General features: G+C 41.6%; 47 protein-coding genes and 1 pseudogene (1 of these 48 running past the window's edge). 40 read left to right on the top strand and 8 right to left on the bottom strand.

Features of this window, described 5'->3' with window-relative positions; genetic code table 11:
* The 3 genes and pseudogenes from arsB to CWC17_RS12485 all read left to right on the top strand — a co-directional run.
* On the top strand, positions 1-653 hold the 3' portion of the coding sequence (arsB, locus tag CWC17_RS12495) for an ACR3 family arsenite efflux transporter (protein ID WP_138613158.1). It extends 364 nt beyond the left edge of the window; 653 of the gene's 1,017 nt are visible here — the last part of the coding sequence; its start codon lies off the left edge, out of view; the stop codon is at positions 651-653.
* A gap of 9 nt (positions 654-662) precedes the next feature.
* A pseudogene (locus CWC17_RS12490) lies at positions 663-1,084 on the top strand (arsenate reductase family protein).
* Between the two features lie 88 nt (positions 1,085-1,172).
* On the top strand, positions 1,173-2,897 hold the full coding sequence (locus tag CWC17_RS12485) for an EAL domain-containing protein (protein WP_249935922.1): 1,725 nt from the start codon (positions 1,173-1,175) through the stop codon (positions 2,895-2,897).
* Between the two features lie 8 nt (positions 2,898-2,905).
* On the opposite strand, the gene CWC17_RS12480 is transcribed toward CWC17_RS12485, so the two are convergent.
* Positions 2,906-3,814 (bottom strand): 1-aminocyclopropane-1-carboxylate deaminase/D-cysteine desulfhydrase, encoded by a 909-nt coding sequence (locus CWC17_RS12480; protein WP_138541330.1) that lies wholly within the window; start codon positions 3,812-3,814, stop codon positions 2,906-2,908.
* 77 nt (positions 3,815-3,891) lie between these two features.
* Between CWC17_RS12480 and CWC17_RS12475 the strand changes: the two genes are divergently transcribed.
* The 25 genes from CWC17_RS12475 to tldD all read left to right on the top strand — a co-directional run bounded on the left by CWC17_RS12475 (position 3,892) and on the right by tldD (position 33,154).
* The gene (locus CWC17_RS12475) at positions 3,892-4,824 is read left to right on the top strand and encodes a hypothetical protein (RefSeq protein WP_055014609.1); all 933 of its coding nucleotides are present in this window, start codon (positions 3,892-3,894) and stop codon (positions 4,822-4,824) included.
* A complete protein-coding gene (locus tag CWC17_RS12470; protein WP_138613156.1) occupies positions 4,821-5,420 on the top strand; it encodes a PilN domain-containing protein in 600 nt (199 codons plus the stop codon). Before CWC17_RS12475 ends, CWC17_RS12470 begins: the two co-directional genes overlap by 4 nt.
* On the top strand, positions 5,417-6,097 hold the full coding sequence (locus tag CWC17_RS12465; protein WP_138613154.1) for an agglutinin biogenesis protein MshJ: 681 nt from the start codon (positions 5,417-5,419) through the stop codon (positions 6,095-6,097). The genes CWC17_RS12470 and CWC17_RS12465 overlap by 4 nt, the downstream gene beginning before the upstream one ends.
* Positions 6,075-6,401: an agglutinin biogenesis protein MshK gene (locus tag CWC17_RS12460; protein ID WP_138613152.1), complete on the top strand. Its 327-nt coding sequence runs from the start codon at positions 6,075-6,077 to the stop codon at positions 6,399-6,401. Before CWC17_RS12465 ends, CWC17_RS12460 begins: the two co-directional genes overlap by 23 nt.
* A complete protein-coding gene (mshL, locus tag CWC17_RS12455) occupies positions 6,385-8,043 on the top strand; it encodes a pilus (MSHA type) biogenesis protein MshL (RefSeq protein WP_138613150.1) in 1,659 nt (552 codons plus the stop codon). Before CWC17_RS12460 ends, mshL begins: the two co-directional genes overlap by 17 nt.
* Positions 8,044-8,045: 2 nt before the next feature.
* A complete protein-coding gene (locus tag CWC17_RS12450; RefSeq protein WP_138613148.1) occupies positions 8,046-8,948 on the top strand; it encodes an ExeA family protein in 903 nt (300 codons plus the stop codon).
* Positions 8,945-10,135, top strand: a complete 1,191-nt coding sequence (locus CWC17_RS12445; protein WP_138613146.1) for a tetratricopeptide repeat protein — start codon at positions 8,945-8,947, stop codon at positions 10,133-10,135. Before CWC17_RS12450 ends, CWC17_RS12445 begins: the two co-directional genes overlap by 4 nt.
* On the top strand, positions 10,132-11,859 hold the full coding sequence (locus tag CWC17_RS12440) for a GspE/PulE family protein (protein WP_138613144.1): 1,728 nt from the start codon (positions 10,132-10,134) through the stop codon (positions 11,857-11,859). The genes CWC17_RS12445 and CWC17_RS12440 overlap by 4 nt, the downstream gene beginning before the upstream one ends.
* Complete coding sequence (locus tag CWC17_RS12435; protein ID WP_138613142.1) at positions 11,846-13,063, top strand: type II secretion system F family protein; 1,218 nt, start codon at positions 11,846-11,848, stop codon at positions 13,061-13,063. Before CWC17_RS12440 ends, CWC17_RS12435 begins: the two co-directional genes overlap by 14 nt.
* Positions 13,064-13,068: 5 nt before the next feature.
* Positions 13,069-13,653 carry a prepilin-type N-terminal cleavage/methylation domain-containing protein gene (locus CWC17_RS12430; RefSeq protein WP_138613140.1) on the top strand — a complete coding sequence of 195 codons (585 nt, stop codon included), beginning with the start codon at positions 13,069-13,071 and terminating at the stop codon, positions 13,651-13,653.
* A 19-nt stretch (positions 13,654-13,672) separates the two neighbouring features.
* On the top strand, positions 13,673-14,200 hold the full coding sequence (locus tag CWC17_RS12425; RefSeq protein ID WP_138613138.1) for a prepilin-type N-terminal cleavage/methylation domain-containing protein: 528 nt from the start codon (positions 13,673-13,675) through the stop codon (positions 14,198-14,200).
* Positions 14,201-14,209: 9 nt separating this feature from the next.
* The gene (locus CWC17_RS12420) at positions 14,210-14,701 is read left to right on the top strand and encodes a pilus assembly FimT family protein (RefSeq protein ID WP_138613136.1); all 492 of its coding nucleotides are present in this window, start codon (positions 14,210-14,212) and stop codon (positions 14,699-14,701) included.
* On the top strand, positions 14,688-15,230 hold the full coding sequence (locus tag CWC17_RS12415) for a type II secretion system protein (protein WP_138613134.1): 543 nt from the start codon (positions 14,688-14,690) through the stop codon (positions 15,228-15,230). The genes CWC17_RS12420 and CWC17_RS12415 overlap by 14 nt, the downstream gene beginning before the upstream one ends.
* Positions 15,230-16,069, top strand: a complete 840-nt coding sequence (locus CWC17_RS12410) for a type II secretion system protein (protein WP_138613132.1) — start codon at positions 15,230-15,232, stop codon at positions 16,067-16,069. Before CWC17_RS12415 ends, CWC17_RS12410 begins: the two co-directional genes overlap by 1 nt.
* Entirely contained in the window at positions 16,059-16,544 is a 486-nt protein-coding gene (locus CWC17_RS12405; protein ID WP_138613130.1) for an agglutinin biogenesis protein MshP, read from the top strand. Before CWC17_RS12410 ends, CWC17_RS12405 begins: the two co-directional genes overlap by 11 nt.
* A 56-nt stretch (positions 16,545-16,600) precedes the next feature.
* On the top strand, positions 16,601-20,284 hold the full coding sequence (locus tag CWC17_RS12400) for an H-type lectin domain-containing protein (protein WP_249935921.1): 3,684 nt from the start codon (positions 16,601-16,603) through the stop codon (positions 20,282-20,284).
* Between the two features lie 176 nt (positions 20,285-20,460).
* On the top strand, positions 20,461-22,500 hold the full coding sequence (locus CWC17_RS12395) for a formylglycine-generating enzyme family protein (RefSeq protein WP_138613126.1): 2,040 nt from the start codon (positions 20,461-20,463) through the stop codon (positions 22,498-22,500).
* 136 nt (positions 22,501-22,636) lie between these two features.
* Positions 22,637-23,680 (top strand): rod shape-determining protein, encoded by a 1,044-nt coding sequence (locus tag CWC17_RS12390; RefSeq protein WP_002958401.1) that lies wholly within the window; start codon positions 22,637-22,639, stop codon positions 23,678-23,680.
* Positions 23,680-24,522 (top strand): rod shape-determining protein MreC, encoded by an 843-nt coding sequence (gene mreC / locus CWC17_RS12385; protein ID WP_024032490.1) that lies wholly within the window; start codon positions 23,680-23,682, stop codon positions 24,520-24,522. The genes CWC17_RS12390 and mreC overlap by 1 nt, the downstream gene beginning before the upstream one ends.
* Entirely contained in the window at positions 24,515-24,994 is a 480-nt protein-coding gene (gene mreD / locus CWC17_RS12380) for a rod shape-determining protein MreD (protein ID WP_004585757.1), read from the top strand. Before mreC ends, mreD begins: the two co-directional genes overlap by 8 nt.
* Entirely contained in the window at positions 24,994-25,563 is a 570-nt protein-coding gene (locus tag CWC17_RS12375) for a Maf family protein (RefSeq protein ID WP_138613124.1), read from the top strand. The genes mreD and CWC17_RS12375 overlap by 1 nt, the downstream gene beginning before the upstream one ends.
* Before the next feature lies 1 nt (position 25,564).
* Positions 25,565-27,037: a ribonuclease G gene (rng, locus tag CWC17_RS12370; protein ID WP_055014627.1), complete on the top strand. Its 1,473-nt coding sequence runs from the start codon at positions 25,565-25,567 to the stop codon at positions 27,035-27,037.
* Entirely contained in the window at positions 27,037-30,894 is a 3,858-nt protein-coding gene (locus CWC17_RS12365) for a YhdP family protein (RefSeq protein WP_138613122.1), read from the top strand. Before rng ends, CWC17_RS12365 begins: the two co-directional genes overlap by 1 nt.
* Entirely contained in the window at positions 30,891-31,718 is an 828-nt protein-coding gene (locus CWC17_RS12360; RefSeq protein ID WP_138613120.1) for a carbon-nitrogen hydrolase family protein, read from the top strand. Before CWC17_RS12365 ends, CWC17_RS12360 begins: the two co-directional genes overlap by 4 nt.
* Entirely contained in the window at positions 31,715-33,154 is a 1,440-nt protein-coding gene (tldD, locus tag CWC17_RS12355; RefSeq protein WP_055014630.1) for a metalloprotease TldD, read from the top strand. The genes CWC17_RS12360 and tldD overlap by 4 nt, the downstream gene beginning before the upstream one ends.
* A 50-nt stretch (positions 33,155-33,204) precedes the next feature.
* Here tldD and CWC17_RS12350 read toward each other — a convergent pair whose 3' ends face one another.
* The 3 genes from CWC17_RS12350 to gorA all read right to left on the bottom strand — a co-directional run bounded on the left by CWC17_RS12350 (position 33,205) and on the right by gorA (position 36,557).
* Positions 33,205-34,041, bottom strand: a complete 837-nt coding sequence (locus tag CWC17_RS12350; RefSeq protein WP_138613118.1) for a mechanosensitive ion channel family protein — start codon at positions 34,039-34,041, stop codon at positions 33,205-33,207.
* A 257-nt stretch (positions 34,042-34,298) separates the two neighbouring features.
* Positions 34,299-34,928 carry a hypothetical protein gene (locus CWC17_RS12345; protein WP_138541312.1) on the bottom strand — a complete coding sequence of 210 codons (630 nt, stop codon included), beginning with the start codon at positions 34,926-34,928 and terminating at the stop codon, positions 34,299-34,301.
* A gap of 267 nt (positions 34,929-35,195) precedes the next feature.
* Entirely contained in the window at positions 35,196-36,557 is a 1,362-nt protein-coding gene (gorA, locus tag CWC17_RS12340) for a glutathione-disulfide reductase (RefSeq protein WP_138613116.1), read from the bottom strand.
* 225 nt (positions 36,558-36,782) lie between these two features.
* Between gorA and prlC the strand changes: the two genes are divergently transcribed.
* The 12 genes from prlC to CWC17_RS12280 all read left to right on the top strand — a co-directional run bounded on the left by prlC (position 36,783) and on the right by CWC17_RS12280 (position 49,128).
* Positions 36,783-38,834 (top strand): oligopeptidase A, encoded by a 2,052-nt coding sequence (gene prlC, locus CWC17_RS12335; protein WP_138613114.1) that lies wholly within the window; start codon positions 36,783-36,785, stop codon positions 38,832-38,834.
* Between the two features lie 131 nt (positions 38,835-38,965).
* Entirely contained in the window at positions 38,966-40,147 is a 1,182-nt protein-coding gene (locus CWC17_RS12330; RefSeq protein WP_138541309.1) for a response regulator, read from the top strand.
* 50 nt (positions 40,148-40,197) lie between these two features.
* Entirely contained in the window at positions 40,198-40,953 is a 756-nt protein-coding gene (locus CWC17_RS12325) for a class I SAM-dependent methyltransferase (protein ID WP_055014635.1), read from the top strand.
* Positions 40,954-41,053: 100 nt separating this feature from the next.
* Positions 41,054-41,782, top strand: coding sequence for a tRNA (cytosine(32)/uridine(32)-2'-O)-methyltransferase TrmJ (trmJ, locus tag CWC17_RS12320; protein ID WP_138541307.1), 729 nt, complete (start codon positions 41,054-41,056; stop codon positions 41,780-41,782).
* 219 nt (positions 41,783-42,001) lie between these two features.
* Positions 42,002-42,493, top strand: coding sequence for a Fe-S cluster assembly transcriptional regulator IscR (gene iscR, locus CWC17_RS12315; protein ID WP_055016629.1), 492 nt, complete (start codon positions 42,002-42,004; stop codon positions 42,491-42,493).
* A 24-nt stretch (positions 42,494-42,517) separates the two neighbouring features.
* Positions 42,518-43,735, top strand: coding sequence for an IscS subfamily cysteine desulfurase (locus tag CWC17_RS12310; protein WP_138613112.1), 1,218 nt, complete (start codon positions 42,518-42,520; stop codon positions 43,733-43,735).
* A gap of 42 nt (positions 43,736-43,777) precedes the next feature.
* Positions 43,778-44,161 (top strand): Fe-S cluster assembly scaffold IscU, encoded by a 384-nt coding sequence (iscU, locus tag CWC17_RS12305; RefSeq protein WP_055016627.1) that lies wholly within the window; start codon positions 43,778-43,780, stop codon positions 44,159-44,161.
* Between the two features lie 9 nt (positions 44,162-44,170).
* Complete coding sequence (gene iscA / locus CWC17_RS12300; protein ID WP_004585773.1) at positions 44,171-44,494, top strand: iron-sulfur cluster assembly protein IscA; 324 nt, start codon at positions 44,171-44,173, stop codon at positions 44,492-44,494.
* 81 nt (positions 44,495-44,575) lie between these two features.
* On the top strand, positions 44,576-45,103 hold the full coding sequence (gene hscB, locus CWC17_RS12295) for a co-chaperone HscB (RefSeq protein WP_055016626.1): 528 nt from the start codon (positions 44,576-44,578) through the stop codon (positions 45,101-45,103).
* Between the two features lie 41 nt (positions 45,104-45,144).
* Positions 45,145-47,007: a Fe-S protein assembly chaperone HscA gene (hscA, locus tag CWC17_RS12290; protein WP_138613110.1), complete on the top strand. Its 1,863-nt coding sequence runs from the start codon at positions 45,145-45,147 to the stop codon at positions 47,005-47,007.
* A 10-nt stretch (positions 47,008-47,017) separates the two neighbouring features.
* Positions 47,018-47,356 (top strand): ISC system 2Fe-2S type ferredoxin, encoded by a 339-nt coding sequence (fdx, locus tag CWC17_RS12285; protein ID WP_055016624.1) that lies wholly within the window; start codon positions 47,018-47,020, stop codon positions 47,354-47,356.
* A 344-nt stretch (positions 47,357-47,700) separates the two neighbouring features.
* Positions 47,701-49,128: an NAD-dependent succinate-semialdehyde dehydrogenase gene (locus tag CWC17_RS12280; protein WP_138613108.1), complete on the top strand. Its 1,428-nt coding sequence runs from the start codon at positions 47,701-47,703 to the stop codon at positions 49,126-49,128.
* Positions 49,129-49,411: 283 nt separating this feature from the next.
* Here CWC17_RS12280 and CWC17_RS12275 read toward each other — a convergent pair whose 3' ends face one another.
* The 4 genes from CWC17_RS12275 to CWC17_RS12260 form a co-directional block, all read right to left on the bottom strand.
* Positions 49,412-51,037 (bottom strand): HD-GYP domain-containing protein, encoded by a 1,626-nt coding sequence (locus CWC17_RS12275; protein WP_502704914.1) that lies wholly within the window; start codon positions 51,035-51,037, stop codon positions 49,412-49,414.
* Between the two features lie 7 nt (positions 51,038-51,044).
* Entirely contained in the window at positions 51,045-53,192 is a 2,148-nt protein-coding gene (locus CWC17_RS12270; protein ID WP_249935920.1) for a CHASE2 domain-containing protein, read from the bottom strand.
* 80 nt (positions 53,193-53,272) lie between these two features.
* Positions 53,273-54,088 (bottom strand): MBL fold metallo-hydrolase, encoded by an 816-nt coding sequence (locus CWC17_RS12265; protein WP_138613102.1) that lies wholly within the window; start codon positions 54,086-54,088, stop codon positions 53,273-53,275.
* A 36-nt stretch (positions 54,089-54,124) separates the two neighbouring features.
* Positions 54,125-57,671, bottom strand: a 3,547-nt coding sequence (locus CWC17_RS12260) for a cadherin-like domain-containing protein (protein ID WP_138613100.1), incomplete at its 5' end; no start/stop codon positions are given.

Genomic DNA, 57,671 nt, shown 5'->3' with positions numbered 1-57,671 from the left:
GTGTAGCACCATGTACTGCAATGGTGTTTGTGTGGAGCCAATTAACAAAAGGTGATGCTAATTACACGTTAGTGCAGGTATCTATTAACGATATTATTATGATTTTTGCCTTTGCGCCCATTGCAGGCTTATTACTAGGGGTAACAGACATAACGGTACCGTGGGACACGTTATTACTCTCGGTGGTTTTGTATGTACTTATTCCATTAATAGCAGGCGCTATTACCCGCAAAAAGTTAGATAAAGGTGAAGATCACACACGGTTAAATCACTTTTTAAAGGTAATGAAACCATATTCCATCATTGGTTTACTGGCAACGGTGGCGCTTTTGTTTGGTTTTCAGTCTCAAACTTTAATAGATAAACCAGAAGCCATTGTATTGATTGCTATTCCGTTGCTTATTCAAACGTATGGTATTTTTGCAATAGCTTATATAGCTGCAAAAAAAATGGGCCTAGCTCATAGTATTGCAGCGCCAGCTTGCATGATTGCAACCTCTAACTTTTTTGAACTGGCTGTTGCCGTGGCTATTTCATTGTTTGGTTTACACTCTGGCGCTGCGCTTGCCACCGTTGTAGGCGTGCTTGTTGAAGTACCTGTTATGCTTAGCTTAGTTTATTTTGCTAATAAAACGCGTCATTGGTTTAACTAGGAGAGTGTTATGGTTGTTATTCATCATAACGCCGATTGTGGTACATCGCGCAATGTATTGCAGATTATTAAGGCGCTGGCTATAACCCCATTGTTATTGAATACCTTAAAGAGGGCTGGACAAAACCTCAGTTACTAGCGTTATTTGCCGCAGCAAACTTAACACCAAAAACAGCGTTGAGAGTGAGTAAATCGCCTGCTAAAAAACTAGGTTTGTTGAGTGAAAACATAACAGGTGAAGCTATTTTAGAGGCCATGCTTGCGCACCCAATACTCGTTAACAGACCTATAGTGTGCACCGAAAAAGGGGTTAAGTTGTGTCGCCCTAGTGAGCAAGTTTTAACGCTGTTAGCGCTATGGCCTAAAGGTGAGCTATACAAAGAAGACGGCGAAATGATATTGAACGCGCAGGGCGAGCAACCTAAAAATTAATAAATTATTAGCCAAAACCCCGTTTACACGGGGTTTTTTTGTTTAGCAAAATTATAAACATTTAAACTTGCTTAGCGTGCTTGTGCTAATGACTATTTTGAACAACACTTTAAATAGTCGCGTTGCCACAGAGAGCACTATGCATAAAGCCTTTATAAAACTTGGTAAGCAAAAAAAAATAATGTACTTAACGAGTTTTTTGCTGGTAGTCATTATTTTTAATGTGCTTTTAAATAATACGCTTCATAAAAAAATCCACAAAAATGGCCAGCAGTTAACACAGCAAATTTATGAGCTGCAAATTAACGCTAATGCTGATAAAGAAATAGTGCAGGCTTTGGTGCAAAGTAAGGGCTTTATGCTGGCTGCACACTCAAATGCCGAACACTTCAAATACTTAGTTGATATACAGCACGATGTATTTAGCTATAAAACGCTCAGCATAAGTTTATACCACTGGCCTGCCTGGGTGGAGCAAGCCTACTTATTTTTACTATTAAATATCATTATATTAGGTGCCACTAGCTGGTGGGTTAAATGGTGGAAAGTATTAGTAACAAAACCGGCAGCGAGCCTGCCATTGCCTTACAGCAAAACTAAAGCTGCAAAAAAACTTTCTACGCAAATCACCACATTAAACTGCGAAGTAAAGTCTATGTACGGTGTTAGTGCAGCGCGGCATAGCTTATTTTCCATAGTGAAATGTGATTGTGTGTTTGATGAAAATACCGATACCCAAGCAAGCTTTAAGGTATTGATAGCAAAATATTTTAAAGAGCTTCCTGCAGTATCAGTTAATGTATTTGATGCTAACAACCTTGCTATTACTTTAAATAATATCCCTGTAGCAAAGCTAGATACATACAGTGAAAGCCTACACGAATGCGTTTATCAAATTTGTAGGCGCTATCGAAGTACTGTAAAACGCAAAAACATAAAAGTTGGTTTGTGTGATTATCGGTATGCAGCCGAACAACCTGTTATTTTTAAGTTAGCTAAGTCTGCCTTGCTTTTTTCAGAAAAAAACGTGATGCAACACTGGCATAGGCTCGCGTTACAGCACGAGCAAGGGAACTTAATTTCAAGTAAGCAGGTTATTGAAAATATTAAAAAGAATAAATTTATCTTGTTCTTTCAACCGTTATTTATGATCACCAGCGGCGATATTGTACAACATGAAGTGCTAATAAGAATTAGGCAGCAACCGCACGGTTTATTAGCTGCGCGTTACTTTATTAATCAAGATTTTAACAATCACCAAGCATTTGAGTTAGATAAAGCGGTGCTACTTCAAGTTAAAAAGCTTATTTTAGCTGAGTCCAGCGCACTAACGGTGAGCGTTAATTTGCATATAAGTAACTGGTTTAACGAGCAGTTTTGGAGCTGGTTTGTCACCAATATGAAAGATTTTACGACAAAGCGAAAATTACAGTTTGAAATTAGCGAAGCAGACTTTATTAAGTACCAAGGGCAACTAGCTGGTGCCTTTGACAAACTGACGGCCCTACAAAGTGTGCTGGTGATTGATAATGTACAGAATGTGGAGCACATTAACCAAATTGCTTCTCAAAAATTAGTTAGCGGTATAAAACTAGGGTATCCGCTTGTTCATAATGTGGATGAAAAGACTCAACAACAAAAACAGGTTAAAAATATTGTAGCGCAAAGCAAGTTGCTCAATATACCTGTGTACGCGGTGGGTGTAGAAACCCAAAAAGAGCTACTTATGTTGGCTAAACTAGGCGTAGTTGCTGCACAAGGCTTTTACTTTTCTGAGCCCTTGCAAGAGTACACACATGCCACGTTTTATTAGGAATTACACTAAATCAAGCCACGATACTTTAAACCATTAAGCCCCTGTAAACCGCCTGTATGAATAGCCATTATGTGACTACCAGCAGCAAAGTAGTCTTGTTCGATCAGCTGCCATAATGCATACATCATTTTACCACTGTATATAGGTTCCAGGGGTAAGTTATGGCGCTGCTGCATGCGTTGGCAAAACTGCCACAATTCATTGGTAAACTTTCCATAACCGCCATCATGAAACTCTGTAAGTAGTTGCCAATTTGATTGCTGGGCGGCTTTTTTACTAAGTGTTGTAATTTCTTTGTTAAGGTATTCGGCTTGCTTTAATACCGCAATTCCTAGCAGCTGTGTGGCCTCAAAGCTGCCTTCAATTAAACCTGCAAGTGTACCGCCACTGCCTGTGGGACAAATTAAGTAATCATGCTTAGGTAAGCTTTTAGCAAGCTCAGCACACCCTGGCAAAGCATGTGTATTACTTCCACCCTCTGGAATTATGTATGCATAGGGGAATTGTGCTTGCAGCTGAGCTAAGTAATCTGGGTCATGGCGCTGCTTATATTCAATACGCGTAACCGCATGTAAGTCCATTGCACATTGTTTAGCAAATCGCACTGTGGGGTTTTGGGTGTCTAAATGTGGTCCTCTAATGATGGCGTGGGTTTTTATATTAAATAATTTACCCGCCCCAGCGCAGGCATGAATATGATTAGAAAACGCGCCTCCAAAAGTGAGTAACTGTGTTTTATTGGAGGCTTGCATATGCTGTAAATTATATTTTAGTTTACGCCATTTGTTACCACTAATAAGTGGGTGGAGCAGGTCATCTCTTTTAATGCTTAAGCGTATGTTTCTTTTTTTTAGACAATCGCTATCTATTTGTTGTATTGGGCTTTCTTTTTCAATATTAAATAAATTAAGCATTATTTCTCGTGTTTATACTTGCAAACCAACAATCTTGTACGACACTTAGTTAATCTCTTATTAACAATAGTAGCTGTATGAAAAAAAAGCTGTTTTCGTTGTTATCTTGGTTAAATCGCAGTTTAGACTCTAGCACATCAATTGGTATTGCTACTTATGCAGATACTGTAAAAGCAGTGTGTTTAAAAAAAAATCAAGGGCAGTGGTACGTTCATAACTCATATAGCGTGAATGTTGAAGACCTCACAGATTATACAGCTGCTATTGCAACTTGCACAAATGAAGTTTGTGCAGAGGTGTGCCCAGTAAATTTAGTGGTGCCTCACTATTTTTATCAAATAGTGCAAATGGATAAACCCATGTTGAGTGACGAAGAAATCATTCAATCCTTACCTTGGACAACAAAAGATTTAGTTGATATTCCGCCAGAGAACATTGTTGCCGATTTTATCGATTACCCAATCGTTCAGCCTATGCAAAGCAGTAAAATGAATGTGTTTATTACCAATAAACTTCAGTTACTGCCTTTTATCGATAGCTTTTCAAAAATAAAGCCTGTCCTCAGGGCAATGACCTCGGAAGAGATGATTTTAGTAACCTTGTTTGGTGAAGATAAAAGTGCACACATGCTTATAGTGCAACATGCAGGGCACGAGCCTCGTATTTTAATTATTCGCGATGGTCAGCTTTTATTAGCTAGACGATTGAACGGGTTTTTAGGTATTTCGGATAAAGAGCGTACACACGGGCTAGTTGAAGCCCTTGGTCTTGAGATTCAAAGGTCGATGGACTTTTTCGAAAGCCAATTAAAGCAGCCTCCTATTAGAAGTATTCAGCTGCACTGCGATGACCTGTCGTCTTTGACTTTAAGGGCTGGCCTTGCAGAATTTTTACAAGTAAAAGTTGTTGATTTCAAACCTAATATCGATCTAGCCCAAGATCTTGAGCCGAGCTTCTATTACGCATTGGGGGCAGCGTATCAATTAACCAGTCCGGATTCAGTGCTATGAAAACACGGATTAATTTTTACCAAAAAGCGATTAGGGTTAGGCGCGACCCCGTTCCTTTTAAAGGCATGCTCGTACTTTGGCTAGCTACCTTATGTGTAGTTGCATTAACTTGGCTTTTTTATTTATACGAAGAGCATAAAAGTCTGCAATTAGTAACACAAAGCGAGGCCTATTTAACACACACACAACAGCAATTAAGTGTGGTAAAGCAGCGCTTAGCTGATAAACAAAATAAATCGCATTTGATTGATGAACTAAAAGTACTGCAACAAGAGATATTGCATAAACAACAGGTGTTTGATTATTTAGAAAACACATCTATGCATACCAAAACAGATTACGCAGATGTTATGCGTGATTTGGCAGCGTACCACGAGCCGCAGATTTGGCTTGACCAAATAAAATTTGATGGTCAAAAAATAATACTTAAAGGGCGCGCACAGCAAGCAAAATTTTTACCTATTTGGCTTACCAATCTTAAGCAATCAAGCTTTTTCAATGGAAAGGAGTTTTCAGTTGTAGAGTTGTCGAGCAGCGAGGGGGTGAGCGAGTTTAATGTTGCTACACAGCTGAGTGAAAGTGAGGTAACGCAATGAGTGAGCAAAATGAAAAAAAAGGCTGGCCATTATTTGTTAAATACCAAACAAGATTCGCAACGTTGCAGCAGCGCGAAAAGTATTCAGTGCTATTTGTTGGCTTATTTCTGATTGTTTACTTGGGATTATGGTTTGTAGTGTTCCCACAGCAAGATGCAGTAAACAATTTACGCATTAAGCAAAATGAATTGTGGCAAAAAATAAACCAAAATGAAGCACAGCTTTCTATGCTTACACAGGCATTAGAGCATGACTACACAAAAGTACTAAGAAATCAGGTTGGGCAAACACAGCGCGAGTTAGAAGAGATAAATAATAAGCTAAGCATGTTTAGCCAAGGTTTTATTTCGGCTAACAAAGTACCCGCTGTATTAAGGGATCTATTCGTAAACACACCCGATGTGCGTGTTGTTAGCTTTAGGGTAAACCCAGCAAAAGCAATTGATGTAGAAAAACTGGGTGAACACGATACGCAAACGCTGTTTTTTGAGCACCAAATGGTGGTTACATTGCAGGGACGTTATTTTAGTTTACAAGGTTATTTAGAAGGCCTTAAAGCAAGCCAACAAAAGCTGCTTATACAGCAATTTAATTATCAAGTGAAAACATACCCTAATGCAGAGTTAACATTACAAATAGCCACGGTGAGCGCCAATGAAAAATTTATTGCTTTATAGTTTGTGTGTGATTTGCATATGTTTTTCCCCTGTTATCAGTTCAGCTGAAATACTGCGCGACCCTACACAACCTAGCAAAACACCAATAATAAATGGCGCTGCAGTAAGTAATACAGCGCTGTTGTTACAGTCAATTATTAAAACCGAAAAGCAATACAAAGCGATTATTTCTAAGCAGGTATATAAGCCAGGAGATGTAGTAGGTAAATTTCGGGTGCTAACAATAAACGCTAATTCAGTGCTGTTAGCAAATGATGATAAGCAAATAAAATTAGAATTATACGACTATGAAATTAAAAAATAATACAACAAAGCCATGGCTTGCGCTTATTTTAATACCGCCTTTTTTAACGGCGTGCCATAGTTTTAAGCCCGGAAAAGAGATTCAGCCACATATTGCTCAAGAGCTTGCGCCTGTAAGTAACAAGGCAAAGAGTGTAGCTCCAGTAGAAGTAAGTAGTGCGCTTACACAAAGCCTACTTTCATCACTTAATAGTGAGCAAAGCCTAACCAATGAGTTAGCTGTAAAACGTTTTGATGTAGCCGCAAAAGAGGTAGAAATACGCTCATTTTTTAATGGCTTAACGGCTGATACGCCATACAGCGTGGCAGTACACCCACAGGTAAGCGGTGTTATTTCTTTAAATTTAAAAAACGTAACCTTTGAAGAAGTGATAGCGGTTATTAAACGCATGTACCCATTAGATATTGTTCAAGAAGGCCGTATTGTACAGGTGCTACCTGCAATTATGCGCACAGAAACTATACCGGTTAATTATTTAATGATGCAGCGCCATGGGCAATCAACGGTAAGTGTTGTTGCAGGTGGGGTAAGCCAGTTCTCACAAAACAACTCAAGTTCAAATTCAAACTCATACAGCAGCAATAATTCGAGCCAAAATAATCAGTTTGGCAGCGATAATCAAAATACTGAGTTAAATGGCTCTCGCATCCAAACAATTAATCAAAACGACTTTTGGAAGGAGCTTGAACTTGCTCTTAAATCGCTTATTGGCTCAAACGATGGGCGTTATGTGGTTGCCAGCCCGCAGGCAAGCTTAGTTACGGTTAATGCCTTACCAAGTGAAATAAACCAGTTAAAAGATTTTTTACGTCAAAGCCAAGAAAACCTTCAGCGACAAGTTATTCTTGAAGCTAAAATTGTCGAAATAACTCTAAAAGATGAGTACCAACAAGGAGTTAACTGGGAGCGAATTTCTAGAGGGTTAGAAGGTGGGGTGTCGTTTGCAACAACAGCAGGCAGCATAGGTAATTCTATTTCAGCTACTTTAGGAGGGGTTTCCTCGTTAACGATTGAAAAAGGCGACTTTAGCGGCGTAATTAGCTTGCTTGAAACCCAGGGTGACCTACAAATGCTTTCTAACCCCCGTGTAACGGCTACAAACAATCAAAAAGCCGTGATTAAAGTAGGACAAGATGAGTACTTTGTTACTAACGTTTCGAGCACAACAGTAACGGGCACCTCAACGACTACGTCTCCAGAAATAGACCTAACGCCGTTTTTTTCGGGCATTGCGCTCGATGTCACACCGCAAATTGATAAATATGGCTCAGTCATTTTACATGTTCACCCTTCGGTGACCGAAACAGAAGAGCAGCTAAAGGTGATTACATTAGATGATCAGCGTTTTGAGTTGCCGCTTGCACAAAGCAATATTCGTGAATCTGATACGGTGATCCGCGCTCAAAGTGGTGAAATAGTCGTAATAGGTGGGTTAATGCAAACCACCACGGAAGATGAAGAGTCGAAAACACCGATTTTAGGCGATGTTCCAATATTAGGTAATTTATTTAAAAGTATTAGTAAGCGCCAAGAGAAAAAAGAGCTCGTTATTTTAATCAAGCCAACGGTGGTGATGCCCGACACATGGAAAAAGCAACAGGCTCATAGTCGCGCGCTATTAAATACATGGTATGAGAACTAACTATGTATTTAAGCTTTTTTAATTTAAGTGAAATGCCTTTCACCTTAACCCCAAACACTGAGTTTTTTTGTGCGCTTGAACCGCACCACGAAGCCATGCAAGTACTGACCACTGCGCTAGAAATGGGTGAAGGGTTTATAAAAGTAACAGGGGAAGTAGGGACAGGCAAAACCTTACTATGCAGAAAACTTTTAAATCAAATTGAAGAAGACTATTTCGTGGCTTATTTACCTAATTCATATTTAAGCCCTGAAGAATTACGTTGGGCTATTGCTGTAGAGCTTGGCATGGAGGTAGATAAAACGCTAGATCAGCAATCGTTAAGTCAGCAAATAAATCATTACTTACTTGAGCTACAAGAAGATAACGAACGGGTTGTGTTATTAATAGACGAAGCACAGTGCCTGAGTTGGGATACACTTGAAGCACTTCGATTATTTACAAACCTAGAAACCGAAACCGAAAAGCTTATTCAGGTGGTGCTATTTGGCCAGCCCGAATTAGATGAAAAGCTAGCTAATAGTAAGGTGAGGCAGTTACGCCAGCGTATCAGTTTTTCGTACTCATTGCGTGCAATGACCGCCAGTGAGGTTATTTATTATATTAATCACCGTTTACAGGTGGCAGGCTTTAATCAGCCGCTACTATTTACTAATCGATTAGGATTAAAAATAGCGCGTGCAAGTCGAGGCATTCCACGGTTGGTCAATATTTTATGCCACAAAGCTTTACTGCAAGCATACGGCGAAGGGCTTAATAAAGTGACACCGCGCCATGTACATCTTGCTATTGCAGACACCGAAGATTGCAAAAAGCACCATGCTAACCATTACTGGGCTTACAGCTTATTAGCTATTAGTGTGTTTGCTATTGCAGTTATGTGGTTATGGAGGCAATGGCTATGAGTGTGATTAATAACATGCTCAAAAACATCGACCAGCGCCAAAATGCTCAGCGTAAGCAGCAAAGTGCTGGAGTCGCTATTACCCCTGTACGCGACTACCATGATGTATTATTTAAAGTGTTGAGTGTGTTACTCGCGATTGTAATTATTTTTACAGCCTACCTTTATTTGCCTTTTGCACAAGCACCTCAACCGAGTAGCGACACAGCTGAAAAAGCCTATGCTGTTAAAAATAGCAGCCAGCCGGTTGAAATTGCTCAAGCTAAAATTACCCCAGTAATTAAGCCTTTAAAACCATTAAACGAAGAGAGCACAGCTGCTGAAGCGGCTTACACTCCTGCAGTTGCGCAAAAAAAACTGGCGCAGGAGCAAAGCAATAACGCGTTGCTTAAGCAGCCAAAAGACGAAGTAATACAGCAACACGCTGTAGAGAAAGACACGCTACTAAGCAAAAAAAACAGCCCCACAGAGACAAGCGTAAAAGTAGCCGCTAGTACAGAGATAAATGCCCCACTTGAAGCAAAAAGCAGTACACCAGTAAAAAGCATTACACAGGCTGAGCAGCCACCCGTTGAAAATAAATTAGTAAAAACTGCCAGTGTTAAGCAAAGCAAAGCCCAGCGCATAGCACAGCAATTAAAGCGTGCTAAACAAGCGTTGGAATTTGCTTTATATGATGATGCGATTAACGATTTAACCGCTATTTTACAAACACAACCTGAGCATATAGAAGCGCGAAACTTACTCGCGGCAACCTACTTTCAGCAACAAGATGTACTTATGGCTCAGCAGCTATTGGTTGCTGGCATAAAAATAAACCCTGAGGTTGTGCAGTGGCGAACCATGCTCAGTAAAATCTTAATTATGCAGCAAGAGTATGAAGGCGTACTTAAACTGCTCATAGCCGAGCTAGAGCCTCAGGCAAACCTTGAGTTTTGGATTTTAAAAGGCACCGCAGCACAAAATGCGCAGCAACATCAAATAGCGCTTGCGAGTTTTACACAACTTACACAGCTTCAGCCTCAGCAGGCTAAATGGTGGCTGGCGTTAGCAACTTCAAAAGATGCGTTGGGAGAATTTGCTGATGCAAAGCACCTTTATAAAGTTGCACTCGATTTAGGCGGTTTAAATGCCGTAATGACGCAACATGCACTACAGCGTTTAGTTGCATTGAAGGAGGCGTTATGAGACCCAGTTTAAAAATGCGTTTAGGGGATTTACTCGTTCATGAGCAAATGATCACCGAAGCGCAGCTAAGTGAAGCACTTAATGTGCAAGCCGCGTCAGGGCGTAAGTTAGGGGCTACATTAATTGCGCTTGAGTTTATAAGTGAGCCGCAATTATTGCGCTTTTTAGCTCAACAATTACAAATACCATTTTTAGATATTTCGCAGCGGAAAATATCTTCAGATGTATCTAAGCTACTTTCTGAGGTTTATGCCAGACGTTACCGAGCATTAGTCATAGAGGATAATGGCGATTCAGTTTTAGTCGGGATGAGTGACCCCGCAGATTTGAGAGCGTTGGATCAGCTAGCGCCAATGCTAGCCCCTAAGCGAGTTGAGCTGGCTGTAGTGCAAGAAAGCCAACTTATGGCTGCGTTTGATAATGTGTACCGCCGAACAGAAGATATTACTAACTTTGCTGAAAAGCTACACGAAGAATACGAAGACGTAGAAGAGTTTGATCTTAATTCCTTAGCAGATGAAACCTCTGATGCCACCGTGGTAAAACTACTGCAATCTATATTTGAAGATGCAGTGCAAGTACGCGCCTCAGATATCCACATAGAGCCCGATGAAAGGCTATTACGCATTCGCCAACGCGTTGATGGTGTATTGCAAGAGCATATACTAAATCAAGTAAAAATAGCCTCAGCATTAGTGCTTAGACTCAAGCTTATGTCGGGGTTAGATATATCGGAAAAGCGTTTACCGCAAGATGGCCGTTTTAATATAAAAGTACACGCGCACAGTATTGATGTGCGTTTATCGACAATGCCTGTGCAATATGGTGAGTCAGTTGTGATGCGGTTGCTCGACCAATCTGCAGGGCTTTTATCGTTAGATGAAACAGGCATGCCGGTGCATATTTTAAAGCGCCTGCGCAGCATTATAAAACGCCCGCATGGCATGGTGTTAGTGACTGGGCCTACAGGCTCAGGTAAAACCACCACTTTGTACGGCGCTTTAAGTGAACTTAACCAACAAGAAAGTAAAATTATTACCGTAGAAGATCCGGTTGAATACCGCATTGGGCGGGTAAATCAGGTGCAAATAAACAACAAAATTGGTTTAAGTTTTGCCAGTGTACTAAGAACCACACTACGCCAAGACCCCGATATTATTATGGTTGGCGAAATGCGTGACCAAGAAACCGTAGATATAGGGCTAAGAGCTGCATTAACGGGCCACTTAGTGCTTTCTACACTTCATACCAACGATGCCATATCAAGTGCAATGCGCTTAATTGATATGGGGGCGCCAGCTTATTTAGTCGCCAGTTCACTACGGGCTATTATTGCTCAGCGCCTAGTTAGGCGCATCTGCAATGAGTGTAAAACACCGTACCATCCAGACAAACAAGAGCAAAGTTGGCTTACCTACTTAGGTGAAAATGCTAACAGCACACAGTTTTGGCGAGGTGAAGGCTGCACTGCCTGTAGCCATAGTGGCTATAAAGGACGAGTGGGGATTTTTGAACTGCTAGAAATGAACGACGCTATGATGGATGCTCTGCGTATTAACGACACGCAACGTTTTGCCGAAGCGGCTAAAAGTAGCGCTAATTTTGCACCGCTATCTTATATGGCTTTAACGTATGCAAAGCAAGGAATTACCTCGTTAGATGAGGTATTTAAAGTGGCTGAATATGTACCTGAAGTAGTAGGTGGTGACGATGCAGCTATATAGTTACAAAGCCAAAGACACCAAAGGCGCGCTGGTTAAAGGGCGTGTTGAGGCAAATAACGAGGCAGGTGTAGCCGATAGCTTACTAAAGCGCCAGTACATACCTATATCAATTTCATTGGTTGAAACAAAAAACAATATTAAGTTATTCGATAACTTGTTTAGTGAAAAAATAACCCTTGATGACATGATCATGTTTTCACGGCAAATGTATTCATTACTTAAAGCGGGTATTCCTATTATTAGAGCAATGATAGGCCTGGCTGATACCACGCAAAATAAAGAGTTTAAAAGTGTATTGCTTGAAGTCACCCGCCAACTTGAGCAAGGCCGCGAATTATCGAGTGCTTTGGCCATACACAATAAGGTGTTTAGCCGCTTAACTATTTCTATGGTTAAGGTTGGTGAAGGGTCAGGGCGATTAGAAGATGCGTTTTATCAACTGGCTATTTACTTTGAAAAAGAACAAGAGACGCGTAAACGAATAAAAGCGGCTATGCGTTACCCCACGTTTGTTATTTTGGCGCTTTTAGTCGCGATGATCATTTTAAATATTTTTGTGATCCCAACCTTTGCCAGCATGTTCGAAAAATTTGATGCAGAGCTGCCTTTAATGACCCAAGTTCTCATCGGTACAAGTAACTTTTTTGTCAATTATTGGTGGCTGCTGGCGCTAATGTTAATTGGTGGAGTCCTTGCTTGGCGCCGCTATATAAATACCTCGGCTGGACGTTTTAAGTGGGATCACCACAAACTAAAAATTCCTTTTGTCGGCGATATTTTAAAGCGCACCTTGCTTGGACGTTATAGCCAAAGTTTAGCTATGGTGCTTCGCTCCGGCGTCCCTATGACGACAGGGCTGTCGTTAACGGCCCATACAGTTGATAACAGCTACATGGAGAAAGCCATTATCACTATGCGTCAAGATATCGAAAAAGGCGACAGTTTGCTGCGTGCTTCGCGAAGTAGCGAGCTATTTTCACAACTGGTACTGCAAATGGTGGCTGTGGGTGAAGAAACGGGCCGAGTAGATGAATTACTGCAAGAGGCGGCCGACTTTTATGAGCGAGAAGTTGATTACGACTTACGCAGTTTAACCGCGAAAATAGAACCTATTTTGACCGTGTTTGTTGCCATTATGGTGCTTATTTTAGCGCTGGGCATATTTATGCCGATGTGGAACATGATGTCGGCTATTAAAGGGTAGCCATTATGAATAACTGGCGCGCTCATGAAACAGGTTTCTCATTGTTTGAGCTGATTTTAGTAGTTGTTTTACTGGCAGTTATTATGGCTTTTGCTATACCTCAATACATAGGGGTTAAAAATCAGGCTCATAACGCGAGTGTCGATGTAGTCGCTGGTGGGTTTGCTTCAGCGGTAACGATGATAAGAAGTCACTGGGAATTATCGGGGCGCCCGAAAGGCGTTAATAATACAACACATATTAACTACGGAGGTGTCATTGTTGGTGTCGATGGAAATAGGGGCACACCAACGGGTGATAAAACGACTAATACTGATACGCGGGCCAGCGCAATGACTGCACTGAAATGCCAAAAAGTATTAAAGGTAATTTTACAAGATACGCCTACAAGCACATTAAGTACCGAGGTTTCTGCAATAACCGAGGTGAGTTATTTAGTGCGTTATAACGCTAAAAACAACCAGTGTATTTATTATTTAACGCATAATTTAAACACTAACAACTTACCTACCGATGGCGCTGTGATAGCAAAAAACGTAGGGTTTTCGTACTTTCCAACTACAGGCAAAGTGCAAATTTTTAAAAACTAAGTAATAAAGAGGCTTACTTATGAAAATGCAGTCATTAAAACAACCAATGAATAAGCAAGCAGGTTTTACGCTTGTTGAACTAATAATTGTAATCGTGATTTTAGGTATTTTAGCGGTGACCGCTGCCCCTCGTTTTTTAAACCTGCAAGGTGATGCTAATGCTTCTACACTCGAAGGTTTACAAGGCTCAATTCGAAGCGGCATGAACATCGTTAATGGTAAATCCATTATCGCAAGCGATCATAAAAAAGCGACTGCCACGGTGACCGTTGATACTGGTGATGCAGTAGCGACTGCTTATGGCTACCCTGCGGCAACAGAAGCAGCCTTTGAGGCTTTTTTAGATGTTACATTTGCATCTGACGACTCAGCTGATTTTAACCTTGTAGAGGTTGCCGCTGATGAAAAAGCAATTATTTTCCCTAATAGCTACGTGCAAACTGATGATTGCCGTATTGAATATACACAAGCATCTGATGAAAACGACGGCACGCCGCCAGTATCTGTAATACCACCTACGGTTACGCTTATCACGAGTGGGTGTTAATTTATATAAATGAATAGCAGTAGTAATCAACGATTGCGTGGCTTCACCCTTGTTGAACTAATTATTACCTTAGTTATTTTGGGCATACTGTCGGTAACGGCAGTGCCCAAGTTTCTGGGCAGTTCAACAGAGCAAGCATACTCATACAGAGATAGGGTATTAAATGCCCTGCGCACCGTACAATTACGTGCAATGCAAAATACTGCAACAAGCAGCTGCCACAAACTGTATATTTCACCTACCTTGGTTGCGGGGCCAGAGCCAGAAACCTGTGCGGGCGGCCCAAGTACCAACAATAGCGAGCATTTAGTTGTCGAAATAAACACTGGGCGTAGTGACGTACGTTTTAATGCTTTAGATAGCAATGGCAATACGTTTTCGCAAATAAACTTTGATCCACTTGGAAGGGTTGATCAAAATTGCGCAGTGTTTTGTAAAATTGATCTCGGCCTTGCAGCTGTATGCATTAGCGGTGAAGGGCTTATTTATGCCTGCCCCTAAAAAGCAAATAGGCTTTACCTTAATAGAACTGATTATAGCCATTGTCATGTTTGCTATTGCGCTAAGCATTATTACAGCGTTTATAGCACCGCAAGCAAAGCAAAGCGCTGAGCCTATTGTCGCGCTGAGAGCGTCAGAGCTTGGGCAAGCATTAATGAACGAAATATTAGCTAAATCATTTGATGAACATAGCGAACGTTCGCCACCATTTAGGCGCTGCTCTGAGACCAGCTTAGGTGCACAGCCTTGTAGTACTAGCTCTGAACTGGGTGCAGACAGCGGAGAAACACGCACAAATTTTAACGATGTTGATGATTATATTGCGCTCACCGGGCAGCCTATTAGTGATAGTTTAGGGAATACATTAGCGCAATACAGCGATTTTTCACTGGCTGTGAAGGTGCAATACGACAGCGACCTAAACGAGGCAACCAATAACGATGGCGTTGTCTTTAAACGAATTACCATTGAAGTAACCTCACCCTTGGGGCAAGTGTACGGCTTTAGTGCATACAAAGGTAATTATTAATGAATAGAGCAAAGCAAAAACAGGGTTTTACCTTAGTTGAGCTATTACTTGTTATAGTAATTATTGGCATTTTAGCCGTGGCGTCATTTTCGTTTATCAGCGCTGGATTTAATATTTATAGCCAGGGTGTAAAGCGCCAAGAAGCGGTGGCGCAAAGTCGATTTATTTTAACCCGATTAAGTAAAGAGCTTCGCCACGCAACCCCTAATTCGTTGCGCTTAAATTGCGACAACGCCAGCAATGGAGCGTGTAGCACGCAGCAATGTTTAGAATTTACGCCGTTTTTATCTGCCACTCACTATACCGGTTATTTACCCACCAGCGCTCCTTTTGCGATTACCGCCGTGAATTTTGCGCTTAATAATTTAACTGAGCCACAAATAAACGATTGGGCAAGTGTCTACCCATTAAATAGCAGCGATATATACGATGAAAGTCAAAACAAGCGTTTAAAAGTCATCGGCTATAGCGCTGTTACAGGTGAGCTCGATACATGGCAATTTAGCAAAGCATTTGCTCAAGAGTCACCGAGTAAGCGCCTTTATTTATTAGATCAGCCCGTTAGCTTTTGTGTAGAGGGTAATTCACTGTATCGCTATAGCAACTACGGTTTTACTACAAGCCAATTAAACGCTGCCAGCTTACAGGTTAGCTCGGGCGTTAAACGCGATTTAATGAGTAATTATATTTCAAATGACTTAACGAGCAGCGCCTTTTTTATATTGAGTGAGGTTACACTGCAGCGCAGCGCGGTTGTTAATGTGTTTGCGCAAATGGGGTTTAACGACACCGAACAAATAAGTATTAGCCATGAGGTGCATGTGCCTAATGTTCCCTAAGATAAAAAACATCACTTTAGCTAAAAAACAGCAAGGCAATTTGCTCATAATTACATTGGTGATCATCGTCACTATGCTGGCACTGGGGCTGGCGCTTTCAAAAGTGTTATCGGGGGCGTCGCAACAAAATACCATTGAGTATTACGGCGCGCGTGCTTATATGGCAGCGCAAAGCGGGTTAGAAACTGGTTTAAGTGAAATTTTTGCACTAAATAGCACAGCACAAACATGCAGTGCTGTAACCACTAATAGGAATTTTAGCACCCTCTATTTAGCCAACTGTGAGGTTGAATTGAGTTGTAGTGAATATATCGACTTGCCCGATAGTAGCACCCGCTCTCGCACAGTTAATATTTACTATTTACAAAGCTCAGCAACGTGCGCCGCCAATGATTGTGCTGCCGGTGCAGCGTGTCAAAAAGAATATTGGCAAACCCAACGTACTCTAAGTGTGGAGGCTAAAACATTACCATGAGCAAATATACCCTCTGTTTTTTATGTTTAATAAGTTTGCTACTAAGCCGATGCGCTATGGCTGTACCGCCTAAAATTGAAGGGCGATTTATAGAGTTACAAGACACTTACACTTCACCCATTTGGACAAAAATAAACTTTCAGCAGCAATATATAACACCGCCTGCGGTATTTATGTTGTCAACTAATCAAGGCGGTAACCCCGCTATAGTGAGAATACGCAATGTAACAACCACAGGGTTTGAAGCACTTCCCCTCGAGCCATCGGGAGAAGATGGCGAGCATATAACCATGGGCGCGCATTATTTAGCGGTAGAATACGGAGTGCATGAATTTCCTGATGGCACCATTATGGAAGTAGGGAGCACCGACTTACGCCTTGAGCTGCAATATGGTGCTAAGTCGGGATTTGCTCCCATCACACCGAAAGGTTATAAAGCCCTAACTTTTGATAAACCATTTACTGTTAGACCCAACTTTTTTCACTCGTTACAAACACTTAATAGTTTAGATAGTAACCCGCCGTCTCAAGCGCTTGTGCCCTTTTTAACGGTTGCCGTACAAAGCGGTTCTTTATCTACAGGTGGGGTAAATATAGCGTTAGAGGCCTCCGAGACCGCATTAGGTGTTATTCAAAGTGAAACGGTGGCCTACATGGCCGTAGAGCCTGGCAGCAATCGCACCTTTACTGATGACAACGGGGTCGAAGTGTTGTGGGAAACTTTCTTTACAGGGTTCGAAGTTGATGGCTGGAGTGATGGATGTAACTACTTTAATTTTAACAATAACTTTAGCGAAGCCCCGCTGGTGGTGGCAAGTAAGAACTCCCGACTTGAGGACGATGGTGGGTGGCTGCGTAGCTGTAATTTAAGAGCGGATAGGTTAGGGTTGGTTGTCGATGAGGACCGCGATGGCGATAAAGAGCGTAACCACGTAAAAGAAGAAGCCTCTATATTGGCCATGACCAGTACGTTTGTATTTAATGGTGACATTTTAGATTGCGATACTTTATTTCCTGGCGCTATTTCTACCTACAATGATGGACAAGTGCAGCTTGTTCAAGGCGTGGAAATAACCGATAGCAATGCCCAATTTATTACTACCACTAATTTAATATCAACGGCGCTAACTAACCCACCTTTATGTAATGGCCAAGGCTGTGTGGCAACCGGGTATAACTCCCTAGAGCCAAATCAAGCTGCGCAAGTCCCCACGGTCACAAACGATGGAAGCTCTACCGGTGACGTGCCTATAATGCTAGCTGGCGATTATTTTTATGACGAACTAACACTTAACTTATTAGAAGATGATTACAAGGTAACATCACCCACCCGTATCTTTTTAAAAGATACGACATCGCTAATTTCTAGCGCATTTTTAAACATAGGTAAAACAAATATAGCGGTTGAAGAAGGGGCGTATTTAGCCATATACGTAGATGGTGATGTTGCCATTGCCGCCGATGCAAATATTGCAGCATATATTGTCGCAACGGGGGAAGTAAGAATTGCCCAAAATGTTACTTACCAAGGCTCAATAACCGCTGCAACACAAGTAATAACTGAGGGCAGCTCTACGTTTGATGCGCTAGAGGTCCCTGAGAGTATTCCTGGGTTTTGCGGTATTTTTACGCCGGTTTTGCTTGATCACTACCGTATATCAATGAGTGATAACCAAGGCTTAACCTGCCAAGCAAAAGAAATGACGTTAACTGCCTGTGCAAACGATGCATGTGATTTACTCTATGATGAACCTTCAGCCCTTGACCTTTCTCCCGATAACAATGGTCAACAAAGCTGGGTAAGCGGTGAAAATATTACCTTTACAGGCTCTGCCACAGTGGCCCTCGCAAAGCGCACCACCGGTACCGTAACGCTTGGCTATAATACCGCCGACCCATCAGCACCGCTGCGTTGTTATATTAATGGCAATAACGTAGGGCTGGGCGGGTGCAAAGTGGTTTTTTCTGATGCGGGGTTTATTTTTAATAATGACACAGCCAATACAGCGAGTATCCCCACTCAATTATCTGGTAAACCCTCTAGTGAGGGTTTTAATGCCGCCGAGTTATCTATTCAAGCGGTTAAAACAAATACCACCACAGGCGTATGCGAAGCCGCATTCCCTGCAGGTGGTCAAGTTGATTTAGATTTAGCGTATACCTGCAGCGCCGGCGCTATATGTTCAGTCCCAGTACAACTGAGTAATAATGCCAATACGTATAGTGTGCAGCAAGCATATCAAACCTTTTCGCTCACCTTCGATCAAGACTCAAAAGCGCCTATTGCTATTAACTACCCCGATGCCGCTGAATTAAGTTTAAATGCACGGGCAACAATTGTATTAGACCCAATAACTAATTTATCAAAAAGATTAACCGGTAGTTCTAACGAATATGTAGTTAAGCCCTTTGGATTAGCAATGCAAGTTGCAAGTGACGGCTATGCTCAAACAGCAAACGATAGTTTATTTAGATTAACGGGTGAGTCATTTGATTTAAAAATGAATGCAGTACAGTGGCGAGCAGGGCAAGACAATAACAACGATGGCATACCAGATAACTACAGCGCTATTCATAGCAACCCCATTGCCAAACACTTCATTAGTGAGTCCCCTACAGTAACACATAGCTTAGTATTACCCAGCTCTGGTAATGAGGGGCAAATTGAAGCGCTAAATACTAATGCGTTTGCTGATACGGGAAGCTTGAGTGAATCCATATCGCAGTACGCTTATGACCAAGTAGGTATTATAAACGTGTTTGCGGGTTTACAAGATGGCGATTATTTTGGGGGGGGCGATGTAAAAGGGCAGTTAAACAACGTAGGCCGGTTTGCGCCGTCGCACTATCAGGTATTAGGTGCTCAAGCTGCTGCGCAGTGTACACAACTAGGTAGTAATCTAACGTATTTAGAACAGCCATTTGAGCTTGGCTTTACTCTGCAAGCACTTAATCATAACAACCAGCTAATGGTAAATTACAAGCAAGGTTTCGAAAAAGCTCAAGTACAAATAAATGCCGAAAACAATCAGGCCGGAAATTATGTACCCGCATCAACATTAACCAGCAGGTTAGCCAATATAACGAGTAATAGTTGGAACACCTTAACTGATGGACAGTGGCAAATGAGTGACAGCACAGCCATGTTAACGCGATTAGGCATAAATAACCCCGACGGTCCATTTACTATGGTTAATTTAATGGCCACTGTCACTAATACAGAAGGCGCTACATTAATCGATGCAAATGATGAACCAAACACGCAAACCAGCTGCAGTGGTAACGAGTGCAATAGCGTACGCTTAAATGATGTACCAATAGATTTTAGATTTGGACGTTTAGTGTTAGGAAACAATGTTGGTTCAGATTTAGATTCCTTACGCGTACCCATGCAGGCTCAGTATTTTAATGGAACCGGGTTTGTATTAAATACCGAAGATAACTGCAGCGTATTTGAGCACCCGCAGTTATCGCAAATATCGCCATCAACGCCAATATTAAGCTATGAATATAGCGCAGGAGGAGCAGGTACATTAGAGGCTGGCAGCTACCCTACAAACAATGCAATTTATGCTACACCAAATGGTAGTGGTACATTTACATTAGAATACGAAACCGAAAACTGGTTAAAGTGGGATTGGCTTGGCGATAACTCACAGCAAAACCCCCATGCTATTTTGCAATTTGGCCGCTTTAGAGGAAATGATCGGGTTATTTACTGGCGTGAAACAAGAGAATAGTTGTAAACTAAGATAATAATTGAACAAAGCTTGTGTTTTGTGCTTCAAGTACATAGCATAAGGCATTGGGTGTATTGATTTTTGATGGTTGAAAATTGTTCAGCTTTCAAAAGTGAGTACACTCTAATAAACAATAATAACGACCAAATAATTGCCGCTTTTTGGGACTGGAATATATGCGAATTGCTCCTTTATCTCTGTTAATTTCCGCTAGTTTGTTAGCTAGTAGTGCATTTGCACAAGACACAGCAACAGTAACCGGAATTGAATCAGAGATTAGTATTAAACAAACAGAATACGATAACTCGACACAAATACTCGAAAAACACTTAAAAGAAGAAAGTCAGTTACAAAACCAACTTGAACTACTTCGCTCTCGTTCTACAGAGCTAGACAAAGAGAAAAACCAAGCACTTGATGCGATGAACGAAATGTATCGCCGCATGATAGATGACCCTACGCTTGATATTAGCGCCGCCCAATCGCGCTATCAAAAAGCCGTGGTTGATCATAAGCAAAACAAAGACGACATCTCAATGCAGTTGGCGGCAATTGCATCTCGCCGTAAAGATATCGAGCAAATTCGTGTTGCAAAACATACACTTTTAAATACGCTAGAGAGCTTAAAAGAGCAATTAACCACAGCCCGAGTTGAACGTTTACGTAATGAGTTTACCCGTGAAGGGACACTTGAAGTAAACCACACAATTAACTGTAAGCGTACCGAAACGCTCGCAGCCTGTGAGCAACGCGGCCAGCAAATGGGCTTACAAAAAGCGACTAAGCGTTTTGTTGATCAAATATTTGCTAATTTAACAGAAGAGCGCATTGTTGAACCAAAACGCAACATGGCAGGCGCGCAAGTACAAATTTTAAGTAGCCATGTGGTTAATAGTGCATTTAGCGGACAAGGTAATTATAACGTTAACTTAAGCGTGACAATGCGTGGCGAAGTAAACAGCAGCCGCTTATGTAACTTACTAAGTGTAGATAATCGTTATTGTTCTGAATATGGCTCGCCACTGGCAACAACGTATCAACCAGGTTATGGCGCAACTTACTCTGATAGTCAGTTAACATTCAGCAACACCGCGGATAATACCGACACTGTGTCTGTATCGCGATTGAATAAACAGCCTGTGCGCGATTATTCAGTTAACGCTGCACCTACAAAAAAAAACTATCCATCAATTTTAAATAAAGAACAAAATCAGCAAGTTGAGCTGACTTTACGTTCAAATGTTTACGATGATGAAGTGTTTATTGACGGGGTGAGTTTTGGCTCTACGCGTTTAGTTACACGTTTGCCGCGTGGTGTGCACAACATAGAAATACGTAAACTAGGTTATAAGCCTTACAAAGTAAGAGTTGATCTAACTAAAGCACAGACTATTCATGCTAACTTAGTAAAAAAGTCTGAGTCGATTGCTGCACCGGCTTACACTCGCGAGCAACCAAAACCTGTAACACGTACAGCAAGCACTAACCGTGCTACTAATGTACAAAACGATGTTGTAGTTGTGCCCGCGGGTAAATTTAAAATGGGCGATATTAACGGCAATGGTTTAGCAAATGAGCGCCCTGTTATTGAAAAAGTAATAGCCAGTTCATTTGCTATGCAAACCAAAGAGGTAACCGTAGGTGCCTACGAAGCGTTTGTTGCCAGCACCGGTTATAAAACACAAGCAGAGCAAAGCAAAGGATGCGCGTATTATTTAAATGGCGAGCCCGTATGGGAAGCTAATTTAAATTGGCGTAACCCTGGTTTTGAGCAAAGTAGTGATTTTCCTGCTGTGTGTTTAACATTTAATGACGCGAAAGCGTATGCAGAATGGCTTTCTGGCGAAACCGGACAGCAATACCGTTTACCTAATGAGGTTGAATGGGAATACGCTGCTCGCGCAAGGACAGAAACAGAATACCCTTGGGGTAACGAAATAGGTAAAAATTTAGCTAACTGTGGTTGGTGTGGTAGCGAATGGTCAAACAAACGTGCAGCACCGGTAGGTTCTTTTTCTCCTAACGCATTTGGATTATACGACACCGTAGGCAATGTGTGGGAATGGACAGCTAAAGAGTCAGGTGAATCTGATGTGGCAGTAAGAGGCGGTGCGTGGAACTTTGCGCCTAGCCTTGCGCGTGCTTCAACACGATTAATTTTAGCGCCAGATTTTAGATCTAACTACATTGGCTTTCGCTTAGTCCGCGAACGATAGCATTTAACCAAGGAAGCCTAGCTTCCTTTTTTCACAAATTAACAAAGGTAGTTGCGCTTTATATTGCTCATCTAATTAGGCATGTTAAAGTGAGTGCAGCTAACATAAGAACGTATTTCAAAGGTCATCCAGCCTCATGTTTAAAAAACTCCGTGGTATTTTTTCAAACGATCTATCGATCGACTTGGGTACAGCCAATACCCTTATTTATGTTAAAGAAGAAGGGATCGTACTTAACGAACCTTCAGTAGTCGCTATTCGTCAAGAACGCGCTGGTGGACCTAAAAGTGTCGCTTCTGTGGGTACGGAAGCCAAACAAATGCTAGGGCGTACACCGGGTAATATTAAAGCGATTCGCCCAATGAAAGATGGCGTAATAGCCGACTTTTATGTAACCGAAAAAATGTTACAGCATTTTATAAAACAAGTGCACAACAATAACTTTATGCGCCCAAGCCCGCGTGTACTTATTTGTGTACCGTGCGGTGCTACCCAAGTAGAAAAGCGCGCAATCCGCGAATCAGCAATGGGTGCTGGCGCGCGTGAAGTGTACCTAATTGAAGAGCCAATGGCCGCAGCAATTGGTGCAGGACTACCCGTATCAGAAGCAACCGGCTCTATGGTTGTTGATATTGGTGGTGGTACTACCGAAGTGGCTATTATTTCATTAAATGGGGTTGTTTACTCATCGTCTGTGCGTATTGGTGGCGATAAGTTTGATGAAGCCATTATTAATTATGTGCGCCGTAACTTTGGCAGCCTAATAGGTGAAGCAACGGCTGAAAATATCAAGCATCAAATTGGTTCTGCGTTTAAAACAGACGAACCAATTGAAATTGAAGTACGCGGTCGTAACTTAGCCGAAGGTGTACCTCGCTCGTTTACGCTTAACTCGCACGAAATTTTAGAAGCACTACAAGAGCCACTAATGGGCATTGTAAGTGCTGTAATGGTTGCACTGGAGCAGTCTCCACCTGAGCTTGCATCAGATATTTCAGCCCACGGTATGGTTTTGACGGGCGGTGGTGCGCTATTAAAAGATTTAGATCGTTTATTAATGGAAGAAACAGGCATTCCTGTGGTTGTTGCCGACGACCCACTTACGTGTGTAGCACGTGGCGGCGGTAAAGCACTTGAAATGATTGATGTTCATGGTGGTGACGTTTTTAGTTACGATTAATGAAATTACTGTTTGGACAAACCATCTCTTTGCAACTGCGACTTTTTGTCGCAGTGCTTTTGAGCATAGTGCTCATTGCGGGCGATAAGTTTACACAAGGCGGCACGGTTGTGCGTACAAGCCTTAATACACTTGTCAGCCCATTAATTTACGTTGCCAACCTACCTTACGAAATATTTAGCTTAGGCGCTAAAAGCCTACACACTCGCGACCAGCTACTGAGCGAAAACGAAGCGCTGAAAAAAAAGCAAATGCTACAAAGCGAGCAATTGCAGCAATACCAATTTTTAGCTCGCGAAAACCAAAAGCTACGCGCGTTACTTGGCTCATCGGCTAAGCAATCTAATCGTAAAAAAATAGCCCAGGTGCTTTCTGTACATTCAAATCCTTATAGTCATCAAGTGGTTATTAACCGCGGTACCACCGACGGCCTAAGCGAAGGCCAAGCGGTAATAGATGAAATGGGGGTTGTTGGCCAGTTAACAAAAGTAGGCTCTACCACATCACGCGTATTACTCATGACCGACACAACCCATGCCACGCCGGTACGTATATTACGAAACGACGTACGCACTGTAGTTGAAGGCATAGGTAAAATTAACGTTGTAAAGCTTTCGCATGTACCTCATAGCCTTGATGTTCGCATTGGCGATGTACTTGTGACCTCAGGACTTGGCGGTACGTTTCCAGAAGGGTATCCGGTGGCGGTTGTCACCGAAATAAACCGTGATGAAGGACGCCCATTTGCCCAAGTGTTTGCCGAGCCAATTGCACAGCTAGACCGCATTCGATTGTTGGTTATTTTATGGCGCAATCAACAGGAGCAAATCAGCGATGATTAATCGTTATTCATTGTTAATTGCCCTAAGCATCTTTTTTGCTTTAATTATGGCATTAATGCCATTGCCTTTTTCGTTTGAACCCTTCAGGCCCGACTGGGTGTTACTGGTATTAATGTACTGGTCGCTGGCAGTGCCACATAGATTAAATATTGGTACCGCGTGGGTTGTTGGCTTATTAATGGACTTAGCCTTAGGCTCGCCATTAGGAGTAAACTCACTCACGTATTCTATTTGCATATTTGTGACTGCAAGTAACTTTCAAAAAATACGTAACTTTTCGCTTTGGCAACAAAGCTTATTAGTGGGTTTGTTTTTAACCTTGTATCACTTAATGCAATTTTGGCTAAATCACTTTTTATTAGGTGTTTACTTTAACCCACAATACCTGTGGCCAGTGGCAACCGGTATGGTTAGTTGGTTTTGGGTCTTTTTACTTCTTCGTAAATACCGTAGACATTTTAGGATCAGGTAATGACAACCGCAGTATATTTGGCATCGGCTTCCCCTCGACGTAAAGAGTTGTTGAGTCAGTTAGGCATTGAGTTTGAACAATTTAGTGTAGATGCAGACGAAACCCCACTTGCAAATGAGCAGCCTCATGTATTGGTTGAGCGCTTAGCTCGCTTGAAAGCGCAAACAGGCGTAGCGCTTGGTTACACAGACCGCCCAGTGCTGGGTAGTGATACTGTGGTTGTTATTGATAACGAATCGCTGGGTAAACCAAGCGACAAAAACGATTTTATTACAACGCTTAAACGTTTATCGGGTAATACACATCAAGTGCTAACGGCGGTTGCTTTTGCTACACAAACAGATGTACTGAGTTGTGTAGTAAGTACCGATGTAACGTTTAAAGCCCTCAGCGATGAAGAAATAAATGCCTATTGGGAATCTGGTGAGCCACAAGATAAAGCCGGCGGTTATGGCATTCAAGGCTTAGGTGGTCGCTTTGTTACACACATAGCGGGTAGCTATTTTGCTGTTGTAGGCTTACCTTTATACGAGACCGAACAATTATTACAAGCATTCTTAAGAAGGTAACATGAGTACAGAATTACTAATAAATGTCACGCCAAGTGAAAGCCGTGTTGCCCTAATCGAAAACGGTGTATTACAAGAAATTCAACTAGAGCGTATAGGCAACCTAGGTATTGTAGGCAATATTTACTTAGGAAAAATAAGCCGCGTATTGCCAGGCATGCAAGCAGCTTTTGTTGATATAGGCCTAGAGAAAGCCGCTTTTTTGCATGCATCAGACATAGTTAATAGCGCCTCTATCGTTGAGGGTGTAGACGACGAGCCAATTAAAAAGGTTCAAGACATACGTGAGCTAGTACGCCAAGGCCAATACATTATGGTGCAAGTGGTTAAAGATCCACTAGGCACAAAAGGGGCCAGGCTTACCACCGATATCACTATTCCTTCTCGCTATTTAGTGTTTATGCCAGATGCAACGCATGTAGGTGTAAGCCAACGTATCGAAACGGAAGAAGAACGCGCGCGGCTTAAAAAAATAGTGGCAGAATACGGCGACGACAACGGTAGCTTTATTGTCCGTACTGCAGCAGAAGGCGCCAGTGAAGCGGAGCTAAGACACGATGCTGAATTTTTACAAAAACTGTGGCAAAAAATTGTATCGCGTCGTCAAAAAACTAATAAAGCCAGTATATTACATGAAGACTTAACGCTTGCATTTAGAACTCTACGTGACTACGTAGGTGAGGATATGGAGCGCATAAGAGTTGACTCTAAACTAACCTACCAAGAACTAAAATTGTTTACTGAAGAATTTGTACCTTTGCTTTCGCAGGCACTTGAGTACTACCCTGGTGAGCGTCCTATTTTTGATTTATTTGACGTTGAAACCGAAATTCAAAAAGCACTGCACCGCAAGGTTACGCTCAAGTCGGGGGGGTATTTAATTATCGACCAAACCGAAGCAATGACCACAGTTGATGTGAATACCGGCGCGTTTGTAGGGCATCGTAATTTAGAAGAAACTATTTTTAACACCAATGTAGAAGCCACATCAGCCATTGCTAGGCAGCTACGCCTGCGTAACTTAGGCGGTATTATTATTATCGATTTTATCGATATGATCAGCGAAGATCACAAACGCAGAGTATTACATTCTCTAGAGTCAGCACTGTCTAAAGACCGTGCAAAAGCCAACATAAACGGCTTAAGCGCATTAGGCTTAGTAGAAATGACCCGTAAGCGCACCCGCGAAAGCCTTGAGCATATTTTGTGTGATGTATGTCCTGCTTGCTCTGGGCGTGGCTCACAAAAAACAGTTGAAACCGTATGCTATGAAATACTGCGCGAAATAGTGCGTGTTAACCGTGCCTATGATGCCGATAAATTTATGGTGTATGCAGCCCCTGCAGTAAGTGAAGCCTTACTCAACGATGAGTACCATAACCTAGCTGAACTTGAACTATTCATTGGTAAACAGGTCAATATCCAAACAGAGAGCCTATACAGCCAAGAGCAGTTTGATGTGGTAATGATGTAATGAAAACAAAAGCGGTCTGTTTTTTTTGTTTTAGAAAGTTATGGCAAACCTGCGCCATAATTTTAGTATTACTGGCCGTAATTGTTTCTATTTTAAAGTACACCTTACCTTATGCAAACGACTACAAAGGCGACATAGAAACCTACCTGCACGATAAATTTGCCATTAGTCTTTCTATAGGCGCAATCTCTGCCAGCTGGCATGGCGCAGGCCCTGCCTTGGTGTTAGAAGATCTGTCCTTTAAGGATAACGAAACGGCGCCCATATCGCTTACTATTGCCAAAACAAGCCTAGAACTTAACTTATGGGAGAGCATTAAAGCCTTTCAGGTAAAGTCTAATTATTTTGTTATTAATGGCTTTCATACCAGTGTAAATATTCAAAATTTATTTAATAACACCAACAACGATGACGTCTCGTTTGAGCAAAAAGAGTTAATTGAAGAGCTGTTTTTAGGAGATACAGGGCATTTCGCTATTGAAAATTCGAGTATTAATTTTATTTTAGAAGATGGTAGAGAGCGTAAATTATTACTCGAAAACATAGTATGGCAAAACCAAGATGAACAACACTTAGGCAGCGGCAGCCTAGCTTTGCCAGGTATTAGTGTGGGTAGCTTTGACGCACGTATCGCGCTTAGTGGTAAAACTATAGAACAGATTGCAGGTGATATTTACGTACAAGCAAATAGCGTAGATGTATCTAACTGGTTAGCGCAATATATTAATACTGAAAAACAACAGCTTTACACAGACATAAACTTAAAGTCTTGGCTTAAGCTCGAAAATGGGTTTATCAGCGATGTAAAAATGCAGTGGTTACCGAGTTTTGTGCACTGGCAAAATAACCAACAAGCCAAGCAAGTGAGCTTAAGCGAAGGGGGATTTCATTTATTTCCTGAGGCAAATGCTTGGCACTTAAAAAGCACGGGTCTGACATTTAGTAATAACGACACAACCTGGCCCAGTCTAGAATTTGAGGCAAACTTAGGTAAGCAAAATAAAGTGTGGCTGCAACAGGTTGATCTTTCTTTACTGAGTAACTTGGCGTCGCTAACTAATTTTGAAGCATTGCAGCCACTTTTAAACCGCAAACCAAGTGGTTTTATCGATCAAGCCTACCTAGAACTTAATCCTGATGAGCAATGGCAGTTATGGTTTTCAGCTAATAAAATTGGTTGGCAAGAAGTCTCTGGTATTCCCGCAGCGCAGGCACTTAGAGTCTCGGGGCTTATAAATCAGCAGCGTGGGCGAGTGCAGCTATTTGGCGAAAACGGCACTTTAATAACCGGCGATAGTTTCAGTAAAAACATTGATTACAACCAAATTAATATCGATCTGGATTTAGCAAAAACAGATAATTACTGGACTGTAAGCAGTAATAATATTTGGTTTGATAATAACGAAGTTACTTTAGCTGCTGAACTTAATCTAAGCCTTAGCGACGATCCGCGTTTAGATCTTTACGCAGAAGCCTATGCTGAGGATGCCACAGTAGCCGGTCACTACTTTCCGTTAAAGGCTATGAGCTCTCAACTTGTAAGCTACTTAAACGGCGCGATAAAAGGGGGCGAAGTAGCTAAAGCGCAAGTATTATTTGCAGGCCCGTTATCTGGCTTTCCTTTTACAGATGGCAGCGGCCAGTTTGATGTACTAGCACAAATAGACGATGCAACCTACGCGTTTGACCCTGAGTGGCCAGCGGTGAGTAATGCTAATGTGCAACTGCATTTTGCCAACGAGCGAATGGATATTTACAGCCAGCAAGGCCAGTTAGTTAATTTAGATGTAGGCGATAGCGTGCACGTTAGTATTGTCGATTTAATGCATGCTGATGAGCTTATTGTACAAATAGATAAACGCGCGCAAATGGAAAAACTGCATGACTTTTTTGCCGCCACGCCGATTGCAAACCCTCTGGCTAATATTTTTGAGGTGGTACAGGGTAAAGGTCAAGCTGATGCAAGCGTAACACTTTTAATTGGCTCTAAATTTAAAGGTGGAGCGAGTGTAAGCGGTAAAGTTAAACTAAAGGATTTGCCTGTTTATATTGCAGCCCCAGGTATTGCGCTTGAAAAACTAAACGGCGAGCTTAGTTTTGAAAACGATACAATTAGCATGCAAAACGCCAGTGCTTCATGGTTGGGTATGCCTCTTAGCATTAACTATAATAGTGCAAGCGAAGCTCAGCAGTACGCCGCTAATATTGATATAACGGCGCTGTTAAATGCAGATACGCTAACAACCCAGGCGCAAGGCGTGCTGAAAGGGTACCTGAGTGGGCAAAGTGAAGTTGATATAGGCCTTTCCCTTAACTTTACCGAGCAAGGCTTTAATTATCGCGCTCAGGTTAGCTCAGAGCTACGCGGCTTGACGAGCACATTACCTGCGCCTTATGGCAAAACAAGTGAGCAGGTTTGGCCGTTAACGGGCGTTGTGCAAGGCGATGATATTTCAAATCTTATTACGGCTAATGCTAATCAGCAGCTCTATTTTAATGCGATTTTAGAAAACGGGCAGCCGCGATTTAGTAATATGCATATTGTACTTGGCGAGCAAGATTTAGGGCTAAATCAAAAAGATTTAAGCGTTAATATCAATCTTGAACAAACGCAACTCGAAGCATGGTTTGAATTAATAGACCAAATAATTAAAGCTGCTCAAACGGAGCCTGGCCAGCAGTCTAAGGGTATTATGCCGCCATTAAATGAAGTGGTTGCGCATATTGACAAAGTTAATGCTAGCGACATTATTTTTAACGATTTTGAAATGCGCTTAGCACCCCAGCAAAACGACTTATATTTAAAGCTTAATGCCAAAGAGCTGCGTGCTGGCGTGTTTATTCCCAGCTCTCAGCCAAGCCAGCCAATACGTATAAATAGCGATTACTTAAGACTTAACTTTGCACCTAAAGCAGAAGACGAACTTGAGATCACCGATGTACTGCCAGAGCAAAACCTAGCGTGGCTTAACACAGTCCCTGCTATTGAATTTGAATGTGCAGATTGTAAAGTGGCCAATTACCAGCTTGATAAAGTGAGCGCGTCGTTGGTCGGGGAAGGCGACAAGCTTACTATTTCTGAGCTTGTGGTTGATAAGGGCGATCATATTTTACGTACCAAAGGGCAATGGCAAGGTGGCTTTACGCAATTTAATGGTGAGCTTAAAAGTGATGATATAGGCGCGCTATTTGATGAATTTGATATCACCACCGCAATAAAAGATTCAAAAGCCGATATTAACTATAATCTTGCTTGGCAAGGTGCCCCGTATGACTTTGATATACCAAGTTTAGGCGGTGAAGTTAAATGGGATTTAGGCGAAGGTCACATTGCTGAAATAAGCGATGGGGGCGCGCGCGTATTTTCGTTACTTAGCCTTGACTCGCTGGTGCGTAAATTAAAACTCGATTTTAGAGACGTATTCTCAAAAGGCTTTTTTTATAACAGCTTACAAGGCTCTATGCAGCTAGATAAAGGCATAGCCTACACTCAAAATACCAAAATGGATGGCGTGCCTGCCGATTTAACGATTAACGGCTATGCTAATTTAAACACCCTTGAAATAGATTACGATTTAGCAGTTGCACCGCAAGTAACATCCAGCATTCCAGTTATTGTGGCTTGGATGGTTAATCCTGTTACGGGGCTTGCTGCACTCGCGCTAGATAAAGTGATTCACTCAGCAAGGGTGATATCTGAAATTAACTTTAAAGTAACCGGTAAAATGAATGATCCAGTAGTGCAAGAGCTTGATCGTAAAAGTAAAGAAGTGACCTTACCGCAAGCTGCACAAAATCAGCCCCAAGCAGCTAGTACGCTTAAGCTTAAAGATGCCGCGGTAACAGCAACGCAATGAGTACACTAAACGCCAATCTTGTTGCTTTGCAAATGTGTTCAAGCACCGACCCCGATGAAAACTTGGCAACCCTTGCCAATGCGTTAAATAAACTACCCGCAACGAGACCAATACTTGTGTGTTTACCCGAGGCGTTTTTAGTATTTAGTAAAAGTGGCTATGATACGCTAGCGGTTGCTAAACGCATTACACACTACAAGCAGCAACTAAGTGCATTGTGTAAAAAGCATAATATTTGGTTAAATGCGGGCACTATCCCCGAGCCACATAAAAATGATAAATACTTTGCGGCCTCGCACTTATTTAATAGCCAAGGTGACTGCGTAGCCACGTATAATAAAATGCATTTATTTGATGTTGATGTGGCCGATAAAACCGCTAGCTACCGAGAATCAGACTTTACCCAGGCAGGTGAAGATGTAGTGGTGGTTGCTACACCGTTTGGTAAAATTGGCTTAACAGTATGTTATGATTTGCGCTTTAGTGGGTTATTTAGCACACTTGTACGCCAAGGGGCAGAAATAATTTTAGTACCCAGTGCATTTACAGTCCCTACCGGGCAAGCACATTGGCAACCCTTATTAAGGGCACGTGCAATAGAAACGCAATGTTACGTTATTGCAGCGGCGCAGTATGGAACGCATCAAAATGGCCGCCAAACATACGGCCACAGTATTATTATTTCACCGTGGGGCGAGCAAATAGCAACGCTTAAAAGTGGGGTAGGGTTTATAAGCGGTTACGCCGACCTAAACCAATTAAATAAAATTAGAAGAGATATGCCCGTGCAATCTCATCAACGATTTAGAGAGCATTTATTATGAATTCGGTTGAACAGCATTTATTACACGACAGCCAGCTAAATCGAGAAGAACTCGAAAAAACGCTCGGGTATATTCATCAGCACAAAGTGGATTACGCCGATTTATACTTTCAATCAAGCCATCATGAGTCATGGGTGCTTGAAGACGGCTTAGTAAAAGAAGGCTCTTACAATGTAGAGCGTGGCGTAGGTGTACGTGCCGTTAGCGGTGAAAAAACAGGTTTTTCTTACTCTGATGCCATTAACCTTGAAGCGTTAAACAAAGCCGCAACGGCGGCTCGTAGCATTGCCGATGCAGGCGAAGATAAAACCATTAAAGTATTTAGTGATGTGAAAGCAAAAGAGCAATTTGCCCCGCATCAGCCAATATCAAGCATGAGTGACAGCGATAAAGTGAGTTTATTGCGTGAGCTTGAAAACTACATTCGCGAACTCGCCCCTGATGCGCAGCAAGTAATTAGTTCAATGTCGGCGGTATACGAAGAGGTATTAATTGCTGCCAGCGATGGCACGTTTGCTACCGATATACGCCCGCTTATTCGTTTAAACTGCTCCGTTTTGCTTGAAAAAAACGGTCGACGTGAACGTGGTGGCGCAGGGGGCGGTGCACGTTTAGATTATGGCTACTTTAAAGAGCTAGTTGAAGGCAAGCCACGTTGGATGGGCTTTGCAGAAGAAGCCGTACGCCAGGCTAAAGTAAACCTAGAGGCAATTGATGCACCGGCTGGCACAATGGAAGTTGTACTTGGTAATGGTTGGCCAGGTGTGTTGCTACACGAAGCGGTAGGGCATGGTCTTGAAGGCGACTTTAACCGTAAAGGCGCGTCGGCATTTAGCGGTAAAGTGGGGCAAAAAGTAGCGTCTGAGCTGTGTACTGTAGTTGATGATGGCACCATGGCCGATCGCCGTGGTTCACTTAACGTTGATGATGAAGGCACACCTGCAGCTTATAACGTACTTATCGAAAACGGTATATTAAAAGGCTACATGCAAGATAAGCTCAATGCGCGTTTAATGGGCGTAAACCCAACCGGTAATGCACGTCGTGAGTCGTATGCGCATTTACCTATGCCACGTATGACTAACACCTACATGCTAGGGGGCGAGCATAGCCAAGCCGATATTATCAGCTCAGTTAAAAAAGGGGTATTTGCACCAAACTTTGGCGGCGGCCAAGTAGATATTACTTCAGGTAAGTTTGTATTTAGCGCATCAGAGGCGTATTTAATTGAAAACGGTAAAATTACCCAGCCAATTAAAGGCGCAACGCTAATTGGTAATGGCCCAGAGGTTATGCAACATATTTCTATGGTAGGCAACGATTTAGCCCTTGATAAAGGCGTAGGTGTCTGTGGTAAAGATGGCCAAAGCGTTCCTGTAGGGGTAGGTCAACCAAGCCTTAAAATAGACCAACTCACAGTAGGTGGCACCGCATAAAACAATAAAGCGCGAAGCAATTCGCGTTTTATAGGTTAGCAATGCGGGGTTTACGCCTCGCTTTGATCTTCTTTATTTTTCTTTGCTTCTTCGTACCACAAATCCATAAAGCTCTCAGTTAACTTATGCTCAATCTCAAGGGCCTTATTAGTTGGGCAAAATAGCGTAAAGTTTGCTTTAAACTCCCCAAGCTCTGTAGTGCTAAAATGTATTACAGGTTCAGGTCCTGAAATTTTAGCATCTAACTTACGCTCTATCATTGAGTTGTAACGGCTTGCTACTTCTTCAAACTCTTCACAGTATTGCTTCGCTTTTTCGGTGAGTGATGCGTGAATAGGGTAAGGGTTAAAACTTTCTCTTCTTACTATTGTAAAGTGATGGGTGGCAAAACGTTTTACAAAATTTAAGTTTTTTATAGAGCTGGTAATAAGCTTGTTGTTGGGGATGTATATAGTTTTACGGGAAAATTGATAAGTGTGAATATCAATTTCATGCAAGGTGGTTTTTATCCAATCAGTCTCGGCCACTTCGCCAAAGTAATCACCTACTTGTATCCAGTCACCCACTCTAAATGGGCGCGTCGTAACAAGGTAAAAAAAGCCGATAACGCACTGTATAAACTCGCGAGTTGCAAGCACTATAGCCACCGCAAACGCAGCAATAGACAGGGCAAAATTTTGTATTTCGGTCGACCATACAAATAGCAGCGACAACACCATAACAAAATTAATAAAGTGCTTAATATTATGAGTGATGTAACGAATATCTTTTTCTTTTTTTTCAGCGCGGTTTCTTGCCAGTTTATCAACCAGTACTTTAAGTACGAAGGCAATGGCAAGCACGAATAGCGACACTAAAAAAGGGTGCATGAGTATGTCTTTAATCATAACGTCCAAATAGGAGAAGGGATATGCACGCTAAGTATATTGAGTAATCAATCCAATTAGAAAATTTAACCTACATAAAATAACGTATACCAATTGTGTTAGGTTATGAGTCATTTATAGCAGCAGGCAAATAGCGTGATAACAGGCATAAATTTCAATATGTAGTTACTCTACTTAAGATACTTATAATGCCGTTAGCGCTTTATTTAGCACGCCCAAGTGACTAAATATTTAATTTAGTTGCTATTACTTAGCAGCTAGGCTGTTTGCTGTGTAATAGAGACCTGCGCGTGTTTAGCGTGTTTTAGGCAAAACAATACAAGCTCAATAGCAGCGATAAAAATAAGTGTATAACCTAGGGTTTCTATGCCTTCCTCAATAATGTTTTTAACTACCCGAACGTAGTGTTCTCCCATCACTGAGTGCCAAAACTCACCCTTACCCATCATTCTCGAAAATGCGAGTAAGGTCACTAAGCCCGATAGGCAAATACCATAGCTCGGTGTTTGAGCATAAGCTTTTAAGGAGCGGTAGATAAAGCCTCGCTGAGTTTTTAAATAGAATATTACGCCCCCTAACAGCGTGTACACGATAGTTTGCCACGCGCCATCAAACACATACATATCTAGGTAAGTATCAAATTCTCTGACAAACATAGCAGCTGATAATGCAGCCAGTAACAAAGCGGCTATTTTAAGCTCAGAGTGAATGCGTGAGGCGTAGAAGAAAAGCAGGCAGCTCAAAAAGGTTAAAATATCTTGCATGTGTTCGGTTAGGGTTTCTTCACTGTAAAGTGCGTTTTGCTGTAAATCAAAGCCTTCAAGTTGAATTAAAAAAGCCACACCTGCTAAGCATAGTAAGTAAATAAACGATCGTAATAAGAACATATAAAAACCTAATTTGAGAACAATGCGCGGCAGTTTAATTGCAAAAATGGACAAAAGCCAAAGCATTCTCGAAACTTTTACGTTATTTATCTGTCTAAATTTTTCACTGTTAAATTAATAGGTTGGATGTTTGTTTTGTGTATTTATGATGTGTTATTTGTAACGCTATGAGTTGATTAATTGATCAATATACGTATAAACATGCAAGTATAAAAAAGCCCTTACGCAAACAGAGTAAGGGCGTTTAATGTTATAGGCCGGATATGCCTAGCGCATTGTTACAAACTCTTCAGAGCCTGTCGGATGCAGCGCAACCACGGCATCAAAATCAGCTTTAGTTGCGCCCATTTTCATTGCTACTGCAAAGCCTTGAATCATCTCATCAACAGCAAAACCAATGCCGTGTAAGCCAACAACTTTTTCTTCTGGGCCTACACATACCAGCTTCATTGCACACGGTTGGCGATGTTGCGTAACAGCTGTGTACATAGCGGCAAAGCCCGATTTATACACTTTCACGTTTTCTTCGCCGTGGCGAGCAATGGCTTCTTGCTCGGTTTCACCAATAGTGCCAATAGGTGGATGGCTAAATACAACGGTAGGTACAAGGCTGTAATCCATTTTTAAATCATCAGGGAGTTCTTTATTAAATAAACGCTCTGATAGGGTACGGCCGGCTTTAACAGCGACAGGCGTAAGTTCTATACCGTGTTCAATAATATCGCCTACAGCATAAATACCAGGTACATTGGTGTTTTGATATTCATCTACTTTTACATAACCAGAGCTATTTAGCTCAACCCCTGCTGCTGCAATGTTAATAACATCAGTGCTTGGCTCACGGCCAATAGCCCAAATTACTTGGTCAACGTTTTGACTGTAACCATTTTCAAAATGTATGGTTAAGCTACCATCGCTTTCTTTAACAATTTCTTTAGGCGAGCACTCAGTATGCAGTGTAGGGCCTTCTTTTTTCATGATCTCTACAAGGGTATCAACCAGTAGCGTATCAAAGTTACGAAGTGGCGCATGTTTACGTACAAATAAATGGGTTTCAGTGCCCAAGCCATGCAATACACCGGCAAGCTCTACAGCAATGTAGCCTGCGCCAATAACTGCAACTCGCTTAGGTTGCTCTGTTAATTCAAAAAAGCCATTTGAGTCTATGCCGTATTCTGCACCGGGTATATTAGGTGTGTGAGGACGACCACCTACTGCAATCAAAATATGATCAGCCGTGTAATGCTCGCCGTTTACTTCTACGGTTTTGCTATCAACAAATTTAGCAAACCCGTTAATTACGGTTACGCCATTGTTAGCTAAGCCGTTGTCGTACCCTTTATGAATGCGACCAATGTAGGCTTCGCGGCTTTCAACGAGTTTGCTCCAGTTAAAGTCTTTTACTTCTACGTTAAAGCCGTAATCAGGTGCATATAAATTAATTGCTTCAGCAACTTGTGCGCCATGCCACATTACTTTTTTAGGCACACAACCTACATTAACACAGGTGCCGCCCATGTGTTTTGCTTCGATAAGTGCTACTTTAGCGCCACGCATTGCCGCACGGTTAGCAGAGGCAATACCACCACTACCACCACCAATCGCAATGTAATCAAAATGCTGAGCCATGTTTTATCCTCAAAAAAATATTTAACTATAATGTGCCGATGATAGCATATGCTAAGTGCAAGTCACCCAGCGCGGCGCGCTAAAAAGCTGATAAATACAACAAACGAAATTGTTTATTATGCGGATCAGTTTCATTCTAAGCTATATTAGACCCATTAATGGAGGCTTGTATTTCATCGTTTTGCCCCAACTTCAAATTCATAGTCATTTAAATTGAGAAAATTCATGAGCGAAGCACAAACAAATCCACTCATTGGCCTAGAAGGCTTACCCCCGTTTTCAAAAATAAAGCCAGAGTACGTAGTACCGGCACTAAAGCACGGTATAGAGCAATGTCGTAAAGCCATAGATGAGGTGCTAGCGAAAGGCTCGTTTACATGGAACGATTTAGTATTACCCCTTGAAGAAGCGGACGATAAACTCTCGCGTATGTTCTCACCGGTATCGCACCTAAATTCAGTCATGAATAATGATGAATTACGTGAAGCCTACGAGCAATGTTTACCACTTATATCTGAGTACTCAACGTTTGTAGGGCAGCATCAAGGCCTGTACGATGCGTATAACACACTTTATAACAGCGATGAATTTAAGACACTGAGCACTGCACAGCAAAAAACCATTACCAACGCCCTACGTGATTTTAAACTCTCTGGCATTGCCTTATCGGCAGATGACAAAAAGCGTTACGGCGAAATTAGCACGCGCTTATCTGAACTGGCCTCTAAATTTGGTAATAATGTAATGGATGCTACGCTTGCATGGCATAAGCACATTACCGATGAAAGCCAATTGGCAGGTTTGCCAGAGTCGGCCTTGGCGCTTGCCAGCGAAACAGCTAAAAGCAAAGGCTTAGATGGCTGGGTATTTACGCTCGATTTTCCGTCTTACTTACCGGTAATGACCTATGCAGATGATCGTGAACTACGAAAAGAAACCTACACGGCGTTTTGTACGCGCGCTTCAGATCAAGGCCCTAATGCAGGTGAGTTTGATAACTCAGACATTATGAAAGAAGAGCTTGCGCTTCGCCACGAACTAGCGCAGCTGTTAGGGTTTAATAACTATGCTGAAAAATCATTAGCAACTAAAATGGCCGAGTCGCCAGCGCAAGTTTTCTCTTTTTTAGAAGATTTAGCAGCTAAGTCTAAACCTCAAGCAGAGCAAGAAGTAGCAGAGTTAAAAGCCTATGCTGAGCAAAAGCATGGTATAGCTGAACTAGAAGCTTGGGATTTTGGTTACTACAGCGAAAAGCTCAAGCAAGAAAAATACGCTATTTCAGATGAAGTATTACGTCCTTACTTCCCTGCGGACAAAGTGCTGAGTGGTTTATTTGAAACCGTTAATCGCCTTTTTGGTATTCAGGTAAAAGAAGTCAGCGATTTTGATACTTACCATAGCGATGTGCGCTTTTTTGAAATTTTTGATAGCAGCAATACATTGCGCGGCCGTTTTTACCTTGATTTATATGCACGCGAACGCAAACGTGGCGGCGCTTGGATGGACGACTGCATGGGCCGCAAAGTGCGAGCCAGTGGTGAGCTACAAACGCCAGTGGCGTATTTAGTGTGTAACTTTAACAAAGCAGTCGGTGATAAACCGGCGCTATTTACGCATGATGAAGTAACCACATTATTCCACGAATTTGGCCACGGTATTCACCACATGCTTACCCAAGTTGATGCCGCGCCTGTTGCGGGTATCAACGGCGTTGCATGGGATGCCGTAGAGCTACCGAGCCAATTTTTAGAAAACTGGTGTTACGACGAACAAGCACTGAGCTTTATTTCAGGCCATTTTGAAACCGGTGAACCATTACCAAAAGAATTACTTGATAAACTACTGGCTGCTAAAAACTATAATTCGGGTATGCAAATGCTGCGTCAAATTGAGTTTTCATTGTTCGATTTTAAAATTCACCACGACTACCAAGCAAATCAAGCGTGCCAAATTCAAGCGATTTTAAACGACGTTCGCAGCCGTACATCGGTTGTTAATCCGCCTGAATTCAACCGTTTTCAACATGGCTTTAGTCATATTTTTGCAGGCGGCTACAGCGCTGGTTATTACTCGTACAAGTGGGCTGAAGTACTCTCTGCGGATGCATTTTCTAAATTTGAAGAAGACGGTATTTTTAATGCCGAGACAGGTAAAGCCTTCTTAGAAAATATTTTAGAAAAAGGCGGCAGTGAAGAGCCTATGGCGTTATTTAAAAAGTTCCGCGGGCGTGAGCCAAACGTTGATGCGTTACTGCGTCACAGTGGTATAGCTGCATAAACAATTAGTTAACCTTATTAAGCGCCTATATGGCGCTTTTTTTATATTTTTTAATATATTGGACAATTGTTTTTAGTAATTTTAATCACCCGTACTATGCTTTGTATATACATAGCAAAATGGACTAGGGCATGGCAAAGTTGGTATTAACGATTGATGACGATTTGTATGTTCATCGAATTATTGAAGAGGCTTTAGCGGGCTTTTGTAAGCTTATTCACGCTAAAGATGGCGAACAAGGACTTAAGCTAGCCAAAAAACACACGCCCGACATCGTTTTACTCGATATAGAAATGCCCGGTAAATCAGGCTATGAAATTTGCCAAGCATTAAAAGCAGATGAGTCTACACACGATATACCTATTATGTTTTTGTCCTCTAAGGTGGAGCTTAACGATAGAGTAAAAGGCTACAGCGTAGGCGCGTCTGACTACATCATCAAACCCTTTAATACAGAAGAGCTTATGGCGCGTATTAAAGTGCTTTATGAGTACCGACAGCAATGCGTAAAACTTAAACATGATGTCGCTAAAGCACAAAACACAGCGGCAATGGCCTTAGCTGAATCGGGAGACATGGGCCGTATAGTAAGGTTTGTAGGACAAAGCTACCACTGTCATAATTTTCAGTCATTAAGCGAGCACTTACTTGCTTTTTTTACCCCGTTTAATTTAGATGTGGTCATTGTATTTTGGTATCAAGGGGGAAGCTATTTTTATAGTTTAGAAAGTGGTGTATGCCCACTCGAGCAAGAGCTTTTAGAGCAGCACCGCAATGCTAATCGATTTGTTGATATTGGTAGCAGCACCATTATTAACTACCCCAAAATATCTTTATTAATTAAAAATATGCCGGCTGATAATCGTGCTTTATACGGCCGCTATAAAGACTTATTCCCGCACATACTCGAGGTGACAAACGAAAAGGTCGTTGCAATGGACAGAAACGAAAATAGCTTTGAGCAAGCCACTCAAATTAGCACTGCTTTGCAAGATATCGTAAAGCAACTTACCAGCCAAAATGTTGTACAAAATGACTACACCAGACAGTTTATAGAGCAGCTGCATGAACTAAACTGCGCTATTAAACAAACACAAGCACAGGCAAACCCTGCAGATTTAACCTTATACATGTCTCAATTAGACGAAACTATGCAGCTGTTAGTGACCGCAAATAGTGATCTAGCATTTATAAAATACCAGCTTAAACAAGTAACCGAGAGCCGCAACGAATTATTGTGTAACCTGCGTAGTAAAGTAGAAGAAGCCAGCTCACATAGTCTTGCGCATCAAAGCGATATAGAGCTATTTTAGTGCGTTAACGCTTGTTATACTGCAGCCGAAATTTTTCGTCGGAGTGTGTAGTGGTTATTCAGTGTGCTTTTAAAGAGTGTCGCCCGTATTTAAATGAGCTTGAAACGCGTTTTAACTTAACCCAATGGGCGCAAAGTTGTAGCGGCTTTAGCCTATATTTTGACGAAACTGGCCTAAACCTACTAAAAACTGATGAACCTAAGCTCGGCGCTATAAACGTAGACTTTGTAACCGGAGCTGTGGCGCACAGGCGAAAATTTGGCGGCGGCAAAGGCCAATCAATCGCAAAAGCGGTGGGCCTGAATAAAGGCGCAACGCCTGTTGTACTTGATGCCACCGCAGGCCTTGGACGAGATGGCTTTGTGCTGGCCTCTCTTGGTTGCAAAGTAATACTGCACGAGCGTCACCCTGTGGTAGCTGCTTTATTGTTTGATGGCTTAAAACGTGCCTACGACGATGCTGAAATTGGCCCTTGGATGCAGCAAAATATGAGCTTAGTGTTTGGCTCAAGCCATACATTGTTAGAGCAATGCGAGAGCATGCCCGATGTAGTGTATTTAGATCCTATGTTTCCTCACCGTGAAAAATCAGCGCTAGTTAAAAAAGAAATGCGCGTATTTCAAGAGCTTGTTGGCGCAGACACCGACGCAGATGATCTACTTGATTTTGCCTATCCACTAGCTAGTAAGCGTGTTGTTGTAAAGCGCCCTGATTACGCCCCATTTTTAAATGACAAAACACCCAGCATGCAAATTAAAACAAAAAAGAACCGTTTTGATGTATATGTAAAAGCGGCCATGGTTTAACGGCATTTAGCGTGTTGATCGGGCTTTAAGGATCTAGGATCTTATTGCTGTTTTATGTTAGAATTCGCACAATTTTTTGGCATAGAAAAGTAGCACAGCAATGATCTTAGATGATATTCGCATCGTTTTAGTTAACACCTCACACTCTGGCAACATTGGTTCGGCGGCCCGCGCCATGAAAACCATGGGCTTATCAAAGCTTTATTTAGTAGACCCTGCTTGTGAAGTAGATAGCCATGCAAGCGCGCTTGCAGCCGGTGCTACCGATGTATTAGGCAATGCGGTTATTGTTGATACCGTGGCTGATGCCATTGCCGATTGTGCATTAACAATTGGCACAAGTGCACGCTCGCGCACGTTGTCTTGGCCTATGGTTGAGCCACGTGAATGCGGTGAAAAGCTAGTTGCTGAGGCGGTGAATGGCCCAGTAGCACTTGTATTTGGTCGTGAAAATAGCGGATTGACCAACGAAGAGCTACAACTGTGTAACTACCATGTATGCATTCCTGCAAATCCTGAATATAGCTCGCTTAATTTAGCTATGGCTGTGCAAACGCTAAGCTACGAAACGCGTATGGCGTTTTTAAATCAACAGCCAAAGGCAGAGCAAGCAGACGATGAGACTGCTTATCCTAGTTCAAAACAAACAGAGTTATTTTACGAGCATTTAGAACAGACGCTTGATAACACTGGTTTTATTATTAAGCAGCACCCAGGTTTAGTGATGACTAAGCTACGTCGTTTGTTTAACCGTGCGCGCCCAGAAGAGGCTGAGCTAAACATACTGCGCGGTATTCTTACCTCAATTAATAAATCTATTCCTAAGTAAGGTATAGCGATTGGTTATAAAAACCTGCGGGTAAATAACGAGCTAATACTTGACTAAAACACTCAGGTAATTACAATACACCTAATACTTGACCAAAAAGGTCAGGTATTAAAAATTTGTTAATAGAACAGGGTTCTTAATCAAATTTTTATCAAGTGATAATACTTGACTATTTTACTCTGGTAATTAAAATTTGCACTCTTTTGTGCGGGGGGCGTTATGAAGTTAACATCAAAAGGCAGATATGCCGTAACAGCTATGCTGGATGTTGCACTACATGCGAGTGTAGGCCCTGTAGCCCTTGCTGATATTTCACAAAGACAAGAAATTTCTTTGTCTTACCTTGAGCAATTATTTGCCCGTTTACGTAAGAATGGCCTAGTGAGCTCGGTTCGTGGTCCTGGCGGGGGGTACTTGCTAGGCCGAGAAGCCACGGTTATCTCTGTTGGCGACGTTATTAGCGCTGTAGACGAATCGGTAGATGCAACACGCTGCCAAGGTGCCGATACCGGGTGTCAAAGTGGTATGCGGTGTTTAACTCACAGCTTATGGTCTGATTTAAGCGCACGCATCGAAGAGTTTTTAAATAATATTACCTTAGCTGAATTGGTGGAAAAATCAGATGTAAAAGAAATTGCATCTCGCCAAGATAACAGCATCAATAATGCAATTAAGCAGTTGGAAAACATTCAAGTAAGCTGTCAACTATAAAGTTGACCTGCAGCGGAGAGAGAAATGAAGTTACCGATTTATTTAGATTACGCAGCGACCACGCCTGTTGATGAGCGTGTTGCAAAAGAAATGATGCAATGCCTGACAATGGACGGTAATTTTGGTAATCCTGCGTCACGTTCGCACCGTTTTGGTTGGCAAGCTGAAGAAGTAGTTGACCAAGCGCGTACTGACATTGCCGATTTAATTAATGCCGACCCACGTGAAATTGTTTTCACCTCGGGCGCTACAGAATCAAATAACCTTGCAATTAAAGGTGCAGCACAGTTTTACAAAAAGAAAGGTAAGCACGTTATTACCGCTAAAACTGAGCACAAAGCAGTAATCGACACATGTCGTGAGCTCGAGCGTCAAGGCTTTGAAGTAACCTACATGGACGTTGAAGAGAACGGCCTACTAGATCTTAAAAAGCTTGAAGAAACAATGCGTGAAGACACTGTACTTGTAAGCATTATGCACGTAAATAACGAGCTAGGTGTAATTCAAGACATTAACACCATTGGTGAAATGTGTCGTGAACGCAAGATAATGTTCCACGTAGACGCAGCACAAAGCGCAGGTAAAGTATTAATCGATGTGCAGCAACTTAAAGTTGACTTTATGTCGTTCTCTGCTCACAAAGTATACGGCCCTAAAGGCGTTGGTGCACTTTATGTGCGTCGTAAACCACGTGCTCGCTTAGAAGCGCAAATGCACGGTGGCGGTCACGAACGTGGTATGCGTTCAGGTACACTTGCAACGCATCAGCTAGTAGGTATGGGTGCAGCATTTAGAATTGCTAAGCAAGATTTTGAAAAAGATCACGCACATATCAGCGCATTACGTAAGCGCCTAATTGATGGCATTATGGCTGATATGGACGAAGTATACTTTAACGGCGCACAAGACCAATCTGTTCCAGGTATTGTGAATATCAGCTTTAACTTTGTTGAAGGTGAGTCGCTACTTATGGCAGTAAAAGATATAGCTGTATCGTCTGGTTCTGCGTGTACATCAGCAAGTTTAGAGCCTTCATATGTATTGCGCGCACTTGGTCGCAACGACGAACTAGCACACAGTTCAATTCGCTTCAGTATTGGTCGTTTCACTACCGAAGAAGAAATTGATTACACCGTTGAATTAATTAAAAACTCTATCGGTCGCCTACGCGAGATGTCTCCTTTGTGGGAAATGCATCAAGAAGGTATTGATTTAGATTCAGTTGAATGGGCTCACCACTAATACGTGTGAGCATCTACCGTAGCAGGTAATGAGGATAGAATTATGGCTTATAGTGATAAAGTAATCGACCACGTAGAAAACCCACGTAACGTGGGCGTTCTTGACAAAAACGACCCGTCAGTGGCAACGGGTATGGTTGGCGCACCAGCATGTGGTGACGTAATGAAATTGCAAATTAAAGTATCGTCTGAAGGCGTTATTGAAGATGCTAAATTTAAAACATACGGTTGTGGTAGTGCAATTGCTTCATCGTCACTGGTAACAGAGTGGGTGAAAGGTAAAACGCTAGACGAAGCAGCAACCATTAAAAACACTGATATCAGTGCAGAGCTTGAATTACCACCAGTGAAAATTCACTGTTCAATTTTAGCTGAAGATGCAATTCAAGCAGCAATTGCTGATTACAAAAGCAAACAAGCGAAGTAAGAGATACTCATGGCAGTGACATTGACAGATGCGGCAGCAAACCGCGTACAATCATTTTTAGCAAACCGCGGTAAGGGTTTAGGCCTGCGCGTTGGCATTAAAACGACGGGCTGTTCAGGTCTTGCTTATGTACTTGAGTTTGTTGATGAGCTAAACGAAGACGATGAAACCTTTAAAGCTAAAGGCGTTACTTTAATTGTGGATGCTAAAAGCTTGGTTTATATCGATGGCACAGAGCTTGACTACACCAAAGAAGGTTTAAATGAAGGGTTTAAATTTAATAACCCTAACCAAGCCGATGAGTGTGGTTGTGGCGAAAGCTTTACCGTTTAAGCTCAACTACCTTTGTAGTATTTATAAGCCCTGCCAGTAATTGTAGGGCTTTATTATTTGTGAATTATATTGGTTAAAGTTATGCGTTATTTTGAGTTATTTGCGATACCTGTTGATTATAATATCGACATGGCCACAATAAATAAGCACTACCTTGAGCTGCAACGCGCAGTACATCCTGATCGTCAGGCTAATGCGAGTAGTCGCGATAAGTTGATGGCTGTACAAAGCACGGCTGAAATTAACGATGCCCTACAAACACTTAAGCACCCAGTTAAGCGGGCCGAATATATGCTAAGTGAGTTAGGTGTTGATATTCGTGCAGAGCAACAAACACTGCAAGATCCAATGTTTTTAATGCAGCAAATGGAGCTGCGTGAAGAGCTTGAAGAGCTTGCATCGGCGAGTGACCCTGATACCGCAATTGCTAATTTTGAATCACAAATAAAACAATTAAAAGCCCAGTACAGTAATGAACTTGCCGAGCAACTTGCAAGTAACGATGAGGCGCAATATCAACAAGCTGCTGATAATATTCGCAAATTAAAGTTTGTATATAAATTGAAAGACGAACTTGAGCGCATTGAAGACAGTTTATTTGACGATTAATTACTTGCTGTAAAGCGAGCAACACGAGTTAAAAGAGCATTATGGCATTATTGCAAATTGCTGAGCCGGGGCAGAGCGCGGCACCACATGAACATAAATTAGCTATAGGAATTGACCTAGGCACCACAAATTCATTGGTAGCAACGGTACAAAGTGGCGAAGCCCGTACATTAACAGATGAGCTTGGTGCTGCCATGCTGCCATCGGTTGTACGCTATCAAGCCGGTGGTATAACAGTCGGTACAGAAGCTGCACAAGCAGCAACACAAGATCCTGCAAACACCCTAATTTCAGTTAAACGTTTTTTAGGTAAAACCCAAGCTGAAATTGAACAAAGTTATGGCCAGCTACCTTATCAATTTTGTGAAGACAACGGCTCACTAGCTATTCAAACAGAAGCTGGAAAAATAAGCCCTGTAACAGCCTCTAGCCATATTTTATCGGCATTAAAAGCACGCGCAGAGCAAAGCTTTGGTAACCAAGACATTTTAGGTGCTGTCATTACCGTACCGGCTTACTTTGATGATGCACAACGTCAAAGCACTAAAGATGCAGCCGAGCTTGCGGGCATTAACGTATTGCGCTTATTAAACGAGCCAACCGCTGCGGCAGTTGCCTATGGTTTAGATTCAGGCCAAGAAGGTATTATCGCTGTTTATGATTTAGGTGGAGGCACCTTTGATATTTCAATACTTCGCTTGCACCAAGGTGTGTTTGAAGTAATGGCTACCGGCGGTGACTCAAGCTTAGGCGGTGATGATTTCGATGCGTTATTGGTGGACTACTTTAAGCAGCAAACCGGTATTTCTACATTATCGCCTTCTGTGCTGCGCTTATTTATAAATAAAGCAAAAGCCTGTAAAGAAGCACTGAGCCAGTTCGCAAAAGTGAATGTAGTACTTGAATTTGACGAGCAAAAACATACCGTAGAAGTTACACGCGAGACTTTTGACGAGTTGGCTATGCCGCTTGTTAAAAAAACGCTTCGCTCGTGTCGCCGTGCGGTAAAAGATGCTGGCATTGAAAACGAAGAAGTGCTGCAGGTTGTTATGGTCGGTGGCTCAACACGTATGCCACTGGTTCGCAGCCAAGTGGAAAGCTTTTTTGAAAAGGAACCGCTTACATCTATCGACCCTGATCGCGTTGTGGCATTAGGTGCCGCATTACAAGCTGATGTATTAGTGGGCAACAAGCCTGATTCTGACATGCTATTACTTGATGTATTGCCACTGTCGCTTGGACTTGAAACGATGGGCGGGTTAGTTGAAAAAATAATTCCGCGTAATACCACTATTCCTGTGGCTCGAGCACAAGAATTTACTACGTTTAAAGATGGCCAAACAGCTATGTCTTTACACGTACTTCAAGGTGAACGCGAACTGGTTGACGATTGCCGCTCGCTCGCTAAATTTAGTTTAAAAGGCATACCGGCTATGGCTGCAGGTGCTGCACATATTCGTGTTACCTTTAAAGTCGATGCCGATGGCTTGCTGAGTGTATCAGCAATGGAAAAATCAACAGGTGTGCAAGCTGAAATACAAGTTAAACCTTCGTTTGGCTTATCTGATGACCAAGTGGCTAACATGCTAAAAGAGTCAATGAGCAACGCTAAAGACGATATGCAAGCACGCATGCTTAAAGAGCAGCAAGTTGAAGCTCTTCGTGTTATAGAAGCGCTAGAAGCATCACTTGCGACGGATGGTGATTTGCTTGATGATATTCAACTTGCTAATTTAAGAGCTGAAATAAGCGAGCTTGCTAAAGTGCGCGAAACAGCGACACAACCAAGTGATATTAAAGCCGCAATTGAAAAAGTAGATAACGCTAGCAGCGATTTTGCCTCGCGCAGAATGGATGCATCAATTAAAAAAGCCCTTACAGGGCAGTCAGTAGACAACGTTTAAAGAGGTTAGAATGCCACAAATTATTTTTCTTCCCCATCCGGAATTATGTCCTGACGGTGCAGCACTAGAAGCGCCACAAGGCGAAACAGTCCTTGATGTGGCCCTTAAAAATGGCATTAGTATCCCCCATGCATGTGAGAAGTCGTGTGCATGTACCACGTGCCACTTAGTAATTCGCGAAGGCTTTGACTCACTAGATGAAAGCGATGAGCTAGAAGACGACATGTTAGATAAAGCATGGGGCTTAGAGCCAGAATCTCGTTTAGGCTGCCAAGCAGTGATTAAAGATGAAGACCTAGTGGTTGAAATACCTAAGTACAATCTCAATATCGTTAATGAAGAGCACTAGTTTTTAATTAACGAAAATTTTTTAAAAGCCGCTGTTTTTACAGCGGCTTTTTTGTTTGTAAATTGTAGATGTGACGAGTAAAGCTCGTAAGTTATTTTGTAGACACGAAGATTGCTTGCGATATGTGTTATTACTTTAGATTATAAATATAGAAGCTGCGCTTCTCACGTGAGCAAGCTCAACGTCACAGTATATTAAAACGCTCACATCAAACTTGTAGATGCACAGCTTACTGGCGTGACGAGCAAAGCTCGTATGTTATTTTGTAGACGTAAATAGTTAGCCTTGGCTCTATGCCACGCATTAAAAGCTAACACCTTAAAACGTAATTTTGGAGGTTTATTTTGAGTAATCTAATTTTTTGTGACTCGTTTATTGATGGTGAATTTTACAAAACAAATAAACGTTTTAGCGTTGATGACCCCGCGACCGAAAAAAGCATTGTTGAAGTAAGTGATATAGATGAGCAAGGCGTTAATAGTGCAATAAAGGCAGCACAAGGCGCATTCATTAAATTAAAGTCAACCAACGCCTCTGAGCGAAGTGAGACGCTCATGCGCTGGTATGATTTAGTAATAAAACACAAGCAAACCCTTGCAGAGCTAATGACCAAAGAGCAAGGTAAGCCGCTTAAAGAATCATTAGGTGAAATAGATTATGGCGCTGGGTTTATAAAGTGGTTTGCAGAAGAAGCTAAACGCAGTTACGGCGATGTGATCCCCCCAACCGACGATACACATAGATTAACGAGCTTTAAACAACCTGTAGGCGTTGTAGCAGGTATCACACCGTGGAATTTTCCGGTTGCAATGGTGACGCGTAAAGCGGCGCCAGCATACGCTGCAGGCTGTAGTTTTGTGTTAAAACCTTCAGAATACACCCCCTTATGCGCACTAGCATTGGCGTATCTTGCCGACCAGGCAGGGTTTGTTAAAGGGGCTTTCAATGTGTTGGTTTCGCAAGATGCAAAAACAGTAGGCAAAATGCTGACAGACTCAGAAGTGGTGCGTAAGTTTACTTTTACCGGCTCTACTGGAGTGGGTAAACAGCTGCTTTCGCAATGTGCTGATACAATTAAACGTACATCTATGGAGCTTGGTGGTAATGCACCGTTTATTATTTTTGATAATGCCGATATAGACGAAGCAATTGAAGGCCTTATGGCGGCTAAGTTTAGAAACAGTGGCCAAGCTTGTGTAGCTGCAAACCGCATTTTTATTCAGCGCAGTATTTTAGATGAAGTGCTTGATAAAATTACCCCTAAAGTAGCCGCGTTAAACGTGGCAAATGGGTTTGATGATGGGGTAGATATTGGCCCGCTAATTTACCCTAAAGCCAAAGAGAAAGTGCAGCAGCTTGTGCAAGATGCACTTGATAAAGGCGCAAAGCTAATAGGGGATAACAGCGACTTAGGCGGCAGCTTTCAAACCCCGCTCATTGTGACTAACGTAACGACCGAAATGGATATATACCACGAAGAAGTATTTGGCCCGGTATTAACTGTTATTCCTTTTGATGAGGAAAGCGAGGTGCTAGCCCTTGCTAATGACGTTCCTTATGGCTTAGCAGCATATTTTTATAGCCAAAATATCAAGCAAATCTACCGTATTAGCGAAGGGCTAGAGTTTGGTATGGTTGGCGTTAATGAAGGGGTTATATCTAACCCTGTAGCACCGTTTGGAGGCGTTAAGCAATCAGGATTAGGCCGAGAAGGCGGCCATCAAGGGCTTGATGAATACCTTGAAGAAAAATACGTGTGTATCAAGGTTTAAGAAACGCTAAGACACTTAAACCATAAAAAATTGGTTTATTCAGCACGGTTTAGGTTACTAATAGCGATTCGCTTAATTAAGAGATCTATATTGCGCATTGGTACAGGTTTATAACTACAGGCTACCTTTTTATTGCTAGATATAGGCCTTAGTGCTACATTTACGGCATAATTTTTGTTTAAAAGTAATCAAAAATAAAAAGAATTTCTACTTGTAGAAATAACCCGTGTGTAAATGCCACCGCAAGGTGGCATTTTTTATAGTTAGAGAAAGTGGAGCTGACTTATTTTATAGGTGAATACCCTGGTAGCTTTGCTAAGTCAACAAAGTCTAATTGCTCGGCAATCGCATACTCTTTAATATAATTTTTATATACTTCAGATTCTACAAACACGGCAAAAATGTCCCGATCTAGGTGGTTTTCTTCAACCATACGTCCTAAAATTGTTAAACATTCACTCACCGGCTTTGCTTTTTTGTAAGGTCTATCTACGGCAGAAAGCGCTTCAAATATATCAGCAATAGCCATTAACCTTGCAGGTACCGACATTTGTTCTTTTGTTAATCCTTGCGGATAGCCTGTACCATCCAACTTTTCATGATGCCCAAGTGCATATTCAGACACATTACTCAAATGTTTAGGGAATGGCAGGGTGTCTAAAATATTTTTAGTTACATCCATATGGCGTTTCATAACGTCACGCTCGCCAAGGGTTAGTGTCCCCCTGCGGATTTGTAAATTTTCTACTTCATCTTCGCTCAGTAACGGGGTTTCTTTGCCGTTAATCGTTAAGTGGTAATGTGATGCGATGCGGTCTATATTGGCAACATCTTCATCGGATAAAAACTCCCCACCCACATTGACTCTTTGTAAAAATGCTCGATCTAAAGAAAGCTGTTTTAATTCAGTATCGAGTAGACGCTCAAACTGAAGCACTTCTATGGGTCTATTGAGCTTCATCGCAGAGATAATCTGCTTTTGATAACTTATTTCTAAATCACGTTTAATGACCTCAAATTTAGCATCAATGTGTTCAATACGATCAAAAATAGTTTCAAGCTTAGTCGACTTTTCCATTATGTGATCAGGGGTCGCTATTTTACCGCAATCATGGAGCCAGCCAGCTATATCTAGTTCATGTCTGTCAGCATCACTCATTACAAAGTCAGCCAAAGGGCCACGGTCAATATTATGGACGGCGTCAGCAAGCATTAAAGTAAGCGCAGGAACTCGCTTACAGTGCCCGCCGGTATGAGGTGACTTTTCGTCGATAGCCATCGCAATGGTTTCTACAAATTTAGAAAATAGCTCTTCCATTCCCTTAATAAGGGTTGAGTTTGTCAGTGATATGGCACCTAAAGAAGCGAATGATCGTATAAGTGTGACGAGCTCATCGCTATAGGTGATGATATTGTCATGTTGATCTTTCACATTGATCAGCTGAATCACGCCAATAATATCATCAGTATGATCTTTGAGCGGGATTGTTAGCATAGACTGTGTACGATACCCCGTACGCGCATCCATATTTCGCGCAGCGCTCATATCAAAAGGCAGTGCCGCATATACATCTGGAATATTAATAATTTCACCAGAGTTAACAGCATGAGCGACTATAGCCGTTTCGTTTTCTTTGCCGTTTATAAACAGATCTATATTAGGAAAGTTAACGGGCTCCCCTGAGCTTCCGCCTAGATAAAGGCCTAAAGATTTATTTATGACTGTTTCAAACTTAAGCTGTTTATCGTCTGTAATAGAGTAGATAGTACCTGCATCAGAATTAGAAATAGACATAACAACTTGCAAAATTTCTTCAAGAAGTTTACTTGCATCCTTTTCAGTTGTTAGCCTTATGCTAATATCAATAAAGTGATGAAGATTCGTTCTATCTTTAATGTACTCAGACATGTTGTTACTACTTTGTTTTGTGGATAAAGGCGCCATTCCAATCCTGTGCTAAATTTTGCAAATCGGTATTTTTAATTCGGTTAATAAAAATATGGTAAACGTGATCACTCAATAAGGCCGTTTCACTCAACTCTTCAAATAGTGTCAGAGCGAGTTGCCAATTTTTATTATTGTAGTGCTGCATAGCAGTGAACGACTTTTTAATTTCAGATAGCTGGCTTTCGCTTATCTCAGCTACAAAGTTTATAGGCTCATACAGCTTAGTTGCATTTGCTTTACCTACTACTTGTACTTTATCAATTAAGCGAAATGCAATATGTGGACAAGCAAGCATTGTTTCTTCAGTAACCAGAATAGCTACCCCGTAAAATTTGGTCAAGCTTTCTACTCTTGAGCCTAAATTTACTGCATCTCCAAGTACGGTATAGGCTTTTCTATAGACTGAGCCCATATCGCCAACATTCATCTCACCAGTGCTGATGCCCACACCAATACTCACAGCGGGAAGTTGCTGCTCGCTAAATGCTTTATTTAAGCTTGAAAGACCTGCAACCATTGCCAAGGCGGCTTCAACACTGTGCCTTGCATGCTCACTGTCTTCAAGCGGGGCATTCCAAAAAGCCATAATCATATCACCCACGTATTTGTCTATTGTGCCGTTATTATCAAAAATAACTTTTGTGGTTGCCGATAAGTATTGATTTAAATAATCACTTAATTGGTTTGGACTCATCCCTTCTGATAGCGCAGTAAAATTTCGTATATCAGCAAATAACACGGTCATATTTCGTTTTATACTTTGCTGAGTAAGTTGTTTTCGCTGGCGAATTAATTGTTCAATATGATCAGGGGGGACATATTGATTAAACATCGATTTTATTTTTCGGCTGTGCTTTAGTTCTGCTATTGAGCCAATAAAAACAAAGTAAGCGGCTAAAATAGAAATAAGTAATAGCGGCATAAATAGAGGCAGGCTAATTTTTTGTACTGACCACAAATAAAAATTAAGCAATATAACAAGCCCAGCCATACCCACTGAAAGTGTTACAATATAGCGCGCACTTTTACGAAAACTTAAAAGCGATAAGCTACAACCCACAAAGGTAATTAATAATAATGTGGCACCTAAAGCCCATGTAGGTTGAGTAGGTATAATCTCTGGGTGCAGTAGCCCTTCAAAAATATTAGCATGTACTTCTACCCCTGGGTATTGTAAACCCACAGGTGTGGCTCTTAAATCAGCTAAACCAATTGCAGAAGTCCCAATAAACGCTACGCTGCCCTCTAATTGTTGCTCAGTAACTTTTTTAGTTAATACGTCTGTGGCAGAGTAATACTTAAAGCTTTTAGCGCGGCCTTTATACGGGATAAAAATTTGCCCGTACTCATCTGTTTGTATCCAACGCTCATGAAATTTAATGCCTTCAAAAAAAGTCAAATCATCTTGGATGCTTGCACGCGTTTGAATACTATCTGCTAAGGTATATAAACGCGCAGCCTCAAGCGCAAGAGAGGGGTAGAGCTTATCATCTACTCGATTAACCAAGGCCGCTTTACGTATAAATCCATCGTTTTCACTATGGGCATTTATAAACCCGTTACCCGTGGCGCTACTTTGCAATGTAGGTATATTAACCGTAGCACCTAAAAATTGGGTTACCTGGGAGTTGCTTTGCTCGCTCTTTGGCCACACAACGCTCGAACTGGGTAAAGGGTTACGTTGTTTGTAAGCGTCGTTGTTTAACAAAAAACCTAATACGGTATCGTTACTATTAAGTGCTTTAGCAAAGGTGGCATCAGCGTCTACTTGGTGTTTAATATCATTTAACGCCAATTTATATGCACTCAATAAATCAGGGGCTCTTGATTGAATTTGGTTTACAGGGTTCACTTCTGGCTCAGAAAAAAAGATATCAAATGCGATAACTACAACCCCTGCCTCAGTGAGCTTATTTACTAAATCAGCCATTTTTGAGCGGCTCCAAGGAAAGCGCCCTTGTTCTAGCATCGTTTTTTCATCTATGTCGATAATCACAACAGTTTCGTCAAGCTGTCGAGGTGTATCAGGCAAAGTAAGCAATAGCCTAGAGTCGTAAATAATACCTTCGACCCTATTGAGCAGTTTGGCTAATGAACCACTAGAAAACAGCTCCACAGCCGCTATTAGCAGCGTAATGACTAAGCCTACAAATAGGTGGCGGTAAATTTTAGGGATATAAAGGCGAGAAATAACAGTTAATCCTTACTTGATATAAATTCAAATGATCGGCCTTCTCTGGCACATTCAATATTAATTTGCTCGCCATAATTTGCTTGTAGTTGTGTTTCTATTGCTAACAGCTCGTCATCGGTTCTTGCTGGATCGTGACTTATAATTGCTAAGTTTTTTATACAAGCGTCAACAGCTAATTCAGCTACTTGCTTAAATGTGCTATGCCCCCAGCCATGCTTGAGTGGAAGCTCTTCGGTGGTAAATTGTGCGTCATGAATTAACAAGTCAGCGCCTTTAATAAACTCAGCCCACTGGGCAAGGGTGGTGTTAACAACACCTGGTGGGGATAACTCGTTATCGGTTATATAAGCAATTTTTTTACCCTCAGCATGTACACAATACGCAGTGCCTCCACCAGGGTGATTTAACGGTGCGGTTAATACGTTAAAATTGTTAATAGTAAAGCTTTCTTGGGTAGCGAATTGAGTGTTTAAGGTAATGTTTGCAGGTAAGTCTTGGTAACTAACAGGAAAAAACGAGCCTGACATTTGCATCAAAACAGCCTGCTTACTTTGCTCATCTTCAACATCACCTACAACAATGGTTATATCGCGTTCGGCTTGGTAAATAGGCTTAAAAAATGGAAAGCCTTGAATATGATCCCAGTGGTTATGTGTTAATAGTATAGCTATGGGGGAGGCGTGCTTAAGAAGCATTTCACCAAGTTGTACGATACCCGTCCCAGAGTCTAAAATAAGGCTATCACCATTTTTTTGCTCAATATATACACATGAAGTATTGCCCCCAAATACATATGTATGTTCACCTGGGGATGGCATTGACCCCCTTACGCCATAAAATTTAACTTTCATGATTTAGGGTTCAATTCCATCTGGGTAAAAGTTAAATTTAGATAAGCTAACGTTATTAGAGCCGTTATTAAAGCATGTGCTATTAAGTATGATTTGATTGTTCGTTTGTAACAGCATTGACGTAAATTCATGCGTACCATCACATTGATCTGCTTGGTAATAACCCCGCATATTTTCTCCAAATAAGGTATCGATAGTGCCACCAGCTAATATGCGTGCGATTAACCCTTTTGAATCACTCATACCGCTAAGGATAATATTACCATTAGTGTCAATTGCTGCATCGTTCACTTTTGTGTCAGCACTTGAAGCGAGTTCATATTGCCCTATACCGCTAGTGGCAAAGCTTAAATCTTCGCTACCATCGGGTTGTAACTTAATAATCACTGCTAGGTTTGGCGTGGTGCCATCATTAGCTATTAAATAGAGGTTAGCCGCGTTATCGGCGAGTATTTTTGTTGCTCTGTTATTTATATCACTAAAGGAGCGGCTATCGGTATAGGTAAATATCTCGTTGGCATCATCGTCTATTTTTAGCATGGTTAATTGCGAGCTACTGCCAGATACTTGCTTACCTGCAATATATATATCTTTATTTGCGTCTATATAAAGCGTTTCAAAAAACTCATTTACGTTGCCATAGTAAGCACCGCTTGTACCAAAACTATTTTTTAATTTACCATCACTTTTTAACATGGTTGCAAACGAATTAGTCACACTCAAAGCATTAGTCGCTGTGCCTACAGCCACAATATAGCCACTGCTATCGACAGCAACATCAGCAAAGCTAATATCGGTATTTAAAATGTCTACAGTGGTATAAATTCCTTCGTCAGCAAAGTTTTTATCTAGGTAACCGTCTTGGTCCACTTTTGCTATAAAGCCTTCTTCATTTAAACCGTTTATAAGTGTACCTGCAATAATAATACTACTATCGCTAAGCTCTTTTATTTTAATGGTTTTAAACGCAACATTAATATCTAGGGCTTTATTACCATCAAGACTAAAGCTGGTATCAATAACGCCTGCATTAGTATAGCGAGTCAACACTAGCTGATTGTTAGTATTAAGTTGCGTTACAGACGCCGTTAAGTACTTATCTGCGTGGGTGCCAGTTTGTAATTGCAATACATCCATTGATAGATCATTCGAGCTAATACTTAGATCGTTTATGCTTGTGTAGCCATCTATAGAAAAATCGGTGTTTAAATTTGCATTACTCGTTATTGACGTTATGAAAGGCTCATTAGATGAATCGTTAAACCTGCCGGATAGCCATAGCGTGCCATTTTCATCAATAGTCGATGCATTAGCAGTTTGATGACTGATAACATTGGAAATAATATTTATGCCTGAATTGCCGTAGCTAGTGTCTAGTGTGCCATCAGGTACAGAAACTCGTGCCGAAAATAGTTGCTCGTTGTGAGCATCATCAGTGGCTTCAATACCTGTAGTACCAGAGAGGATTATTTGATTGCTCAAAGGTGCGTACTTTACACCAGTAACTCGCGCACTGCCGTTACCTGAGCCCGAATTCCCATCAATATTGTAAATTGACATTTCTTCATTAATATCGTCATCATCGATATCGCCAAAGCGATCAACTGAAATCATAACCGCTTCTTTTTCACCAGATGAGCGAGTAAAATATCCCCCTAAATAGGCAGTAAAATTAACCGCGTCTATACCACCAATGGCAAGTAGCTCATCGTCACCTTCTTCGTCCGATAAATCTAATATAAGTGCATCGCCTGAGTTGAAGCTGCCGTTATTATTGCCATCAGGAGTAAGGTACCTAATGGTTGCATCTAAATCACCTTCTTCACCTATGGCACTACCTACTACGAGTAAATCAGAGTTACCAAAGTTTTTAATAGCGTGTGATTCATCATCACGGTTTTCACCACTTACATCCACTATACCGGGGCTGCCTGATTCGTAAGCAAGCGTCGATACATCAAATTTAAGAAATAAACTGTCTTTGTCTGAGCCATTGATTGAGTAACCAACGCCTTGTATTTTATTATCGGTAAACTCAAGGTCGTTTATTGCAGATTCACTCGCAAGCGTTGTACATTTAGTACCTGAGTTGCCGTCACCTGAATTTGTACTAACAATACCTGTTACACTCATTTTTAATAAACATGCTTCAGTTTCTGAGCCATTAAAGCTTGAATAACCTATAAATAACTCACCATTGCCAGAGATAATAGCGGTACCTTTTTCATCTTCACCCAGATCTATCGTTTTAAAGCCGCTGCTATTAAATGCAGTGTTTAAATCGCCCATATTGGTATAAGAAACAACAATAATATCTGTATCTGTGTTGTTATTGTAACCCACGAAATAAAGGTTAGTGTTAAGCTCAATGCTATCGTTAAATTCACCATTTGAAAAAACGCTCGAGAGGTCTAGCTGTTCGCTAAGTGCTCGTCCAAATGTTTCATCCTCGACAGGAATTAGCGGGTCTTCTTCATCTGTAATATTTACATTAATGGTTATTGTAGTCGTTTCATTTGGAGAGCCATTATCAGTAATATCGACATTCACAGTGTGTTGTGTCGCTGTTTCAAAATTAAACGCGTTGCTACCGTTTACGGTTAATAATCCACTATTACTATCAATATTAAATAATAAGGTTTCGCCACCGCTTAAGCTAAAAGTGAGGCTGTTATTTTCAATGTCAGACGCTGTAATCGTACCAATTGTCTCTTCATCTATAGCATTTTCACCGATAGAAAAAGTTTGGTCTACTGCTGTTGGCGCATCGTTAATTGCTACTATTGTAATAGTCAAATTACCTTGCACCTCATCAGTGCCATCACTCAACGTGTAGGTAAGTGTTGCTATGCTTTCACTATTTAAGGCGGGGGTATATTTAATTTCATTATTTTCAACACTCGCTGTACCAATATCCGCTATAACGGCTGTTATAGTTAAGGTATCGGTTGCATCTGCATCGCTGTCATTGCTTATAACGTCAATTGTAGTTTCAGGGGCATCTTCATTTAACGTTGCTGAATCAGGCTGTGCAACAGGTGCGTCATTCACAGGGGTTACGTTAATAGTTAATGTTCCTGGTGCTGTGTCTGTACCATCGCTCAGTGTATAATTTACGATCACTTGGCCATTAAAGTTAGTTTCTGGCGTGTATATAACGTCGTTGCCAGAGCTCGAAATACCGCCCACATTAGTACTTACGGAAGTAATAGAGAGTGTATCGTTTTCTGTATCAGTATCATTACTTAATACATTAATACTTGTTGCGGCGGCATCTTCTAAAATAGTGGCCGTGTCGGGATTTGCTACCGGCGCATCGTTCACAGGTGTAACCGTAATAGTTAATACGCCATTAGCTGTATCAGTGCCATCACTTAGGGTGTAATTTACTGTGGCTTGACCATTAAAATTGGCCTCTGGCGTGTAAATCACATCATTACCCGCGCTTGTTACTGTACCTGATGTGGCAGTAACAGCACTAATAGAAAGTATATCGTTTTCTGCGTCTGTATCATTACTTAATACGTTTATGCTTGTTGCAGCGGCATCT

Origin of the sequence: Pseudoalteromonas sp. S3785, from assembly GCF_005887365.1 — a bacterium.
In the GTDB taxonomy this organism is placed as follows: Bacteria; Pseudomonadota; Gammaproteobacteria; order Enterobacterales; family Alteromonadaceae; genus Pseudoalteromonas.
This window is presented reverse-complemented; position numbering and strand designations above follow the sequence as displayed.

Bases quoted from the DNA above. Each gene is read 5' to 3' on its own strand.
- CWC17_RS12485 (WP_249935922.1), top strand. From the start codon at position 1,173: ATGACTATTTTGAACAACACTTTAAATAGTCGCGTTGCCACAGAGAGC.
- CWC17_RS12480 (WP_138541330.1), bottom strand. From the start codon at position 3,814: ATGCTTAATTTATTTAATATTGAAAAAGAAAGCCCAATACAACAAATA.
- CWC17_RS12475 (WP_055014609.1), top strand. From the start codon at position 3,892: ATGAAAAAAAAGCTGTTTTCGTTGTTATCTTGGTTAAATCGCAGTTTA.
- CWC17_RS12470 (WP_138613156.1), top strand. From the start codon at position 4,821: ATGAAAACACGGATTAATTTTTACCAAAAAGCGATTAGGGTTAGGCGC.
- CWC17_RS12465 (WP_138613154.1), top strand. From the start codon at position 5,417: ATGAGTGAGCAAAATGAAAAAAAAGGCTGGCCATTATTTGTTAAATAC.
- CWC17_RS12460 (WP_138613152.1), top strand. From the start codon at position 6,075: ATGAAAAATTTATTGCTTTATAGTTTGTGTGTGATTTGCATATGTTTT.
- mshL (WP_138613150.1), top strand. From the start codon at position 6,385: ATGAAATTAAAAAATAATACAACAAAGCCATGGCTTGCGCTTATTTTA.
- CWC17_RS12450 (WP_138613148.1), top strand. From the start codon at position 8,046: ATGTATTTAAGCTTTTTTAATTTAAGTGAAATGCCTTTCACCTTAACC.
- CWC17_RS12445 (WP_138613146.1), top strand. From the start codon at position 8,945: ATGAGTGTGATTAATAACATGCTCAAAAACATCGACCAGCGCCAAAAT.
- CWC17_RS12440 (WP_138613144.1), top strand. From the start codon at position 10,132: ATGAGACCCAGTTTAAAAATGCGTTTAGGGGATTTACTCGTTCATGAG.
- CWC17_RS12435 (WP_138613142.1), top strand. From the start codon at position 11,846: ATGCAGCTATATAGTTACAAAGCCAAAGACACCAAAGGCGCGCTGGTT.
- CWC17_RS12430 (WP_138613140.1), top strand. From the start codon at position 13,069: ATGAATAACTGGCGCGCTCATGAAACAGGTTTCTCATTGTTTGAGCTG.
- CWC17_RS12425 (WP_138613138.1), top strand. From the start codon at position 13,673: ATGAAAATGCAGTCATTAAAACAACCAATGAATAAGCAAGCAGGTTTT.
- CWC17_RS12420 (WP_138613136.1), top strand. From the start codon at position 14,210: ATGAATAGCAGTAGTAATCAACGATTGCGTGGCTTCACCCTTGTTGAA.
- CWC17_RS12415 (WP_138613134.1), top strand. From the start codon at position 14,688: ATGCCTGCCCCTAAAAAGCAAATAGGCTTTACCTTAATAGAACTGATT.
- CWC17_RS12410 (WP_138613132.1), top strand. From the start codon at position 15,230: ATGAATAGAGCAAAGCAAAAACAGGGTTTTACCTTAGTTGAGCTATTA.
- CWC17_RS12405 (WP_138613130.1), top strand. From the start codon at position 16,059: ATGTTCCCTAAGATAAAAAACATCACTTTAGCTAAAAAACAGCAAGGC.
- CWC17_RS12400 (WP_249935921.1), top strand. From the start codon at position 16,601: ATGGCTGTACCGCCTAAAATTGAAGGGCGATTTATAGAGTTACAAGAC.
- CWC17_RS12395 (WP_138613126.1), top strand. From the start codon at position 20,461: ATGCGAATTGCTCCTTTATCTCTGTTAATTTCCGCTAGTTTGTTAGCT.
- CWC17_RS12390 (WP_002958401.1), top strand. From the start codon at position 22,637: ATGTTTAAAAAACTCCGTGGTATTTTTTCAAACGATCTATCGATCGAC.
- mreC (WP_024032490.1), top strand. From the start codon at position 23,680: ATGAAATTACTGTTTGGACAAACCATCTCTTTGCAACTGCGACTTTTT.
- mreD (WP_004585757.1), top strand. From the start codon at position 24,515: ATGATTAATCGTTATTCATTGTTAATTGCCCTAAGCATCTTTTTTGCT.
- CWC17_RS12375 (WP_138613124.1), top strand. From the start codon at position 24,994: ATGACAACCGCAGTATATTTGGCATCGGCTTCCCCTCGACGTAAAGAG.
- rng (WP_055014627.1), top strand. From the start codon at position 25,565: ATGAGTACAGAATTACTAATAAATGTCACGCCAAGTGAAAGCCGTGTT.
- CWC17_RS12365 (WP_138613122.1), top strand. From the start codon at position 27,037: ATGAAAACAAAAGCGGTCTGTTTTTTTTGTTTTAGAAAGTTATGGCAA.
- CWC17_RS12360 (WP_138613120.1), top strand. From the start codon at position 30,891: ATGAGTACACTAAACGCCAATCTTGTTGCTTTGCAAATGTGTTCAAGC.
- tldD (WP_055014630.1), top strand. From the start codon at position 31,715: ATGAATTCGGTTGAACAGCATTTATTACACGACAGCCAGCTAAATCGA.
- CWC17_RS12350 (WP_138613118.1), bottom strand. From the start codon at position 34,041: ATGATTAAAGACATACTCATGCACCCTTTTTTAGTGTCGCTATTCGTG.
- CWC17_RS12345 (WP_138541312.1), bottom strand. From the start codon at position 34,928: ATGTTCTTATTACGATCGTTTATTTACTTACTATGCTTAGCAGGTGTG.
- gorA (WP_138613116.1), bottom strand. From the start codon at position 36,557: ATGGCTCAGCATTTTGATTACATTGCGATTGGTGGTGGTAGTGGTGGT.
- prlC (WP_138613114.1), top strand. From the start codon at position 36,783: ATGAGCGAAGCACAAACAAATCCACTCATTGGCCTAGAAGGCTTACCC.
- CWC17_RS12330 (WP_138541309.1), top strand. From the start codon at position 38,966: ATGGCAAAGTTGGTATTAACGATTGATGACGATTTGTATGTTCATCGA.
- trmJ (WP_138541307.1), top strand. From the start codon at position 41,054: ATGATCTTAGATGATATTCGCATCGTTTTAGTTAACACCTCACACTCT.
- iscR (WP_055016629.1), top strand. From the start codon at position 42,002: ATGAAGTTAACATCAAAAGGCAGATATGCCGTAACAGCTATGCTGGAT.
- CWC17_RS12310 (WP_138613112.1), top strand. From the start codon at position 42,518: ATGAAGTTACCGATTTATTTAGATTACGCAGCGACCACGCCTGTTGAT.
- iscU (WP_055016627.1), top strand. From the start codon at position 43,778: ATGGCTTATAGTGATAAAGTAATCGACCACGTAGAAAACCCACGTAAC.
- iscA (WP_004585773.1), top strand. From the start codon at position 44,171: ATGGCAGTGACATTGACAGATGCGGCAGCAAACCGCGTACAATCATTT.
- hscB (WP_055016626.1), top strand. From the start codon at position 44,576: ATGCGTTATTTTGAGTTATTTGCGATACCTGTTGATTATAATATCGAC.
- hscA (WP_138613110.1), top strand. From the start codon at position 45,145: ATGGCATTATTGCAAATTGCTGAGCCGGGGCAGAGCGCGGCACCACAT.
- fdx (WP_055016624.1), top strand. From the start codon at position 47,018: ATGCCACAAATTATTTTTCTTCCCCATCCGGAATTATGTCCTGACGGT.
- CWC17_RS12275 (WP_502704914.1), bottom strand. From the start codon at position 51,037: ATGTCTGAGTACATTAAAGATAGAACGAATCTTCATCACTTTATTGAT.
- CWC17_RS12265 (WP_138613102.1), bottom strand. From the start codon at position 54,088: ATGCCATCCCCAGGTGAACATACATATGTATTTGGGGGCAATACTTCA.